This is a genomic window from Salinicola salarius (assembly GCF_002179555.1).
Classification (GTDB): Bacteria; Pseudomonadota; Gammaproteobacteria; order Pseudomonadales; family Halomonadaceae; genus Salinicola; species Salinicola salarius_A.
The window spans coordinates 112,950-169,391 of the sequence record NZ_NHOU01000004.1 but is presented as its reverse complement, the minus strand read 5'-3'; the positions used below and the strand labels follow the sequence as shown (position 1 = coordinate 169,391).

Below are 56,442 nucleotides of genomic sequence, written 5' to 3'. Positions count from 1 at the left end.
CCGCTGGCACACCCAGCTAGCCCCGCCAAGTCCCTGCCAAATCCCCACACGCATTCGATTTCCGATCGCGGCCGCTTTCGCTCAAGCCTCGCTGGTTTCCAGTGCGCGCTCGACCCCTTGAACCAGACGCTCCGCATTGTCCGATGCCGTCTTGTCCGCGAACCCCTCGGTCACCACCCGGTCGCGTCCCGCGTCCTTGGCGGCGTAGAGTCGGCGATCGGCCAATTCGATCAGGTCTCGCAAATGCAACCCCTCGTCCGATGTCGCGATACCCATCGAGAGTGTCACCGGCAGCTTGATAGCATCGAACCGGCAAGGATACTGCGCCAGCCGCTTTCGGATCCGCATGGCTGCCCCGATGGCATCGGGCTTGCTCGTATCGGGCAACAGCAACAGGAACTCTTCGCCCCCGACTCGGCCGACACTATCTTCGTCACGCAGCGACTGCCGCAGCAGACGAGCCAGATGACGGAGCACGGCGTCACCTGCGGTATGTCCATGGTTGTCGTTGATATCCTTGAAGTGATCGGCGTCCACCAGCACGACGACGAAATCACGTTGGGTTCTCCAGTAGAACGAGGCCCGCTCGAAGATCGCCCGTCGGTTGAGTACGCGGGTCAGGGAATCATGCATGGCATCGCGCCGGTAGCGATATTCGTGGCGGTCGGTGATCGTCAACATGCGCAGAATCACCACGCACAACATGACGAAGACTAGCCCCAGCCCCAAATCGGAAAGCAGCATATCGACCGCCGACAACGATCTGGCCGTGTCATGCAGTGGCGGTAGATGAAGTACGCCAAAAGATAGCGTGATCAGACAGCCGGTAGCCAAGATCTTGGTGCGTCTTCTGAGATCGGCAAGCATCAACTCGACTTCGGCGAACAACAGATAGTAGATCAAGCTGGATGAGTCAGCGGTGATGGCAATCCCGATGATGACGAAGACCAGGAAGGTAGATAGCTTGATCGTCAACGCCGTGGCCACGAAGAGCCGGCGATGCAACACCAGGGCCAACGCATAACTCGCCAAGCAGAGCAGATTGAGCCCGCCTAGCAACGGATGGTCGACGAGATACAACACAGGCGCTACCGCCAGTTGCAGGCAGAACGCCAGCAGATAGATTTCAGCCATGATCTCGAAGCTGCGCCGACGCTCTGCCGGGAGAGAATCGGGCGCCTCGGTACATTTCCGCCAGAACTCGGTACCTTTCTGCCGGATAGAGAGAAACAAGCTGCGCATTGGCGACTCATTATTGTGCTTGGGTATGACCCGTTTTTTGCAGGAGCTCTTCGTAGGCCTGGCTTGGTCGAAACGCCAATCACCCAAGCTGCGGGCTGACACAGTACCGGGAAGAGAGTGGCCGAGTATCACTGCTTTTGACAAAAATTAACATTGTCTAAACTGCGCTTGACATTGTAGTCCAGGTCTTACAATTCGCTAACAATTTCCTATAGCCGTGAATCAGGACGAGTTCTGGTAGCCTAGACGCGCCGACACGGCACTGGACTTTGGCTAATACGGAAATTTCCTATGCGTTTTCTGCACAACGACGATCTGGGCAAGCTGTTGCTACGACTGTGTGTCGGTGCTCTGATCCTGCTTCACGGCATCAGCAAGCTGATGGACCCGACGAGTCTCAACGGTATCGCCCAGCAATTGTCGGGGATGGGCCTGCCGTCGTTCGTCGCCTATGGCGTGCTGATTGGCGAGATCGTCGCACCGCTGATGGCCATCGTCGGTTGGCAGGCACGGATTGGCGGCCTGTTGATGGCAGTCAACATGGTCGTGGCGCTGATCCTCGTCCATACCTCCCAGCTGTGGACACTCAATCACCAGGGCGGCTGGACGCTGGAACTGCAGGGTATGTTCCTGTTCGGTGCACTGGCGATCATGTTCCTGGGAAGCGGGCGCATGGCAGCCAGACCCGACTGACGGGTAGCGCCGGGCAACTTCATCCGATCTTCAAGTCCGCCAGCCGCTGAGCCAGCAACTCGGGAAAGCGCTTGAACCAGCGCTGGTTGAGCGGCGAAGGGTGAGGCAGCGGCGCGAGAACGAAGCGCTTGGTCTCCCCATCGTCCAGAGTCAGTTGGGTGACATGCGTCGCCGTGAAGCGGTCCTCTCGCGACCAGAAGGCCTCCAGCGCATCCCGGACCTCCCGGGACTGCCCGATACCAAACCAGAGAAACGCCTCTCGCCCCAGCGTGATCACCCGGTCACCGTCCCATTGTCGAGTCAGCAGGGCCGCCACCAATGGCTGGAAGCGGCGCTTTACGGCCATGGACCAGGCCTTGTTGCCCACCGGCTTGTAGGGAACGGTATTGATCCAGAACAGGTCGTCCCCCACCGTCAGTGACGCCTCGAAGTCCGGAAGCGGTTGTCCGTGGCGGTGACGATAGAGCGCCTCCCGCACCTTTTGCCCGCCAGCGCCGACGAACGGCAACCCCACTTCGACTTCCTTCTTGCCGGGATCCCGCCCGAACACGGCGAGCTTGGCGTTTTTGGGCCCGAGGCCAACGATCGGTGCCAGCGGATCGCGATCGAACTGGCGATAGACGTCGCTATCCAGCCGATCGAGTTCGGCGGCTTCCTGGCGCATGGCCTTGTCGATCTCGACCGGAAGGGATTGAGCTTGATGATTCATGCGCTTTCCTTAGCCATCAATAGATCCTGGCCGCCGATAGATATTGATCCCAAAAGGGCCGACCATCGATTTGTCGGCCTTCAGTTCCATGGCGCGTTGAGTACCAGCACCCCGGCGTTCAGATAGGCCGCGAAACCGGCCCACACCAGATAAGGCAACAGCAAGCCGGCAGCGAGGCGTGAGTAGCGCGAGAAGGTCACGATCGTCCAGACGATCAACCCCCACAGTAGGAGCAGATCAAGCAGACCGATCAGCATCCAGTGGGCCGCGAAGAACAGCCACGACCAGAGGCCGTTGGCGATCAGTTGCAGCACGAAAGGCAGCAGCGCCTTCCCACGTTCGCCGCGCGGCGCGACCAACGTCACCTTCCACGTTGCCACGGTCATCATCAGATACAGCAGCGTCCAGGCGACGGGGAATAGCCAGTCAGGCGGCGTCAGAGGCGGCTTGGCGAGCGCGGCGTACCACTCGCCGGGCGGGGCCAGAATGCCGCTGCTGGCAGCGATCGCCACCAGCAGCAACCAGCCGCAGAAGAGACGACTCGAGCGACTCACGGCGATTACCAGCTACCCGTGTTTTCCATCGAGGCCCACGGTTCCTGCGGTGCCAGGGCGTCGCCTTTCTGCAGCAGTTCGATGGAGATACCGTCCGGCGAACGCACGAACGCCATGTGGCCGTCTCGCGGCGGACGATTGATGGTGACGCCACCCGCCTGCAACTTCTCGCACAGCGCGTAGATGTCGTCGACCCGATAGGCCAGATGGCCGAAGTTGCGCCCCCCTGTGTACTCTTCCGGGTCCCAGTTGTAGGTCAGTTCGACCATCGGCGACTGCTCGGCCTTGGCGCGCGGCGTATCGTTGGGCGTTGCCAGAAACACCAGCGTGAAGCGCCCTTTCTCGCTCTCCTTTCGCGAGACTTCCTGCAGTCCCAGCAGATCGCAGTAGAAATGCAGCGAGGCGTCGAGATCGGCGACGCGAACCATCGTGTGAAGGTATTCCATGACATCTTCCTGATTCGTCAGTGTGTTGAACCACTCTATGGTAGACCACGGCCGCCACTCGGTGAATGACGGGGCGATATCGGCGCTCGGTGAGCGATGCACGACAGCGACGATCGCGAGGCCGGCAGTCTCGACACGGCCGGCCTCGCGGTGGCTGGAGCGGTCGATGAATGGCGGTTCTCCCGGGCCTTTGCCTCAGAACCGCGTTGCCACGTACTGGGCGATGGCCTGCTGAGCCTCTTTGAGCGACTGCTGCTTGCGATCCTCGCCCATATTCAACCCTTCCGCGTAGATCGTATGAACGTCCTGGACGCCGATCAGGCGCAGCATGTGCTTGAGATGCGGGGTCTGGGAATCCATCTCGGTGCCGGCGTACATACCGCCGCGCGCCGCCAGGATCAGACCGGACTTGCCCTCGAGCAGCCCCACCGGCCCGTTGGCGGTGTACTGGAAGGTCTTGCCGGCACGCAGGATGCGATCGAACCAGGACTTGAGCTGGCTGGGAATCCCCAGGTTGTAGAGCGGCACGGCCAGCACCAGCACGTCACTGGCTTCCACTTCCGCCAGCAGGTCGTCGGAGATCCGCGCCAGCGCCTGCTGTTCGTTGCTGCGTTCGCCGGGCTCGGTCATCCAGCTCGTCATTTCGCCGCCAGTCAGGTGCGGAAGTGCCTGCTCGACCACGTTGCGCTCGATGAGCTCGACGTCACGACCTTCCAGGGCCGACTTGAAGGATGCTGCCAGCGCGCTGGACTGGCCGCCTTCGCCGAACAGGGAACTGGTGATGAGAAGAATGCGCTGCGCCATGAAACTGCCTCCAATGTGGGTTGCACTACAGCGAGATGCCGCTACCTGACGGCTACGTGGGAGGCATTATTCATTGTGGTTTTTGGAATGAAAACCGCGAAATATGGCATGAAACGTTCGATCGCATCGACTCGTACCGGTTCCTCGCCAGAGCGGACACGCCGCCATTGGCCTTCAACGGCTGGCTTCGACGCCTTGTCCGCAACCGTGGAACTCCCGGTCGCCATAGCGCAGCGTCACCTTGACCGGCCACGGTTTGCCACTCATGTCATCGAAGCAGGCGCCGGCTCGCAGATCCAGCTCCATGGGGTATCGTCCGCTGTCGCTGACCAGCACCATGCGTGCCTCGCTACCGTTCTGCACCGAGGCGACCCGGTAGTCGAAGGTATCCTCGGCCTGGCCGTAGTCGGACACCAGCGTCAGCGAGTGGCTGTTGCGATCCAGGGACAGGTTCCAGCCCGGTTCGTTGCCGCTGGCGTAGAAAATGCTTTCGGGGTGTTCCTGCCGCGTGGTCGTCTTGCGCTCACTGGCCAGGGTACAGACCAGCCGCCCGTTGTCGCTCTCGACACGGGCATCGCGCCCCTGGCGCCAGAACGATAGCCCGCCGAGCTGGTAGCGCGAACCGGTGCCGACCACGGCACTGGGCAGCTCGGTTTCCCCCAGCGCCGTCCACAGTCGCAGCCGCCGATCGTCGGGCGTGGTGGTCACCAGATCCTGAGACGGCGTGCAGCGCCAGGCGGTGAAGGCCTCGCCCCCATCGGCAAAGAAGGCGCTTGGCATCAGCGGCGACTTGAGCGCATCCAGCCCTGACGGCGGCGCGGCGGAAGACACTTCCTGCTGCCCGCCGCTGGCGCAGCCCGCGAGCACGAATGCACAGATCGACACGGCCAACCAGCGAACCGATGAACGATGACGATAGAGGACGCGGCGGTCTTTGCCAGCCTGAAGCGCTTTGGACATGAGCACGATTCCCGAGAGATGTCTGGACACGAAGAGAGTGTTTACCAAAGGGCTGCACTCGACAATGCGGCGTTGAAATTGACCTCAAAATACTCATTTACGCCCTGTAAACTCCGCTTTCTCGTCCAATTTCGCCTTGCCTTGTCTTCGTTCGCCTGTTTTGTAAACACCCTCGGATAGCCGTCACAAAAAATCGCCGGGAGCGATTTTTGACGTCGCGCAGCGACGGCCCGGAGGGTGACCGCCAGGGGTGGCAGGTCACAAAAAAGCGCCGCGAGATCGTCTCGCGGCGCAACGCTCAGCCTAACATGTCAGCGTCATCGATGGGCCAAACCCAGCGGCTGGCCAAACCCGGCGAGGTTCATTGCGCCGAGCGCGCTTCAGGCATAGCGCCGTCTCAGTTCCCGGGCCGCCTCGACCATATTGGCCAGTGCCGGCTCCACTTCGGCCCAGCCGCGGGTCTTCAACCCGCAATCCGGGTTGACCCAGAGCCGCTCGGCCGGGAACTTTTCCGCGGCCTTGACCATCAGGTCGACCATCCACGCGCGCTCGGGAATGTTCGGGGAGTGGATGTCGTAGACACCCGGCCCGATCTCGTTGGGCCCGATTTTGCTGGAATCACCGAAGTGCTGGAAGGCGCCCAGCAGTTCCATGTCGGAACGCGAGGTCTCGATGGTGATGACATCGGCATCCATGGCGGCGATAGCGCCGATGATGTCGTTGAACTCCGCATAGCACATATGGGTGTGGATCTGCGTCTCGTCGGCCACCACGGCAGCGCTCAGCTGGAAGCACTCCACCGCCCAGTCGAGATATGCCTGCCACTCGGCCTGGCGCAACGGCAGTCCTTCCCGTAGCGCCGGCTCGTCGATCTGGATGATCGCGATACCAGCGCGCTCGAGGTCGGCGACCTCGTCACGCAGCGCCAGGGCGATCTGGCGGCAGGTGGTGGCACGGGGCTGATCGTCACGGACGAAGGACCACTGCAGGATCGTCACCGGCCCGGTGAGCATGCCTTTCATGGGCTTGTCGGTCAGCGACTGCGCGTACTCGCTCCAGCGCACCGTCATCGCTTCAGGCCGCGTCACGTCACCGAAGATCACCGGCGGTTTGACGCAGCGGGAGCCGTAGCTCTGCACCCACCCGTTCTGGGTGAAGGCGAAACCGTCGAGCTGCTCGCCGAAATACTCGACCATGTCGTTACGCTCGGCCTCGCCATGCACCGGCACATCGAGCCCAAGCTCTTCCTGGCGTTCGACCACCAGCGCGATCTCTTCGCGCATGCGCGCTTCGTAATCCGCCGCGTCCAGTTCGCCCCGCTTGAAGTCGCGGCGGGCCGCACGGATTTCCTGTGTCTGCGGGAAGGAGCCGATCGTGGTCGTCGGGAACAGCGGCAGATTCAGTCGCTCACGCTGTGCCGCGCCCCGAACCGTATAGACGCTGGCGCGACGCGTGTCGGCATCGCCGACCTTCGATAGCCGCTCGGCGACCTGCGGCTTGTGAATGCGCTGTGACTCGCGCCGCGCCGCCAGGGCTCGACTGGCATCCTCGACGCGCTGACGATCCGCCGCCGTTTCCGCGCCATCGAGCACATGGGCAAGCGTCACGACTTCATCCAGCTTCTGACGCGCGAACGCCAGCCAGCTCTTCAGCTCCGGATCGAGCTTGATTTCGTTGTCCAGATCCACCGGCACGTGGAGCAGCGAACAGCTCGGGGCCAGCCACAGCCGATCGCCTAGGCGAGATTTGGCATCCTTGAGTTCACTGGCGAGACGTTCGAGGTCGGCGCGCCAGATGTTGCGGCCGTCGATGGCTCCGACGGAAAGCACCTTGTAGGGCGACAGGCGATCGAGCACGGCCCTGAGCTGCTGCGGTGCCCGCACCAGATCCACGTGCAGCCCCTCGACCGGCAGCGATACCGCCAGCCCCAGGTTGTCACCGAGGCCGCCGAAGTAACTTGCCACCAGCAGCTTGACCGGGGCCGATTGCAGCTGATTGTAGGCGGATTCGAACGCGCGCTGCCACTCGCCCGGCAGATCCTGGACCAGCGCCGGCTCGTCCAGCTGCACCCATTCGACGCCGGCGTCGGCGAGCCGGCTTAGGATTTGGCCATAGGTCGCGACCAGATCGTCGAGCAACGAAAGGCGTTCGAGCCCTTCGCTCTTGGACTTGGCCAGCCACAACCAGGTGACGGGGCCGGTCAGCGCCACCTTGACCGGATGCCCTTGCGCCTTGGCTTCGGCCACTTCCTCGAACAGCCGCTTACTGGCAATCCGGAACGTCTGTCCTTCGTACAACTCCGGCACCAGATAGTGATAATTGGTGTCGAAATACTTGGTCATCTCGCAGGCCGGCGCCGGCTCGCCGGAGGGAGCGCGGCCCCGTGCCATGCGGAAACTGGTGTCGAGATCGACCTCCCCTTCGACACTGCCGAAGCGTGGCGGCACCGCCCCCACCAGCACGGAAACGTTGAGCACCTGATCGTAGAAAGCGAAGTCACCGACGGTGACGACATCCAGGCCGGCGTCAATCTGGTCCTGCCAGTGCGCCTTGCGCAGTCGCGCGCCTTCCTTTTCGAGTCCGTCTCGGTCCAGCTCGCCCTTCCAGTAGGCTTCGACGGCTTTCTTCAATTCGCGATGCGCGCCGATGCGCGGATAGCCCAGAGTGTGCACCAGGGTGGTCATTTGTGGGGTCTCTCGGAGTTAACGGTTAGAATGGAGAAGATCATGGCTTGGCGGGCAGTCTCTCCGGCAACGCACCTTGAATCAAACGCGTTTATCTAATCCTCAACGTGAGCACAGTTCATCACATGCTCGAACTTCGCCATCTCCGCACGTTGATCGCTCTGCGTGACACCGGCTCGCTGGTCGAAGCGGCGGAGCGCGTTCACCTGACCCAGTCGGCGCTATCGCACCAGATCAAGGATCTCGAGTCGCGGCTCGGCATGCCGTTGTTTGCCCGCAAGACGCGTCCGGTGTCGTTCACCCGCGCCGGGGAACGGCTGCTGACCCTGGCCGAACAGGTGCTGCCCCAGCTGCGTCTGGCGGAACGCGATCTGGCACGGCTGGCCGGCCACGAACAGGGTCGCCTGCACATGGCGATCGAGTGCCACAGCTGCTTCCAGTGGTTGATGCCGACGATCGACCATTTCCGCGACCACTGGCCGGAGGTGGAAGTCGATATTCCCAGCGGCCAGAACTTCGATCTGCTGCCGGGGCTGACGCGCGAGGCGCTCGATCTGGTCATCACGGACAACCCGGAGCCGTTGCCGGGCGTACACTATGCGCCGCTGTTCCGCTACGAAGGCCTGCTTGCCGTTGCCAAGCAGCATGCGCTGGCGACCCGAAGCTGGGTCGAGCCTTCGGATCTCGCCACGGAAACGCTCATCGTCTATCCGGTGGAGCACGCCCGTCTGGATGTCTTCACCCAGTTTCTCGATCCTGCCGGCGTACGCCCGCAGGAGATCCGCAGCGCCGAACTCACGGTGATGATGATGCAGCTGGTGGCGAGTGGCCGCGGAGTGTGCGCCCTGCCCAACTGGGCGCTGACGGAGTATCTGGAGCGGGATTACGTCAAGGCGCTGCCGCTGGGCAAGGACGGGGTGTGGAGCACGCTCTACGCGGCAGTGCGGGAGGACAATCTGGAACTGCCGTGGATGGAGGACTTCATCCGCACCGCAAGAGACACTTCGTTTGCGGTGCTCAGTGGCGTCAAGCCAGCCGGCACGCCGGACGACGCCTGACGATCGGGCGCTTACCGAAGCCGCGAATGGGGCAACCGCGAAGGGTCGTCAGACCGTCTCTTCGTCGAATGTCAGCGGCCGAATCGCCTCCCGGCCGTGTAGCGGCAGCAGCAGACTGAAGCGAGCGCCGCCCAGGCTTTCGCTGCGATCGACCACGACATTGCCGCCGTGCCAGGCCATGATCTTCTGGACGATGGAGAGCCCCAGGCCGTAGCCGCCCGAGCGCCGGGTGCGACTGTCGTCCAGCCGGGCGAATGGCTTGAAGATGGCGATGCGCTTCTCTTCCGGCACCCCGGGGCCATCGTCTTCGACATCGATGCGCACGGCTCGGGGTTCGCGATGGACCTTCACCACGACCTGACTCTCCGCATGCCGGCAGGCATTGGCGACCAGGTTCTGGACCGCACGCTGCAGATAGCGTGGCTCCGCCTCCACCTCGAGCTCTTCGCCATCGGCAACGCGCAGTTCGAGGTGCGGATGCAGCGGGCTCAACGTCTCCAGTACTCGCCAGGCGAGCGCGCGACACTCCAGGCTTTCCGTCTGCAGCGTCACGCCCTGGGCATTCTCGCTGTCGAGCTTGGCGTAGGTGAGGATTTCATCGATCAGCCGGTCGAGTTCGGCGATATCCTCATCGATCCCCGCCAGTTGGCGCTGCGCAACCTCATCCTTGCTGAGATCTTCCAGCATCTGTACCGCAAAGCGAATGCGTGCCACCGGCGTACGCAGCTCGTGGGAGACGGCCCGAATCATCTCCTGCTGGCTGCGCAGCAGCGTCTGGACCTGTGCCGCCATGCCGTTGAGCGCCATGCCCAGACGGCCGATGAAGTCGTTGCTGTCGACCCGCACTCTCGAGTTGAGATGACCTGCCGCAATGCGCGTCGCGGCCCGTTCGAGCCGCCCCACCCGGCCTTCGACGCCCCACACGATGAGATAGATGGCGCCGGCCAGTGTCGTCAGCACCATGATCAGCAAAGCCAGCGCCAGCGACACCGGCATCGGCTCGAAACTGGGCAGCGGGCCGATTCGCAACCAGCGATCCGGCCCGACCCGGGCGTGAATGTAGAGCGCACTCAGCCCCGTTTCGAGACGCACCACCACTTCGCCGGCGTCGAGACGCGTCGCCTGGATAGGATCGACATCCGTCGGCGGCGAAGTATAGAGACCAACCGGCATATGGAACTGCTGCTGGACGCGCGCCAGCCGGCGAGCCTGAATCTCCTCCTCTTCGCCGCTCAACCAGCTACGCAGCACTTCGGTGATACCACGAAGCTGCATCTCGTTGAGACTGTTGATCCGCGCCGCCAGCACCCAACTGGAGTTAGGCAGCTGGTACAGCGAGCGCCAGCCATCATCGATGGATTCGATCACCGGCCGGTTCTCACGCAATCGCGCCCGCTCGAAGTAATTCAGCGACAGGTCATCGAGCTGGAACAATCCCAACGGCATGCCCAGTGTCGACGCCATCGACGCCAGCCAGTCATCGCGCTGCGCCAACGGCTGGCGGGAGACGAGATCGGAAAGCAGTGCCAGCGGGCCGCTGACGAGATTTTCCCGGTAGTGCTCCTGACGCACCTTGTCGACGACCAGGAAGCCGAACAGTACCAGCGCAAAGGTAATGACCAACGCCGCCAGCAGCGACACGTAGAATCGCAGGAAGGTGCTGTCGGTAAAGGAACGACGCATGTTGGATCTCGCGGGAAATGTCGGGCAAGTAGCAGGGGGAGACGGCGACCGCGATCGCCGCTCTCCCTCAACTGTCTCTCACGAACAGATACCCTTTGCTCCGTACGGTCTTGATGCGATGAGGGTGGTTGGGATCGTCGCCGATCTTGGGGCGAATGCGCGAAACGCGCACATCGATGGAACGATCCTGCCCGTCGTATTTGATTCCACGCAATTGGGAGAAGATCTCTTCACGCGTCAACACCCGGCCTGCGCTGTCGGCCAGTAGCCAGAGCAGGTCGAATTCCGCGCTGGTGAGGTCGATACGCTCCTCTTCCAGCCACGCCTCGCGAGTGGCGCTGTCGATGACCAGGTTGTCGAACGTCAGGCGCGTCGCCCCGCTCGAAGAAACCAGGCTATCGGCGCGACGCATCAACGCGCGCATGCGCGCCAGCAGCACTCGTGGCTGAACCGGCTTGGGAACGTAATCGTCGGCACCCATTTCCAGGCCCAGAACCTGATCCATGTCGTCGGTCCGTGCCGTCAACATCAGAATGGGGCCGGCATAATGCGGTCGTGCCCGACGGCAGATCGACAATCCATCCTCACCCGGCAGCATCAAATCGAGGATTACCATGTCCGGCTGCTCCTCGATGATGCGTTCCACCCCGTGGGCACCATCGTGCTCGAGCTCGACCTGGAAGCCGTTGGCCTCCAGATATTCGCGTGTCAGATGCGCCAGACGTTCGTCGTCTTCGATAATCAATACGCGATCTTGATGTGCAGTGCTGTCCAAGCTGTCATCCATCCCTTTGAGTTGGCCTCGAAACCCTGCATACCACGGTCTTGATTTATTATTGGCAGCTAACGGCATCAAGCGGCTTCAAGAGCCAGGCAGATATAATTCACCGTTACTGCGCTAATGTCTTAGATAATCAGCTATGCCTGAAGAGAGCCTAGCGGATTAAACAGCATCATACCCGAATTGTTCCCTTTGTAACCCGGTATCGGCAATGGACTACGCGGTTAATGGATAAATTCAGACAAGAGACCGATAAGGTTGGCTTACAAAAACGACAGTGTCAGTAGCGCTTTGGCAAGCCATCTCGAGGCGCCAGGCGTTGCTGGCGCTCACCGACTCTATCCTGAACTCAGCGGCTCAAGTCCACGTCCCGCGTCTGCCCCTTGCCGAGTTCGATCTGCTTGATAATGATCGGACTGCGTGATTTGCCACCGGGAAGCAGCACGCTGCCGGCAACGTAGAACACGCCTGCGGGTATGCCTCTGACGACGAAATAGCCATTGCCGTCAGTCTTGGCGTAGTGCGTATATTCACGAGCACGGGAGTCGGCCGGTTCGATCTTGCGTCCCGAAAGCGCCACCTCGGCGGCTTCGGCCGCATAGCGCGTCGCTGGCGCCACCGAAACCGTCTCATCGGAACCCACGAGCGTCTGCCCATCCGACGTTCTATAGGTCAACCGCCCCTGGATGGCCGAGGCCCCGCGCTTTTCGAGCCGGGCATACTCCTCGGCAGGGAAGGGAATCTGGCGTTTCACTACGGCCTCATCGCTGCCGGAGCGATCGAAGATATCGGGCATCTGAAACGATCCCGTCGATAGACTTTCACAACCTGCCAACGCCAGCATCATCAGCGCCAACACACCCACCCGAAGATTCCCTGCCACCATCGATTCTCTCCCTGACTGTCAATCACCGGCCGCAACGCAAGAGATGCTATCAGGTCAGCCCATTGTTTCCCGACGAACTGAAACCGGACGGCGATTATCCCGCGCCGCTTTCCTATGTCGATACTGGTGCAGAACGGTGATGCCTGTCGATATCGCCACGCTTCCGGTTCAGCCTCGCCTGCCGGCGAGGCCTCACGTTGACCCAGTATGGTTCAACTTATCCGTTTACCCGTCAGGCGGGCCGAGGATCATCCGGTCACCGCGTATCTGGATATCGAAGCGCCCCAGGAAGCTCATGCCCAGCAGCACGACGTCGTCATCGATACCGGCATGGATCGATCCCGGCACACGGCGGACCTGCAAGCCACCCAGCCTGACGCTGTCGAGCGTCGTCAGATGGCCATCGACGCGGCCATTGGCAGTGGTGAACGTGACCTCGCGCCCCGGCTCGAGCCCGAGGGATTCGGCAAGCGACCGAGAGAGGGAAACGTAGGTAGCGCCGGTATCGATCAAGAAGGTCACGTTCTGGCCGTCGATCTCGCCCGGCGCGACGAAGTGGCCGTAGGCGTTGCGCTCCAGCGTGACCGGGGCCTGCCCGACGGAAACGGCGCCGGCCAACTCGGCATTGGGCTGGCTGCGCCGCTGTTCCACGCCACGGAACCACCAACCCGCCAGCAACAGCAGCAGAATCCAGAACAGCACCATCATGCCGATGCCGGTTCGACGGACACCGCGAGAATCATTCTCCATGGCAACCATCGCACTGTTGCAGGCGAATCGCGCGGCGCCGCTTCGCCTCATGGCCTGGCGCCGTCATGAGGATCAGCGCAGGTCCGGGTTGAGGGTATAGGTTCCGGTGATGCTGGATTCCGCCAGCACGTGACCCGCCATCGCCTCGCGAACCTGCTCGCCGGTAAATTCTCCCGACAGACCCAGCGTGGGAATATCCAGCGCGAACACGCTGAAGGTATAGCGATGGACGATTTCATCGTTCCAGGGCGGGCAAGGCCCATCGTAGCCGCCGTAGACGCCGGCCATGTCCGGGTCGCCGGCCAGAAACCCGGTGTAGCCGTTGATTCCGCTGATGCCCTTGGCGGTCTGCCCAGGCGTCTTGCCCTTGGGGACCACGCCGTCGGCCATCTCGCCTTCCTCGATCAGGTTGACCTCGACGGGAATATCCACCAGTACCCAATGGTAGAAATCGACGCGCGGCAGGTCCGCGGGGAGTGTCTTGCCTTCCTGATTGACGTCGTCCGCCACGCCCGGCACATCGGGATCGGTCACTAGCAGCACGAAGCTCTGCGTGCCTTGCGGCGCGTCCAGCCAGCGCACTTCCGGGTTGCGGTTGTCGCTCAGGCGCATGTGCTGCTCGGGATCGGGCACGGCGAAAGCGAACTGCGCCGGAATCGGCTTGCCTTCCTCGATACCCTTGATGGTCAAACGCATGGGCCACTCCTCGTCGATAGTGAAACAGGTATTGATCCCCGTACGGGCGCGCCATCGCAAACGGCTCCGGCGCACGCCGACGATTCACCGATAACCTTAAGTGCCCTCGCGGCTTTTGTCATGATCGGGCGCGGTGACGACCCATAGCGCCCAGGCGCATTGACGGCTCAGGATATCCGAGGGAGCGGATAGAGCCGGTCGGCGGTCATCTCTTCCAGCGAGTTGATGCCCAGCATCCCCAGGTTACGGTGCACCTCGGTCGCGAGAAGCGAAATGGCATGATCGACCCCGGCTTCTCCCGCCACCGCCGCGGCATAGTTGAACGGGCGGCCGACGAACACGAACTTCGCCCCCAGCGCCAGCGCTTTCAGCACATCGGAGCCGCGCCGAAAGCCGCTGTCGACCATCACGTCGAGACTCACGGCCGCGGCGATATCGGGCAGCACACGCAGCGGCGAGACATCACCGTCCAGTTGCCGCCCGCCGTGGTTGGAAACGATGATGCCATCGACACCCAGGGACTCGGCCTTGCGCGCATCCTCCACGGCCATGATGCCTTTCAGCACCAGCTTGCCGCCCCACTGCTCACGAATGCGGCGGATGTCCTCCCAATCGAGATGCTCCCGGCCGGAAAAGTCCCGCTCGACGTTCTTGGCGACGAGGGCAACGCCGCGCTCCGCACCGACATGCTCGAAATGCGGCATGCCGTGACGACGGATCGTGCGCAGGAAGGTACACAGCGCCCATTCGGGATGCGTTGCGCCTTGCCACAGCAGGCGAAGGTCGGGGCGAATCGGCGTCTTGTACCCGGTGCGCACGTTGTTTTCACGGCTCGGCACCACGGCGGAGTCGACCGTCACCACCAGCGTCTGGATTCCGGCACGAGCCACACGCGCCACCAGGGCATGAATGGATGCCGGATCGGGTGGCATGTAAGCCTGGTACCAGACATCGGGATTGACCTCGGCAATCGTCTCCAGCGCGATCAGTCCGGAGGCGCTGATGACCATGGGAATACCGGCCCGCCGGGCAGCGCTGGCCAGGCGAATGTCGCCACGGTAGGCGGTCAACGCGCTGACGCCCATCGGTGCGATGCCGAACGGCAGGGCATGTTCGCGCCCCATCAGCGAGGTTCGGGTCGTCCGCCCGCTGACATTGACCAGCGAGCGATGCACGAACCCGATCTCGCGAAAGGCCCGAAAATTGTCATCGTAGGAGGCATTGGTTTCCGCCGCACCGGCCACGTAACCGAAGATGGGCTTGGGCAGCACCCGCCTCGCGAAACGCTCGAAATCCGCCAGGCAGAGGATGTGTCGCAACCGCCGGCGAAACCACCAGCGCTCGAACCAGGAAATGCCGAGGTTCGAATTCACCGCATTTCGAAAACGGGGCTGGGGCTCCATCGCGCTCATGGCTCCATCCTCCTCGATGTCCGATGCGCGGTCGTGACCCTGGCATCATGGATCGGCTGGTCAAGGGGAAGCATGGCATGTGAAAACCGCACTGCAGTCGGGTCCGAGGGCATCGGCGTTCTCCGGGAACGTCAAAGGATATCGAGGGTGCCGACTCGACCTGAAGAGGCGATGCAGTCGACGATCAAGCGCTAAATTGTCATACATCATATTTAAAGAAACAGTCGACTTTCGATGTACAAGCCTGGATTCGATGACTTCCGCTCCCGAGTTGCAGCGTGCCAGGTTTGTTTCTAGCCTGTAACCACACTTGAAAGGAGATAACTTATGTTAAGGATGACGTTTTTGACCCTGCTGCTCACCCTCGGCCTCTCCGCATGCGGAACCTCGACCGGCGAGCGCGCGGCCAGCGGCGCGGGCGTCGGTGCCGCCGTCGGTGCGGGCGCGGCGGCTGCGACCGGAGGTGACGTCACTCAGGGTGCCGTGATCGGCGGCGGTGTCGGTGCAGCCACGGGCGCGGCAACCGACGAAGACGATGTCGACCTCGACGACTGAGCCGTCGCTGCGACTTCCCTGCCTCGTTTCAGCCTAGCGGCAGAACGAAACGCCGCGCATGCCGAGATGAAAGTGATTGGCGTGCGCGGCATTGTAGTTCGGCCCCAGAGTGGTACCGAAATAGTGACAGGCACCCGCCTGAGCCGCTTCGAGAAACCGACCACGTTCGCCCCCGTCCCCCCAGTCCTCGAGTACGCTGATCCGACGCCCATCCTCGAGCCGGAAGGCCGCGACATCGAGTGCCGACGCCGTGGCATGCTCGCTGCGTCTGGCGTTCTCCCGATGGTAGATATTGCGGCATGCGAAAGAGCCGTAATGCTGCACGCGGGAAACACCCTCGCCGAAGATCTGCCGAGCCAACGGCTGCAGTTCGTGTCGTTCGTACATGGTCCAGGCCAGCGCCAGCGGGCAACTGGCCACGAAGCTCGAACTGAACGCGACCTGCGTGCTCGAGAGCCGAACCACGTTTTCGAGCGGGCAACCGGCCGCCGCGGTGTAATCGCCCAGCGGGGTATAATCGATATCCGGCGCCGTCTCCAGCGCTGCAAGACACGCCTCTCGATCTCCGGATAGCGCTTTCAGCTTCCAACGCGTGACCGGCGTCACGGGATCGCTCACGACCAGTGGCGCGAACGGGTTCCACTCCCGCGGGATCTGCCAGATTCCCTTGTCGAAGGCGATGCCGACAGCGATCACTATCAGACAAATCAGAGTGCTTGAAGAAGGTCTTGGAAAAGGTTTCATGGACTCCGGCAGGCTGAAGGCGGATTTTCACGGCGTCGGTAATCGGCGACGCATTGGACAGCGTGATTCACACTTTTCTACTAAATCGGTGCTATTCGTTCTCAATCACATATTCTAAGCTTAGTTAACTTGTCGAAATGCTGACGAACGCATTTCCAGTCGAGCAGAAAACAATCATTACCGTGCATGTCGTCAAGGAGGACACAATGCCGGGCTGTGCCAGACACGAGAACGTTTGCGGTCGCTGCGACGTACCGCTGGATTTCGAATTCACCATGGCATTTCAGCCACTGGTGAACATCGACGAGAGTCGAATCTATGGCTACGAAGCGCTGGTCAGGGGAAGCGGCGGGGAATCCGCCGGTTCGGTGCTGGCACGGGTCGACGACGCCAACCTCTACCGCTTCGATCAGGCTTGCCGGGTCAAGGCGATCGAAATGGCCCACGATCTGGGGGCCGAAGGGATGCTCTCGATCAACTTCCTGCCCAATGCCGTCTACGAACCGCAGGCATGCATTCAGGCCACGCTTGCCGCAGCCAGGCGGGTCGGCTGGCCGACGAGCCGGCTCTGCTTCGAAATCACCGAATCCGAAAGCGTCAAGGATCGATGCCATCTGCAGAACATCGTGACCAGCTATCACGAAATGGGGATGAAAACGGCGCTGGATGATTTCGGCACCGGATATGCCAATCTGGACCTGCTGGTCGACATCTCGCCAGACGTGCTGAAAATCGATCGCCATCTGGTCAGCGATATCCACCAGTCCCCCCGCCAGCAAAGAATTCTGGAACACATCATTACCCTGGCGCATCAGCTGGACATCACTCTGATCGCCGAAGGTATAGAAAAACTAGAAGAAGCTCGTTGGCTCTACCGCCACGGTATTGCCAGACAGCAGGGATACTGGTTTGCCAGACCGGCCGCAGGACAACTACCGGTTTGCCCCGAATCGCGCTTCGCGCTGGTTCGTGGCGAACACTGACGACCGCGATACGACTGGCAACTCCTTCCACCGTCCGAATCACGGTACCCTGGCTTATGGTTGCTTCGAAAAATTCGCCATCCCATCAGACCGCCGAGGGTCCTTCCACGCCGGATGGGCTGGACACGTTGAATATCGCGGCGCTGATCTACCGGCTCGATGCCGGCGTTCCCCTGCTGGCCGATGCCAACGAGACGGCGAAACGTCAGTTGCACCTGGGTGATGGCTTCCCCATGGCCGACCCTTGGCAATGGCTGGACGCTCATCGCTATCCGGCGGCTGGCCTCGATCATCCGGCATTGCTGAATGTCTCGTCGGAAAACTCGAGACAATGGCAGTGCTTTCACATCCGCCAACATGCGCAGCCGCTGCAAGCGCTGAAACTCAAGATTTCTCCGCTGGAAACACGAGCCGACGAGGGTGCCACGCGTCACGTGCTCATCGCCATCGGCGAGATCACCGCTATCGACGATACCCCGGGCCTACTGCCACAGGCGCAACCGCATCTACGCCAGGTGCTCGGGAACTTGCCCATGGGCGTGTGTATCATCGATCTCGAAGGGTATCTGCGGCTGGTCAATCATGCCTTCTGCGAGTTCTTCGGCTATGCGGAAAGCGAGCTGCTCAATGCTCACTTCCGCAAGCTCTTGCCCTCGCAGCATCATCAGGCTGCCGAGAAGCAGCACGCAGCCAGCTTCCTCGAGGCACTGGAACAACGTCGTGCCGTGGAGGTCCGGCTGCATGACGGGTCATCTCGTACCGTCATCATCGAGGACACGATCAGCCACGACGAAGCGGGCCGCCCCCAGCGGATCGCCTTTCTCGTGGATATCACCGAGCGATGCGATATCGAACGCCGGCTGCAGGAAAAGAACCGTCGCCTCGAATATCTGGCAACGCGAGACGATCTGACGGGATTGCACAACCGCCGTTTCGGCCTGGAGCTGCTCGAACAGACACTGGAACGAAGCCAGCGTTATGGCGAAAAGGTCGCCATTGCCATGCTCGATCTGGATCACTTCAAGGAGATCAACGATCGCTACGGCCATGCCGTTGGCGACGAGGTGTTGACGGAATTCAGCCACTTCATGATCGGCGCGCTGCGTTCGAGCGATACCCTGGTTCGCTGGGGCGGAGAGGAGTTCCTGGTGATCTTGCCCGGGGTCGATCGCTTCTCGGCACAGACCACGATAGACCGTGTCCTGAAGCAACTTCGCCAACGCACCTTGAGCACATTTCGCCTCCGGGTAAGCTTCTCCGCTGGCGTGGGCGAGTATCGCGACCAGATGTCCAAGAGGTTGCTGGAGGAAGTCGACCATGCGCTTTACCAGGCGAAATCGGCCGGCCGAGGCTGTGTTTCGATCGCTCCCGTTTCCAGCACCTGCCAAGAGCGCTGCCACGCTCGAATGTTTCCCTCGTTTCAGGGCTGACGACCGCCCCCCGGGCGGTCGCCACTGGCTGCCTTTCCGGAACGAGCGCCCGGACTTGGGTCGTTCCGAAGCGGTCTTTCGGACAGAGATTCAGAAAATCGCCCGCACTGCGAGGAACAGGACCGTCGGCGCCAGCAGGATGCCGAGCCCGGTATAGAACGTCGCGGTCATCGCACCGTAGGGCACCAGCCGCGCGTCGGTGGCCGCGAGACCCGCCGCGACGCCGCTGGTCGTCCCGATCAGGCCGCCAAAGATCATCGCCGAGCGCGGGTTGTCCAGCCCGATGAGCTTCGCGGTCATCGGTGTCGCGATCATGGTCAGGATCGATTTGACCAGGCCGGCGGCGATCGACAGCGCAATCACTTCCGAACTCGCGCCCAGCGTGGCCCCGGTTACCGGTCCGACGATATAGGTCACCGCGCCGGCCGCGATCGTGGTGATGTCGACCGGATCGGTATAGCCGAAGCCGATCGCGACGACGGCCCCCGCCACGAACGACACCAGCACGCCGAGAAACAGGGCGATCACGCCACGCAGGCCTGCTTTCTTGACCTCCTGCAGACGCACGCCGTACGCGGTGGCGATGATCGCCAGATCCCGCAGCATGCCGCCCCCCATCAATCCCAGACCGGAAAACAGCGTGACATCCGAAAGCCCCTTGCTGCCGCCGGTGGATGCCCCACCGACATAGGCGAGGATCAAGCCGATGATGATCGCGATTGCCGAGCCATGCAGACGGCCCGCGGTGAGATGGCGACTGAGCCAGTACGCCACGTACATGGTCAGGCCGATCACGGCAAAAGCGGCAATCAGGTGATACTTGTCGACCAGCGACACAATGGAATCGTTCATGCGAGCCTCCCCTTTCAGTGGCCGCTATGGGCTGTTGGCGTCGAGTCGAGCGGGCTCGCATCGTCGACCTTCCTGCCGGTCAGCACGGGAACCAGCGCCAGCCCCAGCACGACGGCCAGCACTCCGGCCAGGATCGCCACCATGCCGCCACTGAAGGCAGCCGCCACGTTCTGGCTGGCCGCCATGGCAACGACGATGGGAATGTACATCGCATTCCAGAAGTTGATGCCGCTCTCGGTCGTCTCCGGCAGCTTGCCGCGATCCTTGAGGTAGCCGGTCACGAAGATCAGCAGCAGCATGGCAATGCCCACACCGCCCAGATTGGCATCGATTCCCAGCAACTGGCCGAGTACGTCGCCGATGATTAGCCCGACCAGCATGCAGCCGGCCAGGAGTGCTACACCGTAGATCACCATCGTTGTCACCTCTTGGGGCACTGTTATAGAGAATGGTTATGATTGGCCCGGTTGTCGGAGCTTGGCGTGTATCGGGACCGCCACGCCCGGCGTGACGGCCGTGCCGCGTTACCCACGCGGCGAGGGTGAAAAACCTCTCGCGATATTCATGGGTTTGCCGTTTCGGCACTCAGGTAGATATCGGCATAGCGTTCGCGCAGCGCGTTCTTCTGGACCTTGCCCATGACGTTGCGTGGCAGGCTATCGATGAAGAACACCCGCTTCGGCTGCTTGTAGCGCGCCACCTTGTCCTTCAGCGCCGCCAGCACGTCAGACTCGTCTAGCGATTCCCCCGGCTTCAGCACCACCGCCGCGGTCACCCCCTCGCCCAGATCAGGATGGGCGACACCGATGACGGCCGACTCCACCACCTGAGGCAGCTCGTCGATCCACTGCTCGATCTCCTTGGGATAGACGTTGTAGCCGCCGGAGATCACCAGATCCTTGTCGCGGCCGACGATGTGCAGATAGCCGTCTTCGTCGATCAGCCCGAGATCGCCGGTAATGAAGAAGCCGTCGTCGCGAAACTCGGAGGCGGTCTTTTCCGGCATTCGCCAATAGCCCTGGAAGACGTTCGGCCCGCGAACTTCCACCAGACCGGTTTCCTCCGCCGGCAACGCCTTGCCGGTTTCGCGATCGGTAATGCGGACCTCGCTACCCGGCAGCGCGAAACCGACCGTGCCCGGCCGACGCTCGCCGTCGTAGGGGTTCGAGGTGTTCATATTGGTCTCGGTCATGCCGTAGCGTTCGAGAATGGCGTGGCCGGTACGTTCGCTGAATTCCCGATGGGTTTCCGCCAGCAGCGGCGCGGAGCCGGACACGAACAAGCGCATGTTCGCGGTGGTCTCCCTGTTCAGCCGCGGGCTGGCCAGCAGGCGGGTGTAGAACGTCGGCACCCCCATCAAGGCCGTTGCCCGTGGCATCAGATCCAGCAGTTGCTCGGCATCGAGCCTGGGCAGGAAGGTCATCGAAGCGCCGACGGTCAGGATGATGTTGCACGCCACGAACAGTCCGTGAGTGTGGAAGATCGGCAAGGCATGAAGCAGATGATCGTCGGCGCTGAAGCGCCAGGACTGCGCCAGCGCCTGGCTGTTGGCAGCGAGATTGCCGTGGCTCAGCATGGCACCCTTGGAGCGCCCGGTGGTGCCGGAGGTATACAGGATCGAGGCCAGATCGTTGGCTTCCAGCTCGGCGATGTGCGGATCTTCCTCGGCCTTGGCGACCCGTTCCATCAACGACCCGTCGGCTTCCGCGCCCAGGCTTTCGACGACCGATACCCCACAGCGCTGTGCCAACCGCCGTGCGGTGTCGATGTCGTCCGGGCGGCAGACATAGAATCGCGGCTCGGCGTCTGTCAGGAAGTATTCGACTTCCGCCTCCGTGTAGGCAGTATTGAGCGGCAGGTAGACCGCCCCCGTCTGCAGGCAGGCCAGATAGAGCATGATCGCCTGCGGGCTCTTGTCGACCTGCACCACGACGCGGTCGCCCGGCACCACGCCGCTTTCGCGGAGGGCCCGCGCCATGCGCCGCGAAGTGGAAAGCACGTCGCGATAGCGATACTGCTCGCCGCTCGGTGTATCAATCATCACCTTGTCCGGGCGGCGCTCGAAATTGCCCGAGAATTGCAGATACAGATTCTGATTCATCCCACCTCTCCTGCTTTGTTAAACGGTCACGACCGATCAGGCATCGGTCCGGGAGCCATGACGGCAGCGCGAGCGCCCCTGCTTGGCATCGCGGCGGATCTCGCTGGTGCAGACCACCGTGCCCTCGCGGCTGAACGCTTCGTGGTTCTGCTCGATGCGGTCGAGCTCGTAGAGATAATTGACCATCAGGCCATGAGACTGGCGGCGACCGTTCTCGGAGGTATCGCCGGGCCAGTTGAGCCGGTGCAGGCTGGCGCCGTTGCCCAGATGAAAGCGGGCCACCGGATCCAGCGGCAGGCCGCTATCGCGCTTGACGTCGGTCAGGTAATGCGCCGCCAGCCCCCGCAGTTCGGCATTCAGCTTGTCGCGCAGTTTGGCGTCTTCCAGCCAGCGCCCCTCGTCGAGCCCCTCGGCGATCTCGTCGGCGAGCTGGCAGGTTCCACTTTCGCGTTCCGTCGCCAGCCACTTGGCAAAACCAGGGACCGGCGAGAGCGTCACGAAGTTCTCGAGATTCGGCAGATTGCGCTTGAGTTCCTGCACGACCTGCTTGATCAGGAAGTTGCCGAACGAGATACCCCGCAGGCCGGCCTGGCAGTTGCTGATGCTATAGAAGGCGGCAGTATCGGCCTCTTCCGGACGCACCTCGTCGCCACCCTCCAGAATCGTCTGGATGCTGTCGGGAATACCCCGACACAGCGCCACTTCGACGAAGATCAGCGGCTCGTCACCCGTGGCCGGGTGGAAGAAGGCATAGCAGTGGCGATCTTCGGGGTCGAGGCGCCGACGCAGGTCCGACCAGTCGCCGATGGCATGAACGGCTTCATAGTGGATGATCTTCTCGAGTACCGCGGCAGGCGTGTTCCAGTCGATGCTCTCCAGCACCAGGAAGCCGCGGTTGAACCAGGACGCGAAGAGATGATCGAAATCCGCATCCAGCGGCACCAGCTCGGGGTTCGCCTTGAGACAGCGCAACAGGTCCGCGCGCATCTTGACCAGTTCGTAGGTGCCGCCCGGGCACAAATTCAGCCGCCGCAGCAGGTGCTGACGACGAGGCTCGCAGGCCGCGAACAGCCGCTGCAGACTGGCGTTGTCCCCGTTGTCGCGATACGCCGCGTAAGCCTCGTGAATGGCGTCGGGCTCGGCGGCGTAGCGTTCCCCCAGCAACTGGAAGAAGGCAAGCCGGTCGCTCTCGCCGAGCGAGGCGTAGCGCTCCAGCGCCTCCTGGGCGATCAGAATCTGGGACGCCTCGCCGCCGGGCTGCATCAGCGTTTCGCATACCGATGTCAGCCGCGCCATACTGCTCGGCGTCCCGCCATCTTCGCTACCGACAAGATGCTGGCCTCGTGTCCGGCGGCCGATGCTGGAGAGAAGATCCTGCAGAAAATTCATGTTGACGTTCATGCCGGCCCTCTCGGGTCTGTGGCTGGAGCTCGGGCTGTCACCAGCGGCGGCAGCGACGAGCGTTCGGCAGAGCGAAGCGGTCTGGCAGAAAAACGTCGGCATGAATTCCGAAACCGACTGTTAACATACATGTCATCGCTCTGTTATATATAACAGTTATGCCCCGGCCAGCCCGGTGTCAACATAGGAGAAAGTCTAATATGGCCCGCATCCCGCATGCCCAGCGGCTTCGCGACCTGCTAGAGGATGCCATCGTCGAAGGTCATTACGCGCCTGGAGACAAACTGGACCCGGCGGCACTGGCGCAGGAGTATGACTGCTCGCGTACGCCGATCCGCGAGGCGCTGCAGCAGCTCGCCGCATCCGGCATGGTGCGGGTGCTGCCCAAACGCGGAACATTCGTCGCCCAGTTGAGCGTGACCGAACTGGTCGAGCGTTTCGAAGTGATGGCGGAGCTGGAAGGAATGTGCGCGCGCCTGGCGGCCCGTCGCATGACGCCAGAGGAACTGGCGGCGCTGCATCGCGCCCAGGCGGCTTGTCGCGAATGCATGACTGCCGGCGATGCCGACGGTTACTACTACGAAAACGGCACCTTTCATCACCTGATCTACCAGGCCAGCCATAATGACTTCCTGGCACAGGAAGCCTCGCGCCTGCACGCCATTCTCAAGCCCTATCGCCGCCTGCAGCTGCATGCCCGCCGCCGTCTCGCCAGCAGTTTCGACGAGCACGAAGCGATCATGGCGGCGCTGGAGCGCGGCGATGCCGACGCTGCCGAAGCGGCGATCAAGGCTCACGTCCAGATTCAAGGGGAACGGTTCAACGACCTGGTGGCCTCGATGCAGCGATTGCAGCGCCAACGCCGCGCAGAGCGACCGATGCCGGAAGGCTCGTCTTGAGATCGGCAACCTTCGAGAACGAGGCTAACTGGATGACCATGATCGTGGCGATCAGTGGAACAGCAAGGTAACGATCAGCGCCACGCCGCCGACGATCAGCGCCGTGACCACGGATACGCTGACCAGTAGATTGAGCCACCGGTCGACCGGTGCCTCGACAGGTGCCACCGAACGCCGGGTCGCGCCTTGGCGTAGGTGGTGTTGGCCTAGTTGGTGTCGGCCTAGTTGGCGAGTGGGCTTCATGGCCGGGCGCATGGGCAAGTTCCGCAAGTCGTCATGATTATGTTAACGGCGGCGAGCCTCTCGAGTTGAACTCAAATTAGGTCTTTTCGCCGTTCTTCGCCACTCTCCTGGCTCCTCGCTCGCGTTCGATGTCGACAGCACGGCGCCACCAACGAAAACGGCCCCGATCCTTGCGGACCGGGGCCGTCGCGATATCACGCCCGACTATCGCGGATTGATGCGGCGATTCTTGATGTCCGGCGCGCGGCGGTAGCGATCTTCTTCCGCCAGCTCTTCGGCTTCGAACGCATCGGCGCCTACCGGCGTATCGCTATGGCGACGATAGAGCGCGGTCAGCATCGCCTTGCGGTCGGCGCGCAGCTCTTTCAGGGTCACGAATATCATTCCGTAGAGAATGAACGTGAATGGCAGCGCCGCCAGCACCGATGCCGACTGCAACCCCTTCAGCCCGTTCTCCCCGCCTGCGGACAGCAGCGTCAGACAGATGGCCGCGATCAGCACCCCCCAGATGATCCGCTTCATCAGCGGCGGATTGAGCGAGCCGTTATCGGTCATCTGCGAGACGATGTAGGTCGCGGAATCCGCCGACGTCACCAGGAAGATGAAGATCAGGCAAAGCGCGACGACCGATAGCACGTTCGAGAACGGCATCAGATCGAACATCCGGAACAGCGCCGAAGTGATGTTGTCGGCCGTCGCCTGGGCCAGCCCGGCGTCGCTGTTCATCTCCATCTGAATGGCGGCGCCGCCGAACACACCGATCCACAGGCAGGCCAGCAGCGGCGGCACGACGAGCACGCCGAAGACATACTGCTTGATGGTGCGGCCGCGCGAGATACGCGCCACGAAGGTACCGACGAACGGCGACCAGGCGATGACCCAGGCCCAGTAGAAAATCGTCCAGTTGGACGCCCACTGGCTGTCATCGTAGGGAGACATCCGCAGGCTCATGCCGATGAAGTTCTGCAGGTAGTCGCCGATGCCCAGCGTGATGGTCTCGAGAATCGCGATGGTCGGTCCCGTGAACAGGATGTAGAACATCAGCGCGAAACAGATGATCAAGTTCAGGTTGGACAGATTCTTGATGCCCTTGTCCAGCCCCGACGTCGCCGAGATCATGTAGCAGATGAACATCGCACCCATGATGATGAACTGCCACATCATGTTTTCGGGCACGTCGAACACGGAATGCAGACCGCCGTTGATCTGCAGCACGGCCAGCCCGATGGAGGTCGCCACACCCATTACCGTCGCGACGACGGCAAAGATATCGAGGATCGGCCCAAGACGGCGCAGCTTCGGACGTTTCGCGGTGACCGACGACAGCACGTTGGAAACCATGCCCGCCTGGTTCTTGCGAAACTGATAGTAGGCAATGATCAGGCCGACGACCGAAAAGGCCGCCCACTGGTGAATACCCCAGTTGAAAAAGGCATATTGGATTGCATAGCGCGCCGACTCGGCGGATTCCGGCGCCACGTCGCCGTAGGGCGGCGTCATGTAATGCGTCATCGGTTCCGCCATGCCGTAGAACACCAGACCGACGCCGAAGCCCGCTGCGAGCAGCATGCTCACCCAGGAAAAGAAGCCATAGGTCGGCTTGCTGTCCTGCGGCCCCAAGCGAATCTTTCCGTACTTGCTGAACGCCAGGCCGACCAGAAAAATCACGAATCCGAACACGGATAGCAGATAAAACCATCCAAAGTAGTGCGTGGTCGCACCCAATGCAGCGTTGGCAATATTCCCAAATCCAGTCGGGAAAATGGCGCCAACGGCGACGATCGCCGCTATCACCATCGCCGAGACGATGAATACACCTTGTTTACCAAGCTTGGGCATGTCGTCCCCTTTTGATTGTGCTGATTTCCTTTTGACATCATCAGTGTAGACGACGCTCTGTACCTCGACGCTACCTGTCAGCTGTCTCGAGTCACGCTTCCGAGGAACTCCAACATACCATGTCAGGGTGGCTCCGGCGTAAGTTCCCTTTGGACTACCTCCCCGGCCTACCTTTCAATCATTCGCCGGAGAGCCATTCGGTGACGGGTTATCGGCTCCAGCCCCGGCAGCGAGACGCCGCACGTCAGCGCCGTCAGCCGGTCCCGGCCCCTGCTGACATCGCCCCAAAGCGCTCTCCCGGAAAGAGCGCGTCCGCGTGCCAATCAAAATCGACACCACATATCGGTTGCATTCGCCCCCGGCGCCCTCATGATGGGGATCATGAGGGCGCTAACGAGCGCCCGCCCATTTCTCCGACGAGAACGCTCATGTCACGACTTGCCGATATACCTCTCTCGGTGCTGGACCTGGCACCGATCACGCGCGACGGCACAGCGGCGGAGACTTTCCGCCACAGCGTCGACCTGGCCCAGCAGACCGAGCGGCTGGGTTACAACCGCTACTGGCTGGCCGAGCACCACAACATCGACGGGATCGCCAGTGCGGCGACCAGCGTCCTGATCGGTCATATCGCCGGGGCCACCTCGACCCTTCGCGTCGGCAGCGGCGGCATCATGTTGCCCAACCACCCGCCGTTGGCGATCGCCGAGCAGTTCGGCACGCTGGCCACGCTCTACCCGGATCGCATCGATCTCGGCCTGGGCCGTGCGCCGGGGTCGGATGGCGTGACCATGCAGGCGATGCGTCGCGATCCTCGTGCCGGCGTCAACGATTTCCCCGATCGTCTCGATGAACTGCGCCGCTACCTGGGCGACAGCGTGCCCGGCCAGCGCGTGCGCGCCATCCCCGGCGAAGGCACGCACGTACCCATCTGGCTGCTCGGTTCCAGCGGCTACAGCGCCCAGCTCGCCGCCCGGCTCGGGCTCCCCTTCGCCTTTGCCGGCCAGTTCGCGCCGGGTTACATGATCGAGGCGCTGCATCTCTATCGCGAAGGCTTCCAGCCCGGCGTGCTCGACAAGCCTCATGCCATGATCGGCATTCCGCTGGTCGCGGCCGAGAGCGACGAGCGCGCCCGCTTCCTGGCTACCACGCAGCAGCAGAAGTTTCTCAACCTGATTCGCGGCAAGAGCACGCGCACCCAGCCGCCGGTGGAAAGACTCGACTGGTCGCTGCAGGAAGAAGCGATGGTCGCGCAGAATCTCGGCGCCGCCGTCGTCGGTGGCCCGGAGCGCGTTCGCCAGCAGCTGGACGAATTGCTCGAACGCACCGGCGCCGACGAGATCATGGTCAATACCGACTGTTTTGATCACGCTGATCGGGTGAAGTCCTACGAGATTCTGGCGGATGTGTGGAAGAAGGCGTAACTCCTCCGATCGACAGAAGACGCCTCGGGTAGATTTCGACCTCAAAGCCTGTCGACTGCCACCCGATGACGCCTTTCCCGGACGGCGCTGGGCAATCGAGTGTCGAACCGGGTCTTGCGTCATGGATGACGCAAGAGGCGCGTTGGGCAGGATGCCCTTTCGCGCCGACCCGAGATCGACACTCGAGCGACCAGGGTTTCGCCGACCGGCGGCGTCAAAAAGAGGGGGAGCGGCGAGGGGGCGAGCGTTAAGCCCCCTCGTCAATCAACGGTGAGGATGGCTGATTCACGATCAGTGATGCCCTCTTCACTCAAGAATCAGCCAGGTCCGGTCCACCACCAAGTCCGGTCCACCAATAAAAAAACACCCGGCACATGGCCGGGTGTCTCATCATCGAGCTTGAAAGAAAAGACTTAGCCGAGACGCTTGGCCAGCAGCCCTTCCAGCTTCTTCTGGTCGGCGGCGAAGGTGCGAATGCCTTCGGCCAGCTTTTCGGTCGCCATGGCGTCCTCGTTGTGCTCCCAACGGAACTGCGCTTCACCGATCGGGTCGAGACGCTCGCTGCCGCTACCGGTATCGGTCACCTTGCGGGTCACTTCCCCTTCCGCCGAGGAGAGTTCCTCAAGCAGCGCCGGCGAGATGGTCAGGCGGTTGCAGCCTGCCAGTGCCAGGATCTGGTCGGTATTGCGGAAGCTGGCGCCCATGACCACGGTGTCGTACCCGTAGCGGCTGGCGTAGTCGCAAACGCCGCGAACGAACTTGACGCCCGGGTCTTCGTCCGGCGCGTAGGATTCGGTGCCGGTCGCCTTCTTGTACCAGTCGGTGACGCGGCCGACGAACGGCGAGATCAGATAGACGCCGGCTTCGAAGCAGGCACGGGCCTGAGCATCGGAGAACAGCAGCGTCAGGTTGCAGTTGATGCCTTCCTTCTCCAGCTTCTCGGCGGCGCGGATGCCTTCCCAGGTCGAGGCCAGCTTGATCAGTACGCGATCCTTGGAGACGCCGCGCTTCTCGTAGAGATCGATCAGGTGATGAGCCTTGTCGATGCTCGCCTGCTCGTCGAACGAGAGCTTGGCGGCCACTTCGGTGGATACCCGGCCGGGCACCAGCTTGGTGATCTCGGTGCCGATGGCGACCGACAGGCGATCGACCGCCTCTTCGATGCGGGCATCGGGGTCGGAAATTTCCGACTTGACCGCGCTCAGGGTCTCTTTGATCAGATCCTGATAACCCTCGAGATCGAACGCCTTGAGAATCAGAGACGGGTTGGTAGTCGCATCGTGGGGCTGATAACGGCGAATGGCATCCAGATCGCCCGTATCGGCAACCACCATGGAAAGTTGCTTGAGAGAGTCGAGTTGCTGTGTCATGAGTCGCTCCATCGTCGTGGCGTGTGATTGCATCCCGTCGCAATCCTGATCCTGAAAGCATAACACCGATGCCCGGCTCTCGCCGGGGACCTTGCCGAGTTTCGGGCCATTCCTCATCGGCGGCATCCGATCCACCGTCACCGGACCGGGAATCGCGATCTGCAAAGAGTCAGGTCATCGAGGCATCATGGATTCTTTCGGAAAAGAACGTCGTGCCATGACTCATCGATGAGGAGGCGATGCCTTGATTTCAAGGCCCGACAGCCGCCACCGACTGCCGGAAACCGAAGACTCAGGCGATACCGTGCTCGCGGCTCAGCGCGTCGCGGTAGCGCCGATAAATACCGTGATAGCTGGCCACGGTTTCCGGTTGGGGTCGGGTCAAGGTGGATTCGTCCAGCTTGACCCAGTCCCGGCAGAGCGTGTCCAGTGCCACCTCGGACTCGCGATCGTCGCACCAGCGCGCCTGAATCGCGCCGCCGAAGGCTGCCGCCTCGGTCACTTCCGGGCAGACCACTTCGACATCGAGCACGTCGGCCACGATCTGGCGCCAGATCGGGCTTTTCGCGCCGCCGCCGACCAGGCGTACCTGGGTGGCCTGGCTCGCCAGCGGGCCGAGCAGTTCGAGTCCATAACGCAGCCCGAACGTCGCGCTCTCGACGGCGGCACGGCAGAGGTTTTCCGGCGTGGTATTGAAGCTGGTCATGCCGCTCATGCTCGCCTGGGCCTGCGGCAGCGCCGGCACCCGCTCGCCGCTGAAGAACGGCAGCAGGGTGATGCCGCCCGCCCCCGGCTCGGCCTTGGCGACGGCACGATTGAAACCCTCGATATCGAGCCCGACCAGTTCCCGCAGCGTCGTCGTGGCCGAGGTCACGTTCATGGTGCAGATCAGCGGCAGCCAGCCATCGTGGCTGGCGCAGAAGTTCGCCACCATGGCGTTGTCCGGCACCACCGGATCCGGCGAATGGACGGCGATGGTGCCGGAGGTACCCAGGCTGATCGTGACGCGGCCCGGCTCGATATTGCCGGTGCCGATGGCGCCCATCATGTTGTCGCCACCGCCGCTGGAGACGAGCACGTCGTCGCCAAGGCCCAGCTCCCGCGCCAGCGCCGGGCGAACCGTGCCGACCGCCTGGCGGGAATCGATCAGCCTGGGCAGCACGCTGTCGGCATCCAGCTCCGGGGCGATAATCTCGAACACGTCGCGACGCCAGGTCCGCGTGCGCGTATCGAAGTAGCCGGTGCCGGAAGCATCGCCCGGCTCGGCGACACGTTCCCCGGTCAGCCAGAAATTGAGATAGTCGTGCGGCAGCAACAGCGTGGCGATCCGCCGATACACCTGTGGATGCGTCTCGCGCAGCCAGGCGATCTTGGAAGCGGTATAGCCGGTCTGCAGCACCAGGCCCAGCTTGTCGATACAACCCTGCTCCCCGCCGAGCCGGTCGATCAGCCGTTCGTTCCACTCCGCGGTTTCGGTATCGTTCCAGAGCTTGGCCGGATGCACCGGCACGCCGTCGCCATCCAGCGCGACCATGCCGTGCTGTTGCCCCGAGATACCGATGGCACGGACCGCGACCGCCTCCACGCCGGCGTTGCTCAACGCCTCCCCGAGTGCGCCACGAAATGCCTCGGTCCACTCTTCGATACGCTGCTCCCGCCGGCCGTGATCGCCCTGCTCCAGCTTGTGGGGACGAGAGGCTTCGCCAACGATGCAGCCGTCGCTTCCATCGACCACCACGACCTTGGTGCTCTGCGTGCCACAATCCACACCGATATACATTGCATCCATCCCTCGATCAGTTCAGATTCCAGCCCGGCGCCATGGCCGGCGTGAACGCCGACCTTACCCCGTCAGTCGCTGAGGTCAATTGGCGACGAGATGTTCGACGCAGGCACGCGCGCCGTCCCGGTACAGCCGTTCTAGCGCATCGAGGTAGGCCGTGCGGAAACGTTCGTCATCGGCCAGATCGCCGAACAACTGGCGATTCTCGATGAACGCGGTCGGCTCGTCACGGTTGCGCTTGGCGATCGCCATCAACTCGTCCTTGAGCCGATCGACCACCACGATCGGCTCGCCCTGCTCGTCGACGCCTTCGGCATAACGGGCCCAGCTGGCCACGACCGCCGCGCTGCGATGAATTTCGCCATCCTGCGCCAGCTGTTCCCGAATCACCGGCAGCAGCCACTTGGGAATGCGATCCGAACTCTCGGCGCACAGTCTCGCCAGGGTGTCCTTGATCTCCGGGTTGGCGAAACGCGCGATCAGGGTGCGCTTGTAGTCGTCGAGGTCGACGCCCGGCACCGGCCGCAGGGTCGGCGTGCCCTCTCGATTCATGTAGTCGAGCAGGAAGTCGACGAACAGCGGGTCCTTGCACACTTCGTGGGCGTAGCGATAGCCGGCCAGATAGCCGAAGTAGGTCAGCGCCTGGTGACTGGCATTGAGCAGACGCAGCTTCATCAGCTCGTAGGGCATGACATCGTCGACCAGTTGCACGCCGACCTGATCGTAGGCGGGCCGACCGCTGTTGAAGTGGTCCTCCAGCACCCACTGGGTGAAGGGTTCGCACACCACCGGCCAGCGGTCCTCGATACCGAAGCGTTGGTGGATCTCCTCGATGTCGGCATCGGTGGTCACCGGCGTGATGCGGTCGACCATCGAGTTGGGGAAACGGACGTTGGCATCGATCCAGTCGCCCAGTTCCGCATCCCGCGCCTTGGCATAGGCCACGAACATCTTGTGCGCCACCTCGCCGTTGCCCTGGATGTTGTCGCAGGACATCACCGTGAAAGGCTCGATGCCCCGCTCACGCCGGCGCGCCAGCGCCTCGGCGACGATGCCGAAGGTCGTCCTGGGCGCCTGTGGCGAGGCCAGGTCGTGCTTGATGTCCTCGTTGCCGAGATCGAACTCGCCGGTGACATGGTGGAAGTTGTAGCCCCCTTCCGTCACCGTCAGCGAGACGATGCGAATCTTCGGGTCCGCCAGCAGCTCCAGCGTGTCCTCGATGTCGTCCGGCGCGTATCGGTAATCGATGATCGAGCCGATGACTCGCGCCTGATACTCCCCTTCGGGATGCTTGATCACCAGCGTATAGAGGTGATCCTGGGCGGACAGCGCCGCCTGCATGCGCCGGTCGCCCGGCATGACGCCGACGCCGACGATGCCCCAGTCCAGCGCTTCGCCTCGGTTCATCAGGTCGTCGAGATACATCGCCTGGTGGGCGCGATGGAAGCCGCCGACACCGAAGTGGACGATGCCCGGCGTGACCTGGCTACGATCGTAGGAAGGCTTGGCGACGGCGCCGTCGAGTTGGTCGAGAGCCGCCGAATTCAGCGATGCCATGGGGTTTCTCCTGAAAAAGTCACTGCTCCGGGAAAGATACTGAGCACAACGCAGGCTCGACTAGGCTTCGGCAGTCGCGGAAGACGCCGCCGCCGACTCGCGGCCGATGGCCAGCTCGCTTTCGCTGTCGAACAGGTGCAGTTTGTCGCTGTCGCAAGTCAGTGTCAGCGTGTCGCCGATCCGAACTGTCTGATGGCCCGGCAACTGCGCGGTGACGACATGTTCCCCCACGCTCAGTTGCACCATGGTCACCGCGCCCAGCGTCTCGACGACATCCACCGTACCTTCGACGCGATTGGCACCGGCCGCGTCGCCGATCCGCAGGTGTTCCGGACGAACGCCGACCCAGACATCGACGACACGCCGTGATGCCATGGCCTGGGTGTGGGCCGCGTCCAGCGTGAAGGCGAAGCCAGGTCCGCTGACCGCGCCGTCGGCATGCCGGGCACGCAGGAAGTTCATCGACGGATTGCCGATGAAACCGGCCACGAACCGGTTGGCCGGAAAGTCGTAGAGATTGATCGGCGTATCGATCTGCTGGATTTCACCGTCCTTCATCACCACGATACGCTCGCCCATGGTCATCGCCTCGACCTGATCGTGGGTGACGTAGAACGTGGTCACGTTGAGCCGCTTGTGCAGCTTGACGATCTCGGCGCGCATATCGACGCGCAGCTTCGCATCCAGGTTGGAGAGCGGCTCGTCCATCAGGAACACCTGCGGGTTGCGCACGATCGCCCGTCCCAGCGCGACGCGCTGACGCTGACCGCCGGACAGCTCGCGCGGCTTGCGGTCCAGCAGATGTTCGATACCCAGCGTCTGCGCCGCCTCGTCGATCTTCTGCTTGATCTCCTCGGCCGGACGCTTCTTCAGTCTCAGACTGAACCCCATGTTCTCCGCCACACTCATGTGCGGATAGAGCGCATAGCTCTGGAACACCATGGCGATATCGCGCTCTTTCGGCGGCACCTGGCTGACGTCCTTGCCGCCGATCAGGATCTCGCCACCGGTGTTGCGCTCGAGACCGGCAATCATGCGCATGGTGGTGGACTTGCCACAGCCCGAAGGCCCGACCAGCACCACGAATTCACCGTCGCGCGTCACGAGGTTGAAATTGTCGACGGCGTTGTTGCTACTTGAACCCTTGTGTTGGGATTCATAGCGTTTGGCGACGTTCTTGAGTTCGACGATGGCCATGTCGTTAACCCTCTCGATGAAATTCGGTACCAGCACGATCGCCGGTCATTTGACGGCGCCGAAGGTCAGCCCTCTGACCATCTGGCGTTGCGTGAACCAGCCGAGCACGATGATCGGCGCGATCGCCAGCACCGAAGCGGCGGACATCTTGGCCCAGAACAGCCCCTCGGCGCTCTTGAACGAGGCGATGTAAACCGCCAGCGTTGCAGCGCTGTGGTCAGTCATGGTGATACTCCAGAACGACTCGTTCCACGCCAGAATCAGCGCCAGCAGACCGGTCGAAGCCAGTCCGGGCAGCGCCAGCGGCAATACCACCTTGAACAGGGTCTGCATGATGCTGGCGCCATCGATGTCGGCGGCTTCGACGATGTCCTTGGGGATGTCGCGGAAGTAGGAGTAGACCATCCACACGATGATCGGCAGGTTCATCGCGGTGAACAAAAGCGTCAGCCCCAGGGCGTTGTCCAGCAGTCCGACCGCGCTATAGACCAGATAGATCGGAATCAGGACGCCGACCGCCGGAATGAACTTGGTCGAGACCATCCACACCAGCAGGAAGTCGGTGCGCTTGTTGGGATAGAAAGCCATGGCGTAGGCGGCCGGTACCGCCAGCGCCAGCCCGATGACGGTCGAGGCGACGGCGGTCAATGCGGAGTTCCAGGCGTAGTGCCAGTAGCCGCTGCCCTGCGCCAGGGCCGTCTTGAAGCTCTCCAGTGTCGGCGAGAAGAAGAAGTTCGGTACCACCGTGAAGGCCTGCTGCTCGGTCTTGAACGCGGTCAGCAGCAGCCACAGGATCGGGAAGAAGATCAGCAGCGCCACGACCCACGCGAGCACGCCCATGGCAGTGTTGGCAAACCGTTGCGATTTCATCGTGCGGCTCCCGCGTTGAGGTTCCCGGCAATGAAGCGAATCAGCATGATGGCGAAGATGTTCGCCAGGATCACGGCGCCGATGGCGGCCGCCGACGCGATGCCGATGTCGTTCTGCTGGAACACGGTCTGGAAGATGTAGTACGGCAGATTGGTGGTCGCGGTCCCGGGGCCACCGCTGGTGGTGGTGTAGATCTCGGCAAACGAGGTCAGGAAGAAGATGCTCTCCAGCATCACCACGACATAGAGCACCTGCCCCAGATGCGGGACCACGATATGGCGGAACTCCTGCCAGGCATTGGCGCCATCGAGCCTGGCCGCCTCGATCTGGTCTTCGGGCAGCGACTGCAGGCCGGTCAGCAGGACCAGCAGCGCGAACGGCGTCCATTCCCAGGTGATCATGATGATCACCGACAGCATCGGATAGTGGGCGAGCCAGTCGACCGGCTCCAGCCCCAACTGCCGCGCCACCCAGGCGAACAACCCGTAGACCGGGTGGAACAGCATGTTCTTCCAGATCAGGCCGGTCACCACCGGCATCACGAAAAACGGCGCCACCGCCAGCGTGCGAGCCACGCCACGGCCGACGAAGGTGCGATTGAACAGCAGTGCCAGCGCCAGACCCAGGCACACCGTGATGACCAGGCTGGCCGCGACGATGATCAGGGTATTGGCCAGCGACTTCCAGAACGTGGGGTCGCCCAGCAGAATCGCGAAGTTGTTCAACCCGGCGAAGCCGTTGTACATCGGCATGATCAGGTTGTACTGCTGGAACGAGTAATAGATGGTCATCGCCAGCGGGACGAGCATCCAGATCAGCAGGAAGATGACCGCCGGCGCCATCAACAGCCGTGTGGTACGGGCGAAAGAGCGCGCCCCGGTGACCTCGGCAGAAGGCGTGGCGGTCGAGACGGTTCGAGAAATGGCTTTCATGCGTGATTCCCGTGGCTTGGGATTGCGTGACGCAACCACTGGTCCGGCTAAACAGTCCGACTAAACGGTCCAGCTAAACGGTCCGACTTACGCAGCGACACCGCCGATCGGCCGACCGGCGGTGTCCAAAGGCGAATCGCTTACTGCGGCTTGCCGGTCTGCTGCATGATGCGGTCGGTGAAGGTCTGCCCCTGCTGGAGCGCCTCGTCGACGCTGCTCTGACCGGAAAGCATCGCTGCCATCAGCTGACCGACGCGGGTACCGATCGCCTGGAACTGCGGAATGGTGACGAACTGTACGCCGGTATAGGGCACTTCCTGCGCGCTGGGATCGTTCGGGCTGGCGCTCTTGATTGCCGTTTCGACCAGCGGCGCGAACGGTGCCGCCTTGACGTAGTCGTCGCTGGCATAGGTCGATTGACGCGTTCCCGGCGGCACCGCCAGCCAGCCCTTGTCATCCGCGACGGCCTGGATGTAGTCCTTGGAGGTCGCCCAGTCGACGAAGGTCTTCGCCGCTTCCTGATTCTTGGATGACTGCGGCACGGCCAGCGCCCAGGTGAACAGCCAGTTGGAGCCCTTCTCGGTGGTTTCGTAGGGCGCCTGGGCAAATCCCACGTTGTCCGCAATCTGGGACGTCTCCGGGTCGCTGAGATAGCTGGCCGCCACGGTAGAGTCGACCCACATGCCGCACTGGCCGTTGGCGAACAGCGTCTCGGACTCGGTGAAGCCGTTGGAGGTCACGCCCGGCGGGCCGTAGTCGTTGAGCAGCTCGACATACGCGTTGGCCGCATTCTTCCATTCATCGCTGGTCAGCTGCGGGTTCCAGTCCATGTCGAACCAGCGTCCGCCGAAGCTGTTGACCATGGTGCCGAACAGCGCCATGTTCTGGCCCCAGCCCGGCAGGCCGCGCAGACAGATGCCGTAGACGCCATCGGAGGACGACTGGATCTTGGCAGCGAAGTCCTTGATCTGCGTCCAGGTCGGTTTGTCCGGCATTTCGATACCGGCCTTCTCGAACAGGTCCTTGCGGTAGTAGGTCACCGAGGACTCCGCATAGAACGGCAGCGCGTAGAGCGTGCCATCCACCGACAGCCCATCTTTCACCGGCTCGAGCAGATCGTCGACGTCATAGCTGGCAGGCAGATTTTCCATCGGCGCCAGCCAGTCGTTCTGCGCCCAGATCGGGGTCTCGTAGTTGCTGACGGTGACGACGTCGTACTGGCCGGCACCGCTGGCGATATCGGTAGTGACCTTCTGGCGGAGTTCGTTTTCCGGCAGCGTCACCCAGTTGACCTTGATGTCCGGGTGCGCCTCGTTGAACGCCGACATCATGCTCTGCATCGTCACCATGTCGGGATTGTTCACGGTGGCGACGGTGATCTCCGTACTCTGCGCCATGGCGGCGGAGCAGGCACCCAGGCCCGCGATACCGATGCCTGAAACTAACAGGGCAAGTCTCATCTGGAATTCCTCTCGTAGCGCTCGTTGTTGCTATTTGTCGACGGCTATCGTTTTCGACTGCTGTCACGCCGTGTATCGGACGACCCTGCGGATATGATCGGACCTGATCTTTCCAGGCTGGCGTTAGTTGACGAAGATCGACCGTTTTTATTGATGCATGTTCAAACGCCATGACATCAGCATCAAATCATAGCGTTAACACTGATTGACGCAAGTCATTTCATTTTCGCTAAAACCATAAAAATCAAAGACTTAAATTACATTAGACCAATGTTTAATGTCTCAACTAGACTTAAGTAGTACGGAAAAATCAGCTCTACAGTACGATTTCCATGATAGAAAATGACACAAAATGATATCGATGATCATGGCGTATCAGCGGCTGGGCTGCTGACGTCTCAGCGCATGAAAGCCAGGGTCATCGCCTGGATTTCATGGAATCACGGGTGTTATCAGGGAGATGAGGTCAATGCCTCGAACCACGCTCGCGGATATTGCCCGCCAGGCCGGGGTCAGCAAGATCACCGTTTCGCGCACGTTTTCCTCGCCGGAAAAGGTTCATGCCGAAACGCGCGATCAGATATTGCGCATCGCGCGCGAGCTCAACTATGTGTCGCCGTCACGGACGACTCAGCGCGAGGCCGCCACCACGCGGACACTGGGCGTCGTCAATCCCAACATGAGCAACCCCTTCTTCGGCCGCATGACCCGAGAGATCACGCTGGCGGCGAGAGCCCGCGGCTATACCGTGCTGGTCTTCGATTCCTACGAGTCGGAGACGCTGGAAGCCGAGGCGATCGGCAAGCTGATCGAGTTCTCCGTCGATGCGGTCATTCTCTCGGTCATCTCGTCGGACATCGACTATCACCCGGCCTATCTGGATCGCCTCGAGGCGGCGGGCATTCCGGTCGTGCTGGTCGATCGCGAACTCAAGGCGACTCACTACGGCGGGGTCTACATCGATAATCTCGACTGTGGCTATCAGGCGGGGCGCTACTGTCTCGAGCAGGGTCTGCAGCAGTTGCTGGCGGTCTCGGGGCCGGCCGACTCGATGGTCTCGATCGGCCGCATGTCGGGCCTGCGGGAAGCGATCGGCAGCCGCCAGATATCGCTCGATGTGGTGTATAGCGATTTCAGCTTCGAGCCCGCCTATCAGGCGCTGCGGGACTATCTGCAGGAACATCCCTGGCCGGAAGGAATCATCGGCGCCAACAACCAGATCACCATGGCGGTACTGAAACTCTGCCATGAGCAAGAAGTCGTGCCGCAGCGGGACGTCCAGCTGTTCAGCATCGATGACATCGAGCACAGCGACGTGTTCGGGGTGCGGATTCCCTGCATTCATCACAACCTGCCGGAAATCGCGCAGCAGGCGCTGCAATTGGCGCTGGCGGCGATTCAGTCACCGGAACAGCGCGGCTTCCGCACCGTGGTGCGAGGCCAGCTTCGTACTCGTTGATTCCGGAGCAGAGGCAGCCGAATCCCGACAGTGCCGAGTGACAATGGTGTGGTCGGCAATCAGTCGGCTGGCGGCGGCTGGCTGGCCGTGTCGCCGATTCGCGCCGAAACCGGCGATGCCGGCAGCCAGACATCCGCCGCCAGCCCGCCCAGGGCGGCACGCTCCAGGCGCAGCGTGCCGCCGTAGAGCATCATCAGGTCTTCGACGATTGCCAGCCCCAGGCCCGAACCAGAACCGCGGGCATCCAGCCTGACACCCCTCGCCAGGGCTGACTCCCCCTGGGCGCGGGTCATGCCCGGGCCGTCGTCCTCGATCCGCAGGCGCACGCCCTGCGATACCCGGGAGACACTGAACGAAACCCGGCTGTCCGCCCAGCGCAAGGCGTTTTCCAGCAGGTTCCCGGTGAGCTCCTGAATGTCCTGCGGGTCGATGCGCGCCGCCGCGTTCGGATCGATATCGGCATCGAACCGTATGCCGCGTCGTTCCGCCAGCCTGGCCAGCCCCTGAACGACCGGCGCGATCGCGTCGCCGATCGAGACACGCCCCGAGAACGCCACGCCGCCGGCTGCCGACGCGCGGGCCAGATGGTGACGCACCGCATCGTCGATCCGGGCCAGTTCGGTATTGATGGGCTGCCGCTGGGCCTCGGGAAAACGTTCCGAGAGCGTCTTGAGCACGCTGACCGGGGTCTTCAGCGCATGTGCCAGGTTGCCGGCCGCCGCGCGCCCGCGCTCGATCAGGCGCCGATCACGCTCGAGCACGCCGTTCATGGCCAGCGCCAGCTCCTTCAGTTCCACCGGCAGTTGCGTGTCCAGGCGCTCGATATCCCCTTCCTCCACCGCCCGCAGATTGGCCGACATCCGCCGCAGCGGCGCGAGCCCCCAGCGCATCTGCAGTGCCAACCCGGCCAGCAGCAGCACGCCGAACGTGGCCAGCGACACGATCAGCAGGCGCTCGAAGCGCTCGACCTCATGGTTGAGTTCCGCGGTCGATCCGGCCAGGGCCACGTGGATCACGTCCTGGTGCCCCGGCAAGCGCAGGCCACGTTCGATCATGCGCAAGTCGTCATCGCGCGGGCCTTCGACCTCGTAGACGGCCAAACCACTTTGGTGCTCGGGAATCGGCAGGCGCTGGTCCCACAGCGAACGCGACGTCAGGGTGAGATCGCTGCCGTTGCTCACCTGCCAATACCAGCCGGAATAGACGCGATCGAAGCGAGCATCGCCCAGCGAACGGTTCAATTGCAGACGTTGGCCGATACTGTCGACCTGAATGCCGGCCAACAGCGCATTGAGCAGGGATTCGAGACGGGTATCGAAAGAGGCCGTCGCGGACTGCCGAAAGGTGTAGCTCAACCCGACGCCGGCCAGCGGAAGCAGCACGATGACCAGCAGCAGCGAGGCCACCAGCAGGCGCGCCCCCAACGGCGCCAGCCGCAACCGCTCCCCCCAGCGCGATATCCAGCGAGGCCGCCAGCGTTTCAGGACGCTGCCTTTCGAGTCTTGGCCTTTCGAGCTTTGGGCTTTCGAGTCCTGGCCTTTCGAGTTCTGGTCTTTCAAGCCTCGGCCTCGAGATCCACCAGGCGGTAGCCCTGACCCCGAAGCGTCTCGATCCGGGCGCGGCCGAACTTGCGCCGCAGGCGGCTGATCTGGACGTCGATGACATTGGAGTCGGGCTCGTGATCGCGGTTGTAGACATGCTCGACCAGCTCGGCGCGACTGACGATACGCGGCGAGGCATGCATCAGGTACGAAAGCAGGCGGGATTCCTGCGCGGTCAATGTGATTGGCCGCCCGGCCAGCGAGACGCTGCCCGAATGGGTATCCAGGGTCAGCTTCCCGATCCGAATCACCGGATGAGCGTGGCCGTGACTGCGGCGAACCAGCGCTCGCAACCGGAACAGTACCTCGGCGGTCTCGAACGGTTTGACGACGTAATCGTCGGCGCCGGCGGAGAAGCCGGCCGCCTTGTCAGACCAGCGTTCACGTGCCGTCAGCACCAGCACCGGCAGATCGATCGCGTCCTCGCGCCACTGGGAGAGCCAGCGCGTCCCATCACCGTCGGGCAGCCCGAGATCGAGGATGACCGCATCGTAGCGCTCGGTGCGCACCAGGAAGTCAGCCTCCTGCCCGGTGGTCGTCGATTCGATCAGCAGGCCGGCCTCGGCCAGCGCAGCTGCCAACGCCTCGGCCAGTGCCGCATCATCCTCGACCAGCAGTACCTTCATTTACCGACTCCCTGATTCAAGACTCATCTTTCACTGCAACGATCGTCCCTGGCGGAGTTCGTCCATGTCAAAAGGCGGCTCCGGCCGGATATCGCCAGTATCGACGACAGGCTAAGGCGACTTCCTCATCGCCTCGATATTCACTCCTTCGACACTCAGCAACTCGCCATTGGTGGCATCGAACTCGAATTCGACGACCTGCCCCCGGGGGCCGATCATTTCCACTTCGTACTCGATCCGGTCGTCTTCCTGCTCCAGTTCGACCTCGAGGATCTGCCCCTCGTAGCGGGCTTCCAGCCAGTCCATGATCTCGCCGATGCCGACCAGATGCCCCTTCTTGACCTCCTGGTGGAGATCGCGCCAATCATCGTCATCGGCACTGGCCAACGGAAGTATCCCGCCACTCGTGAGCAGCGCCAGGATCAACGGTAAGAGACGTTTGCGAAGTTTCATGTCGGCAGTGTGCCGCAAAGGCGATGAATCCGACATGAATACGTCAGCCCGCGACACGCCACCGCCCGGGCGTATCACGGCTGTAGACGATGAACCCCGGATGAATGTCTCTTTCAGTTCGCGTCAAGGTCACCCCGAGTATAACGATGGTTATCGACAAGGCCGGTCCATCGCGAAGAACGCGTCTACCGATATCGAACTTCAGGAGATCGATCATGAAATACCGTCTATGGGTGTTGCCTGCCGTTGCACTGGGAAGCGGAATCAGTGCCAGCGCCTTGGCCGACGAGGCGACGCTATCCTACAGTCAATTGAAGACGCTGCTCGACAGCGCCGAAAGCTATGGCTTCACCCATTACGAAAAGCTGGATGTGGATCGTGACGACAACCGGCTCGAGGTCGAAGGGTGGCGCGATGACGGCTGGGAACTGGACGTCTCGATGGCGCTGGACGACGGTGCCTTGATGCGGGAAAGTCAGCGTCAATCGAACATCCCGGACTGGAGCCTGACGGCCGAAGAGTTGCAGAACGCGTTGGCCCAGGCCCAGAATCGCGGCATGCAACATTTCGCGGAACTCGAAGTCGACAGTGATGGTCGCATCGAGATAGAAGGCTACAACGCGCAGCAGAACGAACTCGATCTCGACCTGCATCGGGACGAGTTGAGCAGATGATCACAACGCTGCCGACCTCAGAGGGTGTTGACAAAAGGGCTGCACTCGACAATCCAGCGTTAAAATCGGCCTCAAATACTCATTTACTCCATGTAAACTCCGTGTTTTCGGCCAATTTTGCCTTGTCTTGCCTTCGTTCGCCTGTTTTGTAAACACCCTCTCAGCAACCGAGGAGAAAGTGGATGACCGATAACCGCCACGATACCGGCAACGCCGCCTGGCGTGCCGCGCAACAATGGCGCGAGCGCGTTCAGCAGACTCGCCCCAGCCAGGGTGCCGGAGGCCTTCGCCTGTTGTTCACCTGGCTGCTCTTCGGCGTCATGCTGATTGTCGGCACCCTGCTCGGCTTGTTCTTTCTGGTCGTCGGCTGGGCGATGCTGCCGTTTCTTCGCCATCGCATGAAAAAGCGTGCAGAGCAGTTCCGCGCCTCTCGAGCGCAATATGCCGGCGGTAGCGCCGATCCCGACGGCGGCAGTGCCCACTCGGCCGGGCGTGCCCAGCAGGTGCTCGATGGCGAATACGAGGTGCGCTCGAAAGAGCCCTGAGCACGCCATACCGGCCTCGCCTCCTGCATTGATTCCCCGCGCCGCTGGGCTTGATCGTGCGCGCATCGATCGAGCCCTCTTCCGATCGACGCGCTCCACTTCCCCCGAACGCCTTCATCGCCGCGCCTCGAGCGTGGCGTCTCATCGACTCTCTTCCCGTCTTCGCGTGCGCCGATCGGACGTACGCGGTAGAGTCATATTCGACGTTGGTCGAACTCTCCCCTCACGCCAACGTACGCTCTGCTCATACGGTATTGACAATAACAAGTTGAGACGGGATGCGGTGATTCATGAATGCGACCGAACGGCTGCTGCGAGCAGCCAAATTCTCGGAAATCGAGCAACTGTCCGGATTGGCGGAAACCGCTGCCGTGGTCGGCGATATCTGCCGCTTCGTCCATGCCCTGCAGCGGGAACGTGGCGCCTCCACGATCTATCTCGGTTCCGCTGGCCGGCGTTTCACGCACCAGCGCCAGCAGCGCATCGCCGATAGCCGGCTGGCGGAAGCGACGCTGCGACGGCGCCTGGACGAGTGGGCTTCCTTCGACGACGCCAACCGCACGTCACGCCATCTCGCCAACGCTCGCCTGCTGACCCGCATCGCGGCGGTGTGGCACGGATTCGACTCGCTTCCGCCGATTCGCGACGACATCGAGGCGCAGCGCCTCACGGCCGACGATGCGGTGCGCCTGTTCAACCGATTGATCAGCAACCTGCTGTCGGTCATCTTCGAGGCGGCGGATACCGCCAGCGACACCGAGATCACCCGCGTGCTGGTGTGTCTGTTTCATTTCATCCAGGGCAAGGAGCTCGCCGGACAGGAACGAGCCTGTGGCGCCTTCGGCTTCACGCTCGGCGTGTTCGACGATGCGCACCGCCAGACGTTGCAGCAGCTGATCGATGCCCAACACCGCTGCTTCGAGACCTTCGGCGAATTCGCCAGTACCGAGCTGCTCTCGCACTGGCAGCAAGAGCTCGACCGGCCGATCCATCTGGCCATCGCCCAACTGCGCGATCTGGCCATCCAGGCCACCCCGCTGCCGAACGATATCGATGATCCCGGCGAACAGTGGTATGCCATCACGACCCAGCGGATCGATGCTATGAAAGACATCGAAGATCGCCTGGTCGACGAGTTGCAACGCAGCTGTCGCGACCGGATTCACCAGGCCGAGCGCGAGATAGAGAACAGCGCCGGCTTGCACGAAGCGCTCAATGGCGAGCTCTGGGCGGCACCGGTGAACCTGCTGCTGGAAGTGCCGGACGCAGAGCCGGCCTCGAGCCTGGGAGCCTTGACGGCCAGCACCATGGAGTCACGCTTCAGCCGCTCGCTGGTCGGCCTGGTGCAGACGCAACACGCAAGATTGCAGCAGATCAGCGACGAACTCGAGAGCACGCGCAAGACGCTGCGCGATCGCAAGCAGATCGACCGCGCCAAGGGGCTTTTGATGGCCCATCAGCGCCTCTCCGAGGAAGAGGCCTACCGCCTGATGCGCAAGACCGCCATGGACCAGAGCAAGCCATTGATCGAAGTGGCCCGAAACGTGATCGACCTCGTCGACATGCTGTCTCGAGGGCGTTCCTGAGCCCTCACCGTCTTTCCACGCCACCCGCTGGTGCACGCTTCCCACACGCTGCACCGTCGGGTCGCGATCCTGCCTGCCGTTAGGGCGCATTGGCGCCTGCCCGCCTCCGACTTCGAGCCTTATCTAATTGAATCGACGCCTTTTCGAGGATTCTGGTATGGCTTCTGCTTGGATAGAGAAGTCCGGGCCAACGGCGGCCCGACAGGAGCCTGCCCAACGGTTCCGAGCCTGACATTCGCTGAAGCACGGTCAAGGTCGACCGGCTGACGCAACGGACAACGGCGTCCATCGCTTTTCATGCTCCGCATGACGAGTGATGGGCGCCGTTTTTTCATGCCCTCGGCACCGGCCGGTGTCGTCGCCACCATCGGAGAGTGATCTTCATGGACATCCGTCACAAAGCCAACAAGATACGTCTGTTCAGCTTTTCCACCCCTCAGATGCGAGCCTTCCATTTCTCCTGGTTCGCCTTCCACGTCTGTTTCTTCGGCTGGTTCGGCATCGCCCCGCTCATGGCCGTCGTCCGCGACGATCTTGGCCTGACCAAGACCCAGATCGGCAACACGATCATCGCTTCGGTCGCGATCACCATTCTCGTACGCCTGGTCATCGGCCTGCTCTGTGATCGCATCGGCCCGCGCAAGGCCTACACCTGGCTGCTCTGCCTCGGGTCGCTGCCGGTGATGGCGATCGGCCTGGCGGACAGTTTCGAAACCTTCCTGCTGGCCCGCCTCGCCATCGGCGCGATCGGTGCTTCCTTCGTCATCACCCAGTATCACTCCACGATGATGTTCGCTCCCAACGTGGTCGGCACCGCCAACGCCACGACCGCCGGCTGGGGGAATCTCGGCGGCGGCACCACCCAGATCCTGATGCCGCTGGTGTTTTCCGGCGTGCTGATGCTGGGCGTCAGCGAAACGCTGGGCTGGCGACTGGCGATGGTCGTGCCCGGTATCGTGCTGTTCCTGACCGGTCTGGCCTATTATCGTTTTACCCAGGATGCACCCGACGGCAACTTCAGCGATCTGCGGGCGCGCGGCGAACTGCCGCCAGCCACGCGTGAACATGGCGCCATGCAAAGCTTCGTCGCCGCTGCCAAGGATATCCGCGTATGGGCGCTGTTCGTGGTCTACGCGGCCTGCTTCGGCGTCGAACTCACGATCAACAACATCGCTGCCATCTACTTCTTCGATACGTTCTCGCTCGACCTCGCCACGGCAGGGCTGATCGCCGGCCTGTTCGGGTTGATGAACCTGTTCGCGCGCACGCTGGGCGGCATCTTCTCCGACCTGTTCGCCCGCAACGGCGGGCTCAAGGGACGGGTCCGCTGGCTGTTCATCGCGCTGCTGTGCGAGGGCATCGCGCTGACCGGCTTCGCCCAGATGCAGACCCTGGCCGTGGCAATCGGCATCATGCTGGTCTTCAGCCTGTTCGTGCAGATGGCGGAGGGCGCCACCTTCGGTGTCGTACCGTTCATCAACAAGAAGGCGCTGGGTGCCGTCGCGGGGATCGTCGGTGCCGGCGGCAACGCAGGCGCCGTGGCAGCCGGTTTCCTGTTTCGTTCGGAATCCCTGTCCTATCAACAGGGACTTTTCTATCTGGGGCTGACGGTCATCGCCGCCTCGCTGTTCGCGCTGGCGGTGCGCTTTTCTCCGACGACGGAGGCCGAGGAGCGCCAGGCCTATCATCAGGCCGACGGCGAGCGCAGCGTCGAGCGTGATGTCGAGCGGGAAGCCGCTGCCGGCTGAGCGGCACCCCTTTTGTCATCACGACCAAGTTCTTCGGCCATCACGACCAGGTTCTTCTTCATCGCGCGTCCATGCGCTCTTCGCCGCTGCCTTCGGGCAGCGGCTTTTTTAATGCTCGCTTGAGCGTCATGGTGCAGGCGTGTTTCCCGGTTTCCTGTTGGAGCCGTGCCTGGACGGCCTTCAACTGATGAGGCTGCTCTTTGACAAGTTCAAGCAACCGGTCCCGCTCCGAGCCACTGTAGATGGCAGGACGCCCGGTGCGTGGCTTGTCCCGGAGCCCTTCGAGCCCCTGGGCCTCCCAGGCATCGAACCAGAGCGAGGCCGTCTCGCGGGTGACGGAGAGAATCTTGCAAATCTGATCGATGGTATGGCCCTGATGGCTCAGCACGATGGCGTGGGCCCTTCGCCGCAGGGCCGGTTTCTCGCCGTAGGTGTAGGTCGTCATCAACGCCTTGAGGTCAGCATCGGACAGAGGCGGCACAAAGCGGAATTTCATGCTCATCGTCCTGGTTCACGGGACAGGACTATAAGCATAGCGGAGAATTTGTGTTCGGGTACTTATGGACTTCCCTGCCTGCCTTGTAACTTGTTAAATCTAATTGTCGGGGCCCGGATGATTAATTACGCGTTTCCAAAATAATTCGGGCCGGTCCTTCTGCCATTGCTTCATTGCACCGACCGGCGTCTGATGATGCAAGGCCTTTTGATTGATGTGGTGGTTATAAAGCCAGTTGTAGCGTTTGAGTGTGGTTTCCAGATCTTCCCGCGAGTCGAACCGATGCGTATTCAGGATGTCGCTCACGCGGCCATTGAAACGCTCCACCATGCCATTGGTCTGTGGCCGATAAGGCGGGATCAGCCGATGGTCGATGCCATGTTGGCGACAGAACCGGTCCACTCGGTGCTTGCCGCTGGGCTGACGCTCGCCGCCCGCGGCGAAGCGGTCGGTAAAGGTCTTGCCGTTGTCCGTCAGCAGGGTCCTGATCCTGAACGGTGCCCGCTCGCGAACGTGTTGCAGAAAGGCCTTGGCATCCTGTGCAGACTGATGCTGGCGAATCTCCAGATAGACCCAGCGCGTAGCGCGGTCGATCGCCACGAAGAGATAACGCTTGTGGTCTTCATCAGGCATCTGAGGCAGATGCTTGACGTCGACACGAACATACCCCGGCTCATAGGCCTTGAAGGGCTTGTGGGGCGACTGTTGAGCCGCCTTCTCCTGCTTTTCCAGAGTCGCCAGGCTGGGCAGGCCTCGTCGCCTCAAGAGGCGTTGCAGTGCTGAGCGTGAGAGATCTGGATGAAGAAACTCCTTTGCCACGACCAGCAAGTCATCGACGCTCAGACGCAGGTAGTCGCGCAGAGCCACCACGATCTCTTCCTGGACGGGAGACAGCGTCGCGAGCAGGTTATGTCGCGTATGGGGTCGATCATGTTGCGTGCTGCGGTAACGCCACCGGGCAATGGTGGGACACGGGACATGATAACGTCGAGCCAGTTCACTATCACTGACCGAGGCGGGTGCCTGCTGGATCTCCTTGCGGATGCGCGGTGTGGTGGTCGCCGTCTTATGCAGTTTGATATCCATCTCGCTGCTCCTGGATGAATTGAGCAATGAGTCCACGCGCTACCAGCAGAGGATAGCTCCTATGGCTTAATCTATCATCCGGCCTCTTACAGCTGTCGGGTCCCGAGTGATTGATTACCCGATTGGTTCTGGATTTAGAGTAGTGCCTCGATGCTGCTGACCAGCGCATCCATTCCGGGGCCTTCCTTTCCGATCAGTACAAGTACGTCCTGTTTGGCTCCAGGAAACGGTGTCCGCCGTCCGCCTCCGGGTGTCCATTGCAGTGCAAGGAGCGTTTGCGGATGTTCGCAGTCGCGGAGCATGCCCTTGGCGCGTAGGAGTATGGGGGCGGCGGCATCCAGCAGGGCCATAAGTTGCTGACTATCTAGGGCTCGGGGCAACGCTAGGGTCCGGCTAGTGATTACGCCGGCGCTGGCGGCGAGGGCGTGGAAGTCCGGCCAGACCGCGCTCTCGGAAGATTTAGTGTACGTAATGGACAGTTCTTTCGGCGGAGAGTCCCAAACGAGTTCCGCCGCGGAATTGAGCGATTTCAACAGCGCTGTCTCGCGCTCGCGCACGATCCCCGGCAGCTTTGCATGGCGGTTTATCCGGAGCCGCGGCACGTCGGTAATCTGCGCCTGGGTAATGTCAGCGATAGCGGGGTCGTGTAGCAACCGCTGCAGCGCCGACAGGTCTACCAAGGTTTCAGCACTTCCCAGAGAGTATCCTTCGGCCGCGCCGAACAGCTGCATCAATGGCCGCGGCCGCGCCACGCCGCTGGCCTCGAATACCAGCAGCGTGGGTGGCGAGGGCCACCGGCGGATGTCGCTGAGCTGAGCGGAAAGGTCGCCAGATAGCCCGCAGCAGGCACAGCCATTGTTGAGTCGCACGATGCCGTCTTCTTCAGCGGTGATCAGCTCGGCATCGATGTTGAGCCGGCCAAAGTCGTTGACCAGAAACAGCGCGTCTCTCAGCGTGCCTTCGGCTATCAGGTGATTGATGCGGGTGGTCTTGCCGCTGCCGAGGAATCCGCAGAGCAGCCTGACGTCGATAGCAGCGCGTGCCATATCAGTCATTGGTGATCCGTCCACCGAGCATGGTGGCATGTACCCCGATGTCCTTTAGCGGCTTGTCGCTTGCCATGGGGTCGTCGTCCAAAATTGCGACGTCCGCCCACTTGCCGGTTTCCAAGCTGCCGATACAGTGGTCCAGGTGCAAGGTTTCCGCCGCGCCCAGAGTGATGGCCTGCAGTGCACGGGCGCGGCTGATGGCTTCTTCGCGGCCGAGCACTACGCCAGACGCGGTCTCGCGGGTATGCGCGCAGTGGGCGGTAAACAGCGGCGACAGGGGAGTCACCGGAGCATCGCAGTGAATGCCAAAGGTGATGCCCAGCCGGTCAGCGCTGGCGACGGGCTCCAGACGCTGGCAGCGGTCGAAGCCCAAGGTGCGGGTGCGGTGGATGTCGCCCCAGTAGTAGATATGGTTGGCGAAGATGTTGAGACAGGCTCCCAACGACTTGACACGATGTAGCTGCGACTGCCGGATCAGCTGTACATGCTGTAGTGTGTGCCGGTGATCAGGACGAGGCCACATGGCCAGTGCGTCCTCGAGTGCCTCAATGATCATCTGCACGGCCTCGTCGCCGTTGGTATGGATGTGCAATTGCAATCCGGCTTGGTGATAGTGCTGCACCATCGCATGAAAGGTTTCTGGCGGCGCGTTCCAGACACCGTTTGGCGGACCTTCCAAATAGCCAGGCCACTGCAGGCGGGCGGTGAAATTCTGGATGGCGCCGTCGGTGACGATCTTGACGATGCCGAAGTGCAATTTATCGTGGTTGTGCGCCATTGCGCGGCGCACACAGGCACTACCTTCTTCGGGATCCCAGGAGAGCGCGTTTAGCGCTGGCACCAGGCGAACCGGGTATTCGGGTTCGGCGGTAGTGGCGTGCATGGACTCAATTGCGTTCGCGCTCATGGGATTGAGCAAGTCCGTGATTGTGGTAATGCCCTCACGGCGTGCGGCGCGGGCGTACTGGCGCAACGCATGAGGTGTAGTGGCGGCGCCGAACAGGTCAATACCGTAGTTATCGAACACCGGGTGCATGGCCGGAAATTCCAGCAAATCACCGGTGGGCACGCCGCCGCTGTCGCGCACGATGCCATCGAGCTCCATTACGTCGAGGCCGAGGGTCTCAATCACTGCGGAGTTGACCGTCATTACGTGTAGGCTGGCGTGGATAATCACGATCGGGCGCTCGCGGCTAACAGCGTCAAGCAGCCGCCGGTCGATGCGTTCGCCGTCGAAATACACTGGATCGAACCCCCATGCAATGAGCGGTCCCTCCGATGTCTGTTGAGCTAAGCGTGCACTGAGTGCCTGCTGTATCGACTCCGCCTCGCGAAGGCCTGGCCAGAGTCTGCCGTCGGGATCGGTCTTGTCGAACCAACCGAGATAGAGGAAATCCCAGATTGCGCCTTCCAAAGCATGGCTATGTCCTTCCACCAAGCCAGGCATCAGCACCTTGTCGATGAAGCGTTTGTCGATGGTGTAGTCACCGAAGCGCCGGATTTCGTCAAGCGAGGCGACGCTTAGGATCCGGCCGTCACGGACTGCTAGGCAGTCGCCAATGGGCTGCGACGGGTTCATGGTATAGATACGTCGGGCGGGATAAACGATGGTTGTCATGCTTGTACTCCTATACATGGCAGTAATCGGGACGTCGCTAGTGCAGCTCCTAACCGGAGACCGACGCTGCATCGCGAACGCCGTTGGCAAGGGTCCGGCCGAGCGCATGCTAGAGTTCAGTCGCGTGCATCCGCAACTTCCGGTTGAGGTGAACTCTGTCGTTAAAAACTAAAGTGGTCTCCATTTGTTGGACCATCTGACAGTGATCTAAGCGGGTCCCGAGATGCGCAGAGCGAGTAAGAAAAAAATACCGCACGAGCGATAATGGGAATAATTTCGGCGTCGGCATCAAGGATTCAGATAATAATCAACAATAAGTTACATTCATGGCAGTACTTTGTTTCAAGAACCACTGGAATCGGCCATGACACACAATATTTCAAACATAATTGAAACACCGAGATAGGCAGTTCCACCACTAGGATCGAAAGGCGGCGATACCTCAACGAGATCCGCCCCAGCAATATTGACCCCCTGCAGCATACGTGCGACTTGTAGAGCCTCATAGGAGTTGGGACCGCCCACCTCCGGAGTACCTGTGCCAGGCGCAAAGGCGGGATCAACAAAGTCTATATCGTAGGTGACATAGGTGCTGCGATGTCCGACGATATCTCGTGCCTCATCCATCACGTCCTCAAGGCCGCGTGCGCGGAATTCATCAATCTCGATTAGCCTTATACCTTCACTTTTGGCAAAATCACGATCCTCTCGGTCATAAGTAGTTCCCCGAATGCCGATCTGAACCATGCGGTGCGGATCAAGCAGACCTTCCTCTACGGCGCGACGAAACGGAGTGCCGTGGGTATACATCGAGCCGTTAAAATAGCTGTGAAACAGATCAGTATGACTGTCAAACTGGATAAGTCCCAAAGGTTCGGCTCCTGCCATCGCGCGTAAAATCGGCAACGAGCAGAGGTGATCGCCACCAGCGGTCAATGGTCGCACACCAGCCACGCAAAGTTTTTCGAAGAAATCAGTAATGCGCGAAATACTGTCATTCAAGTCAGCGGGATTTATAGGCACATCGCCAAGATCGGCGCAATTCGAAAGTTCAAAGGGCCTGACACCTGTGGCTCCATTTTCAGCGCGGATCATCGTCGACATGTCTCGCATCTGGCGAGGTCCATGTCGCGGACCAGGACGGTTAGTAGTACCGCTGTCCCAAGGCGTGCCGACGAGACCGATTTGAACATCGTTCAATCGCGCGTCTTCAATACCGACATGCGGCAGGCGCATAAAAGTTGGTATACCGGAAAACCGAGGTAGATCGAAACCGGATACGGGGTGAAAAAAACTGTTGTTCATATTGTCGCGTTCCTTGTTTGTGCGCCGAAATTTTCGACACGGGATTTGATTCTGAAAATCAGTATTTCTGCCTGATTATTTTTATCTATGCGAATTTCAGCATTAGAATACCAGAAAGGATGAGAAAAACGGCCAGCAAACGTATGCTATTCAGAGGTTCACCCAGAAACAGGACGCCCAAGGCGAAGACCCCAACTGCTCATATAATAGTCCAAACGGTGTAGGCCGTGCCAAGAGGCAAGCTACCATTGCCAAGGACAAAAGCACAAAGCTCTCCAAAATTGTCACCAGCATCATTCCGGTGTAGGCCAGTCGCGTAAGACCATGAGATTGTTTCATGGAATAGGCCCAAGCGATCTCGAAGAGACCTGTAAGAATCAGATATAGCCAGGGAAACGCCGCCTCAAATGACATGTGATACTAGCGGCGTAACTCACCAAAATTAACGGCATCAGGCTGCGATCTCGAAGATATCCCTCGGTGTTTGCTGCAAGATTTCTGCACCGGATTCAGTAACAAGGATATTGTATCCAAATATAACGGTTGCGCCGTGATACTGCGCAATCGAGGGCTCAAGCGAGAAGATCATACCCTCCTGAAGCACCTCATCGTCACCGATGAGGATGTCAGGATGACCCGCCCATACCGGCGGATAAGCAAGCCCCATGCCGAAGCCTGCACGAGCAGGGATATAAGGTTCATGCTGGCTGCGAATCTCGCGGCTGAGGCGATCAAGTTCTGACACGGGCGTACCGGGTTTGATGAGGTCAAAAGGCCGCCAGAAAGACTCGTTCACGATATCCCAGAGGCCGTTCAGGGCTGGCGTAGCCTTTCCAGCGACGACTGTACGAACGATGTTGCTGTTATAGCGCTTCCAAGATCCGGTGATCTCGATCATCACCGGGTCTCCCTGCGCAAGACGCTTGCCTGTCGGCACCCCGTGAAAGAGTCCACTCCGTGCACCCGAGTTAATTATGAAGGGTAGCGTGGGATATTCAGAACCCGCAGCTGTCATATTGGACTGCACCTGCGCCAAAATTTCAGCCTCGGAAACACCGGGCCGTATTGCTTCCACAGCGGCTGCGAACCCCATGTCGGAAAATCGCGCTGCCTCTCTCATGCAAGCAATTTCTGCTGAGGACTTGATAGTTCTGAGTCGAAGTATTTCCTGCGTCACATCAAAAAATTCGACACCTGGCATGGCATCTACAAGCCCTTTATAGGTGGACGCCTTAAAATACCAGTTGTCCATTTCAAGGCCAACGCGGCTGCCCTTCTGGATACCAGCCTCGCGCAGCTTATTAACCGTCATCTTCAGCGGATCATCGCCATGTTGCCATATACTGATGTCGTCAATCCAGCATTGTGTGCGTGCCAGTTCTTTTTCACATTTATGAGTAATCAAAGACGGCGAATCCATCCCGGATGCAAATAGTAAATGCTGGTAAAAATACAACCCTAATGGATCGAAGCCGGTAAAATAATTCATATTTTCCGGCGTGAAGCCGAGATAGGCATCCACTTCTAGCGTCTCCAACTTGCGGGAAAGCCGTTTAATTCGTTCCCTGTATTCATCGAGCGGGAACGCCATCGCGGACTTGCTGTTCAACTCATCGAAGTTAAAAAAATCGTTTTTATATACCATTTCTCATAAGCTCTTAGTAATTATAATAAACCAATAAAATCGACCTTCAGCTTAGGGCGTTATCCAGTCGGCGCGCAATGGTGCGGGTAAAGCCCTTCATGCGATCCAGCTGAGGGAGCAACTGGGCGCTACCATCGGCGGCGATTTGGCGGCTTTTACAGCGCGAAAAGGAGGCGGTCGGCATGGTAAATTTAGCTATGACGTTTGTGTCGGTTGATTCTCGATTAGGTTTAAATTCAATCTCGACGAAGGCAAAATGGTCTTCTCCAGCGTTAATGACGTTGTGCTTAACGTCAGCCGGCCGGTGATAGGAAGCACTGGCCTTGACGTCGCTGCCGTAGCAACCTTCATCGGTATGCAACTGCATTACCCCATCCACGAGTGGTACAACCATGTAGTCAGGCTGATGACGGTGCCAACCAGTCTCCACACCAGGGGCAAAATCCCAGCGCGTCAAGATAACCTTGTCATCCTCGAGCTTCTGTGTCGGTTCGACCGACAATGATTGGCAAGTCACGAAGCATCCTAATCAAAGATAAGTCCAGGTAGCCATAGGGCGATCTGCGGAAACATCACCAGCAGAACGATGCCGAGTACCTGCATGGCCAGGAACGGGATCACTGAGCGATAGAGATCACCGGTCGTCACCTCCGGTGGTGCCACTGACCGCATGTAGAATAAGTTATAGCCAAACGGTGGTGTCAGATAGGCTGTCTGCATCGATAGTACGAACAGCGTAGCGAACCAGATCGGATCAAAGCCTAACGATACGATGATTGGCACGTAGAGCGGCACTGTGATGAAGAGAATTGCCGAGTCGTCCAGGAACATGCCCAGAACCAAATAGCTGAGAAGAATCACGCTAAGTACGAGATAGGGGCTCAGCTCGGTGGCCATGATCAGGCCCACAATCTCCTGGCCGGCCCCCAGTGCGATGTAGATCTTTGAGAAAATCACCGCACCGATCATGATCCACATCAGCATGCCCATGATGCGTGCCGTCCTGAAAAGCGCACCGCTTAGCATGGTGAAGTTGAGCTTGCCGTGAGCCAGGGCGCAGAGCATGGCACCGCTTGCGCCCAACGCCGCGGCCTCGGTGGGGGATGCCACGCCAGCCGCCATGGATCCAAGCACCACGGCAATGAGGGTGCCGGGCAAGATTATGGCCTTCAATGCCACGATTTTCTGCCAGAAATCGATCCGCTCAGAGGCTTCGACTGCCGGTCCCAGCGCTGGGTTTCGGTAGCAGCGAATGCCGATGTAGAACATGTAGATGGTGGCCAACATCAGGCCAGGCATAACACCCGCCGCGAACAGCTTGCCCACCGATTCGCGAGTCAAGAAGGCGTAGAGGATCATGACCAACGAGGGCGGAATCAAAAAACCCAGCGCGCCACCTGCCATAATAGTGCCTGCCGATAGCTGCTTACTATAGCCACGTTTAAGCATAGCGGGCAACGCGATCAGTCCCAGACTTACGGTCGCGGCACCGGTAATGCCTACCATGGCGGCTATCAAGGCACAGATCACCACGGTTCCCATGCCCAGCCCACCGCGTATGCCGCCCATGATCTTGTAAATCATCTCGAAAAGGTCATCGGCAATACCTGATCGCTCAAGAACCATTCCCATCAGGATGAACAGCGGCAAGGCGACCAAAATGAACTCGTTCATTAGTCCGAAGACCGAGGGCATTATGATACCGATGCTGCCCGGACCCCAGATCCAGTAGCCGAAGCCGCTACCCACCCCTATCAGTGTCCATGCAAGCGGCACACCGAAGAACATCAGAGGCAGCATGGAGCCGAACATCAAGAGTGTGAGTAGTATGGGATCAATGTCCACCATTTGAACGCCTCCGGGTGTCGGTGGTGTGGTCTGCTAAAGGACAGGCCCCCAGGGGGTGGCCCAGCAAGATGCATAGTTCACGCAAGGTATTTGCCAGCACTTGCAGCATGATTAGCAGCACGGCTACCGGTATCATGACTTTCACCGGCCAGATTATTGGCGTCCAGGTACTCCCAAACGAGCGCTCCTGCATAGCCACCGATTGCATGGCATACTCATAGCCGCTAGTCAAAAGCAGCGTTAGAATCATCAGCGTCAGCAAGCCGATAATGAAGGAAACCAGCGCTTTTCCTTTCTTAGATAGATGCTGATGGAAGATATCAATCCGCACATGGTCATGCCATTTTTCAGTATAGGCACCAGCTAAAATGGCGAAGACGCCATAAATCATGGTCGAGGCCTCATGTGCCCAGCTGGTCGGTGTGTTTAGCAATTGTCGGGATGCTATCTCATATACAAGAATGCAAACCAGAACAAAGCCAAGCCAAGCAACTAACCGCCCAAGCCATTCGCTCAGGCGATCCTGCCAATTAATCCACACATGAAGCAGGTGTATTATTTGGCTCACTTTCATTCGAGACGACCCTTATCGCGAGCCATGTTGCGTATCATCTCGATCGCCTCTGCGGCTCGCGGTGACTTCTCGGCCTCGGCATCCCAGACGTCCTGGGCCGCCTTGGTCATCTCTTGCACATCGCTCTCCGGTAGGCTAGTAATCTCGAATAGGTGAGACGCCTCCTCGTTCCACTCCACATACTTCTGATGGCGGTAATCGGCCCACTCTGCGGTGACTTCCGTGAAAATCTCTTGGAGTTCTTCCGACATACTGTTCCATACATTCTGGTTGACCAAAATACTGTCAACGAAGCCTGGATAGAGCATGTTGAGCTCGGTGTAGTGGGTGGCTACCTCATTGAGGTTGAGTACCGAATAGTCATAGGGGCCTCCGTAGACCAGGCCATCAATGGAATTGGTACTCAAGGCGATATAAAACTCCTCCGGCGGAATGAATACTGTGGGAACGTCGAAGTGATCGAGTACCGCTGATGCAGACGGAGTCGCGCGAATCTTCAATTCGCTCAAATCTGCCAGGGATTCGACTGGCTCTTTGGTCAGCAAATCGAACTTACCTCCAAATACCGGCGCGACGTAATGGACACCCATCTGCGCGTAGTTCTCCGCCAACAGGTCACCAAACCCGCGTTCGTCCCACAGTTCACGGGCCTCTTCAAGGCTGGTCCAGGCCATTGGAATGCCTGACTCGATCACGGCGGTATCCATCTGGCCGCCCCAGTAACCGCCATAGCCGTTGATGGCATGCAGAGTGCCGCTGCGCAGGGCTGCGAACATCTGATCGTTGGGCACCAGTTCTCCGCCGCGGAAAATATTGAGTATGATTCGACCATCGCTGGCTTCTGCTAGCATATCCTTGTAGCGGTTGAAGATCTTGTCCTCTCCCGCATCAGTGTAGCGCTGCATGCGTATCTCGATGACGTCACCGTCTTGAGCAAACGCTGCGCCCGGTAAGGCCAGGGCGCTTCCGGCCAGTACCAGACAGGCCAAGCCTGCCTTGACAGGGGTTGTAACAGACTTAGGTGCGAACTTGTTGTTATACATCTACCTATTCTCCCACTAAAATGAAGTGTCAACCTTTGCGGTGTGCCTAGAAGCACTCTTTGGGTACCGGAGTCATCCAATCATTCTT

52 protein-coding genes are annotated in these 56,442 nt (G+C 61.0%); 12 read left to right on the top strand and 40 right to left on the bottom strand.

The annotated features are described in order from the left end of the window. Nucleotides 1-81: 81 nt before the first annotated feature. Nucleotides 82-1,242 (bottom strand): GGDEF domain-containing protein, encoded by a 1,161-nt coding sequence (locus tag CCD76_RS05235; RefSeq protein WP_087718470.1) that lies wholly within the window; start codon nucleotides 1,240-1,242, stop codon nucleotides 82-84. Between the two features lie 291 nt (nucleotides 1,243-1,533). Here CCD76_RS05235 and CCD76_RS05230 point away from each other — a divergent pair, with 291 nt between their 5' ends. Further along, on the top strand, nucleotides 1,534-1,935 hold the full coding sequence (locus CCD76_RS05230; protein WP_087718469.1) for a DoxX family protein: 402 nt from the start codon (nucleotides 1,534-1,536) through the stop codon (nucleotides 1,933-1,935). A 19-nt stretch (nucleotides 1,936-1,954) separates the two neighbouring features. On the opposite strand, the gene CCD76_RS05225 is transcribed toward CCD76_RS05230, so the two are convergent. The 6 genes from CCD76_RS05225 to metE all read right to left on the bottom strand — a co-directional run bounded on the left by CCD76_RS05225 (nucleotide 1,955) and on the right by metE (nucleotide 8,092). Further along, complete coding sequence (locus CCD76_RS05225; protein WP_087718468.1) at nucleotides 1,955-2,644, bottom strand: uracil-DNA glycosylase family protein; 690 nt, start codon at nucleotides 2,642-2,644, stop codon at nucleotides 1,955-1,957. A gap of 80 nt (nucleotides 2,645-2,724) precedes the next feature. After that, nucleotides 2,725-3,198, bottom strand: a complete 474-nt coding sequence (locus tag CCD76_RS05220; protein ID WP_087718467.1) for a TspO/MBR family protein — start codon at nucleotides 3,196-3,198, stop codon at nucleotides 2,725-2,727. Nucleotides 3,199-3,203: 5 nt separating this feature from the next. Continuing rightward, nucleotides 3,204-3,644 (bottom strand): VOC family protein, encoded by a 441-nt coding sequence (locus CCD76_RS05215; protein WP_087718466.1) that lies wholly within the window; start codon nucleotides 3,642-3,644, stop codon nucleotides 3,204-3,206. Between the two features lie 195 nt (nucleotides 3,645-3,839). Beyond that, nucleotides 3,840-4,448, bottom strand: a complete 609-nt coding sequence (locus tag CCD76_RS05210; protein ID WP_087718465.1) for an FMN-dependent NADH-azoreductase — start codon at nucleotides 4,446-4,448, stop codon at nucleotides 3,840-3,842. A gap of 174 nt (nucleotides 4,449-4,622) precedes the next feature. Continuing rightward, complete coding sequence (locus CCD76_RS05205) at nucleotides 4,623-5,408, bottom strand: C-type lysozyme, inhibitor (RefSeq protein ID WP_256961119.1); 786 nt, start codon at nucleotides 5,406-5,408, stop codon at nucleotides 4,623-4,625. A gap of 380 nt (nucleotides 5,409-5,788) precedes the next feature. Further along, nucleotides 5,789-8,092 carry a 5-methyltetrahydropteroyltriglutamate--homocysteine S-methyltransferase gene (gene metE, locus CCD76_RS05200; RefSeq protein WP_087718464.1) on the bottom strand — a complete coding sequence of 768 codons (2,304 nt, stop codon included), beginning with the start codon at nucleotides 8,090-8,092 and terminating at the stop codon, nucleotides 5,789-5,791. Between the two features lie 125 nt (nucleotides 8,093-8,217). Between metE and CCD76_RS05195 the strand changes: the two genes are divergently transcribed. Further along, a complete protein-coding gene (locus tag CCD76_RS05195; RefSeq protein WP_087718463.1) occupies nucleotides 8,218-9,150 on the top strand; it encodes a LysR family transcriptional regulator in 933 nt (310 codons plus the stop codon). A 48-nt stretch (nucleotides 9,151-9,198) separates the two neighbouring features. On the opposite strand, the gene CCD76_RS05190 is transcribed toward CCD76_RS05195, so the two are convergent. The 6 genes from CCD76_RS05190 to CCD76_RS05165 form a co-directional block, all read right to left on the bottom strand. Continuing rightward, nucleotides 9,199-10,833 (bottom strand): ATP-binding protein, encoded by a 1,635-nt coding sequence (locus CCD76_RS05190; RefSeq protein WP_087718462.1) that lies wholly within the window; start codon nucleotides 10,831-10,833, stop codon nucleotides 9,199-9,201. 67 nt (nucleotides 10,834-10,900) lie between these two features. Then, on the bottom strand, nucleotides 10,901-11,620 hold the full coding sequence (locus CCD76_RS05185) for a response regulator transcription factor (RefSeq protein ID WP_087718461.1): 720 nt from the start codon (nucleotides 11,618-11,620) through the stop codon (nucleotides 10,901-10,903). Nucleotides 11,621-11,963: 343 nt separating this feature from the next. Continuing rightward, nucleotides 11,964-12,500, bottom strand: coding sequence for a carboxypeptidase-like regulatory domain-containing protein (locus tag CCD76_RS05180; RefSeq protein WP_087718460.1), 537 nt, complete (start codon nucleotides 12,498-12,500; stop codon nucleotides 11,964-11,966). Between the two features lie 225 nt (nucleotides 12,501-12,725). Beyond that, a complete protein-coding gene (locus CCD76_RS05175; protein WP_087718516.1) occupies nucleotides 12,726-13,250 on the bottom strand; it encodes a retropepsin-like aspartic protease family protein in 525 nt (174 codons plus the stop codon). Nucleotides 13,251-13,322: 72 nt separating this feature from the next. Next, nucleotides 13,323-13,946 carry a YbhB/YbcL family Raf kinase inhibitor-like protein gene (locus CCD76_RS05170; RefSeq protein ID WP_087718459.1) on the bottom strand — a complete coding sequence of 208 codons (624 nt, stop codon included), beginning with the start codon at nucleotides 13,944-13,946 and terminating at the stop codon, nucleotides 13,323-13,325. Between the two features lie 167 nt (nucleotides 13,947-14,113). Then, entirely contained in the window at nucleotides 14,114-15,358 is a 1,245-nt protein-coding gene (locus CCD76_RS05165) for an alpha-hydroxy acid oxidase (RefSeq protein WP_256961118.1), read from the bottom strand. A gap of 327 nt (nucleotides 15,359-15,685) precedes the next feature. On the opposite strand from CCD76_RS05165, the gene CCD76_RS05160 reads away from it, so the two are divergent. Then, the gene (locus CCD76_RS05160) at nucleotides 15,686-15,913 is read left to right on the top strand and encodes a hypothetical protein (RefSeq protein ID WP_087718458.1); all 228 of its coding nucleotides are present in this window, start codon (nucleotides 15,686-15,688) and stop codon (nucleotides 15,911-15,913) included. 33 nt (nucleotides 15,914-15,946) lie between these two features. Here the strand turns inward: CCD76_RS05160 and CCD76_RS05155 are convergent, their stop codons facing one another. After that, nucleotides 15,947-16,657, bottom strand: a complete 711-nt coding sequence (locus CCD76_RS05155; RefSeq protein ID WP_087718457.1) for an extensin-like domain-containing protein — start codon at nucleotides 16,655-16,657, stop codon at nucleotides 15,947-15,949. Between the two features lie 206 nt (nucleotides 16,658-16,863). Here CCD76_RS05155 and CCD76_RS05150 point away from each other — a divergent pair, with 206 nt between their 5' ends. Next, on the top strand, nucleotides 16,864-17,640 hold the full coding sequence (locus CCD76_RS05150; RefSeq protein WP_087718456.1) for an EAL domain-containing protein: 777 nt from the start codon (nucleotides 16,864-16,866) through the stop codon (nucleotides 17,638-17,640). A gap of 56 nt (nucleotides 17,641-17,696) precedes the next feature. Continuing rightward, nucleotides 17,697-19,070: a GGDEF domain-containing protein gene (locus tag CCD76_RS05145; protein WP_087718455.1), complete on the top strand. Its 1,374-nt coding sequence runs from the start codon at nucleotides 17,697-17,699 to the stop codon at nucleotides 19,068-19,070. A gap of 90 nt (nucleotides 19,071-19,160) precedes the next feature. Here CCD76_RS05145 and madM read toward each other — a convergent pair whose 3' ends face one another. From madM to CCD76_RS05125, 4 genes are all read right to left on the bottom strand, one after another. After that, complete coding sequence (madM, locus tag CCD76_RS05140) at nucleotides 19,161-19,922, bottom strand: malonate transporter subunit MadM (protein ID WP_087718454.1); 762 nt, start codon at nucleotides 19,920-19,922, stop codon at nucleotides 19,161-19,163. Between the two features lie 14 nt (nucleotides 19,923-19,936). Beyond that, nucleotides 19,937-20,338 (bottom strand): malonate transporter subunit MadL, encoded by a 402-nt coding sequence (gene madL / locus CCD76_RS05135; protein WP_087718453.1) that lies wholly within the window; start codon nucleotides 20,336-20,338, stop codon nucleotides 19,937-19,939. Nucleotides 20,339-20,484: 146 nt separating this feature from the next. Continuing rightward, a complete protein-coding gene (locus CCD76_RS05130; protein WP_087718452.1) occupies nucleotides 20,485-22,023 on the bottom strand; it encodes a malonate--CoA ligase in 1,539 nt (512 codons plus the stop codon). Nucleotides 22,024-22,059: 36 nt separating this feature from the next. Next, nucleotides 22,060-23,424, bottom strand: a complete 1,365-nt coding sequence (locus CCD76_RS05125; RefSeq protein WP_256961116.1) for a malonyl-CoA decarboxylase — start codon at nucleotides 23,422-23,424, stop codon at nucleotides 22,060-22,062. A 200-nt stretch (nucleotides 23,425-23,624) separates the two neighbouring features. Here CCD76_RS05125 and CCD76_RS05120 point away from each other — a divergent pair, with 200 nt between their 5' ends. Continuing rightward, nucleotides 23,625-24,323 (top strand): GntR family transcriptional regulator, encoded by a 699-nt coding sequence (locus CCD76_RS05120; RefSeq protein ID WP_087718450.1) that lies wholly within the window; start codon nucleotides 23,625-23,627, stop codon nucleotides 24,321-24,323. 447 nt (nucleotides 24,324-24,770) lie between these two features. On the opposite strand, the gene CCD76_RS05115 is transcribed toward CCD76_RS05120, so the two are convergent. Continuing rightward, entirely contained in the window at nucleotides 24,771-26,405 is a 1,635-nt protein-coding gene (locus CCD76_RS05115) for a BCCT family transporter (protein ID WP_087718449.1), read from the bottom strand. Between the two features lie 428 nt (nucleotides 26,406-26,833). Here CCD76_RS05115 and CCD76_RS05110 point away from each other — a divergent pair, with 428 nt between their 5' ends. Further along, nucleotides 26,834-27,829, top strand: a complete 996-nt coding sequence (locus tag CCD76_RS05110; protein ID WP_087718448.1) for an LLM class flavin-dependent oxidoreductase — start codon at nucleotides 26,834-26,836, stop codon at nucleotides 27,827-27,829. A 413-nt stretch (nucleotides 27,830-28,242) separates the two neighbouring features. Here the strand turns inward: CCD76_RS05110 and tal are convergent, their stop codons facing one another. The 7 genes from tal to CCD76_RS05075 all read right to left on the bottom strand — a co-directional run bounded on the left by tal (nucleotide 28,243) and on the right by CCD76_RS05075 (nucleotide 36,998). Then, nucleotides 28,243-29,199, bottom strand: a complete 957-nt coding sequence (gene tal / locus CCD76_RS05105) for a transaldolase (protein WP_087718447.1) — start codon at nucleotides 29,197-29,199, stop codon at nucleotides 28,243-28,245. 292 nt (nucleotides 29,200-29,491) lie between these two features. Then, on the bottom strand, nucleotides 29,492-30,979 hold the full coding sequence (gene xylB / locus CCD76_RS05100) for a xylulokinase (protein ID WP_087718446.1): 1,488 nt from the start codon (nucleotides 30,977-30,979) through the stop codon (nucleotides 29,492-29,494). Nucleotides 30,980-31,063: 84 nt separating this feature from the next. Continuing rightward, nucleotides 31,064-32,539 (bottom strand): mannitol dehydrogenase family protein, encoded by a 1,476-nt coding sequence (locus tag CCD76_RS05095; protein ID WP_087718445.1) that lies wholly within the window; start codon nucleotides 32,537-32,539, stop codon nucleotides 31,064-31,066. 60 nt (nucleotides 32,540-32,599) lie between these two features. Next, entirely contained in the window at nucleotides 32,600-33,736 is a 1,137-nt protein-coding gene (locus CCD76_RS05090; protein WP_087718444.1) for an ABC transporter ATP-binding protein, read from the bottom strand. Nucleotides 33,737-33,781: 45 nt separating this feature from the next. Further along, on the bottom strand, nucleotides 33,782-34,606 hold the full coding sequence (locus CCD76_RS05085; protein WP_087718443.1) for a carbohydrate ABC transporter permease: 825 nt from the start codon (nucleotides 34,604-34,606) through the stop codon (nucleotides 33,782-33,784). After that, on the bottom strand, nucleotides 34,603-35,448 hold the full coding sequence (locus CCD76_RS05080; RefSeq protein ID WP_256961123.1) for a carbohydrate ABC transporter permease: 846 nt from the start codon (nucleotides 35,446-35,448) through the stop codon (nucleotides 34,603-34,605). The genes CCD76_RS05085 and CCD76_RS05080 overlap by 4 nt, the downstream gene beginning before the upstream one ends. A gap of 230 nt (nucleotides 35,449-35,678) precedes the next feature. Then, nucleotides 35,679-36,998: an ABC transporter substrate-binding protein gene (locus tag CCD76_RS05075; RefSeq protein ID WP_087718441.1), complete on the bottom strand. Its 1,320-nt coding sequence runs from the start codon at nucleotides 36,996-36,998 to the stop codon at nucleotides 35,679-35,681. 469 nt (nucleotides 36,999-37,467) lie between these two features. Here CCD76_RS05075 and CCD76_RS05070 point away from each other — a divergent pair, with 469 nt between their 5' ends. Further along, nucleotides 37,468-38,457 (top strand): LacI family DNA-binding transcriptional regulator, encoded by a 990-nt coding sequence (locus CCD76_RS05070; protein ID WP_218776962.1) that lies wholly within the window; start codon nucleotides 37,468-37,470, stop codon nucleotides 38,455-38,457. Between the two features lie 59 nt (nucleotides 38,458-38,516). Here CCD76_RS05070 and CCD76_RS05065 read toward each other — a convergent pair whose 3' ends face one another. From CCD76_RS05065 to CCD76_RS05055, 3 genes are all read right to left on the bottom strand, one after another. Beyond that, nucleotides 38,517-40,016 (bottom strand): sensor histidine kinase, encoded by a 1,500-nt coding sequence (locus CCD76_RS05065; protein ID WP_306298790.1) that lies wholly within the window; start codon nucleotides 40,014-40,016, stop codon nucleotides 38,517-38,519. Beyond that, the gene (locus tag CCD76_RS05060) at nucleotides 40,013-40,684 is read right to left on the bottom strand and encodes a winged helix-turn-helix domain-containing protein (RefSeq protein WP_087718440.1); all 672 of its coding nucleotides are present in this window, start codon (nucleotides 40,682-40,684) and stop codon (nucleotides 40,013-40,015) included. Before CCD76_RS05060 ends, CCD76_RS05065 begins: the two co-directional genes overlap by 4 nt. Before the next feature lie 111 nt (nucleotides 40,685-40,795). Then, complete coding sequence (locus CCD76_RS05055) at nucleotides 40,796-41,137, bottom strand: PepSY domain-containing protein (RefSeq protein WP_087718439.1); 342 nt, start codon at nucleotides 41,135-41,137, stop codon at nucleotides 40,796-40,798. Between the two features lie 215 nt (nucleotides 41,138-41,352). Here CCD76_RS05055 and CCD76_RS05050 point away from each other — a divergent pair, with 215 nt between their 5' ends. The 4 genes from CCD76_RS05050 (at nucleotide 41,353) to CCD76_RS05035 (ending at nucleotide 45,690) form a co-directional block, all read left to right on the top strand. Beyond that, complete coding sequence (locus CCD76_RS05050; protein WP_087718438.1) at nucleotides 41,353-41,811, top strand: hypothetical protein; 459 nt, start codon at nucleotides 41,353-41,355, stop codon at nucleotides 41,809-41,811. A 182-nt stretch (nucleotides 41,812-41,993) separates the two neighbouring features. After that, nucleotides 41,994-42,356 carry a hypothetical protein gene (locus CCD76_RS05045; RefSeq protein WP_087718437.1) on the top strand — a complete coding sequence of 121 codons (363 nt, stop codon included), beginning with the start codon at nucleotides 41,994-41,996 and terminating at the stop codon, nucleotides 42,354-42,356. 290 nt (nucleotides 42,357-42,646) lie between these two features. Beyond that, nucleotides 42,647-43,942, top strand: a complete 1,296-nt coding sequence (locus tag CCD76_RS05040) for a nitrate regulatory protein (RefSeq protein ID WP_087718436.1) — start codon at nucleotides 42,647-42,649, stop codon at nucleotides 43,940-43,942. A 383-nt stretch (nucleotides 43,943-44,325) separates the two neighbouring features. After that, nucleotides 44,326-45,690, top strand: coding sequence for an MFS transporter (locus CCD76_RS05035; RefSeq protein ID WP_087718435.1), 1,365 nt, complete (start codon nucleotides 44,326-44,328; stop codon nucleotides 45,688-45,690). Between the two features lie 58 nt (nucleotides 45,691-45,748). Here the strand turns inward: CCD76_RS05035 and CCD76_RS05030 are convergent, their stop codons facing one another. The 11 genes from CCD76_RS05030 to dctP form a co-directional block, all read right to left on the bottom strand. Then, the gene (locus CCD76_RS05030) at nucleotides 45,749-46,186 is read right to left on the bottom strand and encodes a helix-turn-helix domain-containing protein (RefSeq protein ID WP_179208852.1); all 438 of its coding nucleotides are present in this window, start codon (nucleotides 46,184-46,186) and stop codon (nucleotides 45,749-45,751) included. A 99-nt stretch (nucleotides 46,187-46,285) separates the two neighbouring features. Next, a complete protein-coding gene (locus tag CCD76_RS05025; RefSeq protein WP_087718433.1) occupies nucleotides 46,286-47,272 on the bottom strand; it encodes a DDE-type integrase/transposase/recombinase in 987 nt (328 codons plus the stop codon). Between the two features lie 134 nt (nucleotides 47,273-47,406). Further along, complete coding sequence (locus tag CCD76_RS05020) at nucleotides 47,407-48,327, bottom strand: CobW family GTP-binding protein (protein ID WP_179208851.1); 921 nt, start codon at nucleotides 48,325-48,327, stop codon at nucleotides 47,407-47,409. Next, nucleotides 48,320-49,939, bottom strand: a complete 1,620-nt coding sequence (locus CCD76_RS05015; RefSeq protein ID WP_087718432.1) for an amidohydrolase — start codon at nucleotides 49,937-49,939, stop codon at nucleotides 48,320-48,322. Before CCD76_RS05015 ends, CCD76_RS05020 begins: the two co-directional genes overlap by 8 nt. A 342-nt stretch (nucleotides 49,940-50,281) precedes the next feature. Continuing rightward, on the bottom strand, nucleotides 50,282-51,244 hold the full coding sequence (gene speB / locus CCD76_RS05010) for an agmatinase (RefSeq protein ID WP_087718431.1): 963 nt from the start codon (nucleotides 51,242-51,244) through the stop codon (nucleotides 50,282-50,284). Between the two features lie 150 nt (nucleotides 51,245-51,394). Next, a complete protein-coding gene (locus tag CCD76_RS05005) occupies nucleotides 51,395-51,658 on the bottom strand; it encodes a DMT family transporter (protein WP_373419399.1) in 264 nt (87 codons plus the stop codon). Between the two features lie 37 nt (nucleotides 51,659-51,695). Further along, entirely contained in the window at nucleotides 51,696-52,889 is a 1,194-nt protein-coding gene (locus CCD76_RS05000) for a M24 family metallopeptidase (RefSeq protein ID WP_087718430.1), read from the bottom strand. Between the two features lie 46 nt (nucleotides 52,890-52,935). Beyond that, on the bottom strand, nucleotides 52,936-53,256 hold the full coding sequence (locus CCD76_RS19990) for a hypothetical protein (RefSeq protein WP_218776961.1): 321 nt from the start codon (nucleotides 53,254-53,256) through the stop codon (nucleotides 52,936-52,938). Nucleotides 53,257-53,414: 158 nt separating this feature from the next. Further along, nucleotides 53,415-54,737 carry a TRAP transporter large permease gene (locus CCD76_RS04990; RefSeq protein WP_087718429.1) on the bottom strand — a complete coding sequence of 441 codons (1,323 nt, stop codon included), beginning with the start codon at nucleotides 54,735-54,737 and terminating at the stop codon, nucleotides 53,415-53,417. After that, entirely contained in the window at nucleotides 54,724-55,311 is a 588-nt protein-coding gene (locus CCD76_RS04985) for a TRAP transporter small permease subunit (RefSeq protein WP_087718428.1), read from the bottom strand. The genes CCD76_RS04990 and CCD76_RS04985 overlap by 14 nt, the downstream gene beginning before the upstream one ends. Further along, nucleotides 55,308-56,354 (bottom strand): TRAP transporter substrate-binding protein DctP, encoded by a 1,047-nt coding sequence (gene dctP, locus CCD76_RS04980; RefSeq protein ID WP_087718427.1) that lies wholly within the window; start codon nucleotides 56,352-56,354, stop codon nucleotides 55,308-55,310. The genes CCD76_RS04985 and dctP overlap by 4 nt, the downstream gene beginning before the upstream one ends. Between the last annotated feature and the right edge of the window lie 88 nt (nucleotides 56,355-56,442).

What these genes read in the sequence shown, in the direction of transcription:
- CCD76_RS05045 (WP_087718437.1), top strand. Translation starts at nt 41,994, where the DNA reads ATGACCGATAACCGCCACGATACCGGCAACGCCGCCTGGCGTGCCGCG.
- CCD76_RS05190 (WP_087718462.1), bottom strand. Translation starts at nt 10,833, where the DNA reads ATGCGTCGTTCCTTTACCGACAGCACCTTCCTGCGATTCTACGTGTCG.
- CCD76_RS05165 (WP_256961118.1), bottom strand. Translation starts at nt 15,358, where the DNA reads ATGAGCGCGATGGAGCCCCAGCCCCGTTTTCGAAATGCGGTGAATTCG.
- CCD76_RS05180 (WP_087718460.1), bottom strand. Translation starts at nt 12,500, where the DNA reads ATGGTGGCAGGGAATCTTCGGGTGGGTGTGTTGGCGCTGATGATGCTG.
- CCD76_RS05005 (WP_373419399.1), bottom strand. Translation starts at nt 51,658, where the DNA reads ATGTCATTTGAGGCGGCGTTTCCCTGGCTATATCTGATTCTTACAGGT.
- CCD76_RS04985 (WP_087718428.1), bottom strand. Translation starts at nt 55,311, where the DNA reads ATGAAAGTGAGCCAAATAATACACCTGCTTCATGTGTGGATTAATTGG.
- CCD76_RS05235 (WP_087718470.1), bottom strand. Translation starts at nt 1,242, where the DNA reads ATGCGCAGCTTGTTTCTCTCTATCCGGCAGAAAGGTACCGAGTTCTGG.
- speB (WP_087718431.1), bottom strand. Translation starts at nt 51,244, where the DNA reads ATGAACAACAGTTTTTTTCACCCCGTATCCGGTTTCGATCTACCTCGG.
- CCD76_RS05095 (WP_087718445.1), bottom strand. Translation starts at nt 32,539, where the DNA reads ATGGCATCGCTGAATTCGGCGGCTCTCGACCAACTCGACGGCGCCGTC.
- CCD76_RS05210 (WP_087718465.1), bottom strand. Translation starts at nt 4,448, where the DNA reads ATGGCGCAGCGCATTCTTCTCATCACCAGTTCCCTGTTCGGCGAAGGC.
- CCD76_RS05125 (WP_256961116.1), bottom strand. Translation starts at nt 23,424, where the DNA reads ATGAACGTCAACATGAATTTTCTGCAGGATCTTCTCTCCAGCATCGGC.
- CCD76_RS05185 (WP_087718461.1), bottom strand. Translation starts at nt 11,620, where the DNA reads ATGGATGACAGCTTGGACAGCACTGCACATCAAGATCGCGTATTGATT.
- CCD76_RS04990 (WP_087718429.1), bottom strand. Translation starts at nt 54,737, where the DNA reads ATGGTGGACATTGATCCCATACTACTCACACTCTTGATGTTCGGCTCC.
- CCD76_RS05000 (WP_087718430.1), bottom strand. Translation starts at nt 52,889, where the DNA reads ATGGTATATAAAAACGATTTTTTTAACTTCGATGAGTTGAACAGCAAG.
- CCD76_RS05110 (WP_087718448.1), top strand. Translation starts at nt 26,834, where the DNA reads ATGTCACGACTTGCCGATATACCTCTCTCGGTGCTGGACCTGGCACCG.
- CCD76_RS05195 (WP_087718463.1), top strand. Translation starts at nt 8,218, where the DNA reads ATGCTCGAACTTCGCCATCTCCGCACGTTGATCGCTCTGCGTGACACC.
- CCD76_RS19990 (WP_218776961.1), bottom strand. Translation starts at nt 53,256, where the DNA reads ATGCAGTTGCATACCGATGAAGGTTGCTACGGCAGCGACGTCAAGGCC.
- madM (WP_087718454.1), bottom strand. Translation starts at nt 19,922, where the DNA reads ATGAACGATTCCATTGTGTCGCTGGTCGACAAGTATCACCTGATTGCC.
- CCD76_RS05050 (WP_087718438.1), top strand. Translation starts at nt 41,353, where the DNA reads ATGAAATACCGTCTATGGGTGTTGCCTGCCGTTGCACTGGGAAGCGGA.
- CCD76_RS05215 (WP_087718466.1), bottom strand. Translation starts at nt 3,644, where the DNA reads ATGGAATACCTTCACACGATGGTTCGCGTCGCCGATCTCGACGCCTCG.
- CCD76_RS05160 (WP_087718458.1), top strand. Translation starts at nt 15,686, where the DNA reads ATGTTAAGGATGACGTTTTTGACCCTGCTGCTCACCCTCGGCCTCTCC.
- CCD76_RS05070 (WP_218776962.1), top strand. Translation starts at nt 37,468, where the DNA reads ATGCCTCGAACCACGCTCGCGGATATTGCCCGCCAGGCCGGGGTCAGC.
- CCD76_RS05075 (WP_087718441.1), bottom strand. Translation starts at nt 36,998, where the DNA reads ATGAGACTTGCCCTGTTAGTTTCAGGCATCGGTATCGCGGGCCTGGGT.
- CCD76_RS05030 (WP_179208852.1), bottom strand. Translation starts at nt 46,186, where the DNA reads ATGAAATTCCGCTTTGTGCCGCCTCTGTCCGATGCTGACCTCAAGGCG.
- CCD76_RS05025 (WP_087718433.1), bottom strand. Translation starts at nt 47,272, where the DNA reads ATGGATATCAAACTGCATAAGACGGCGACCACCACACCGCGCATCCGC.
- CCD76_RS05230 (WP_087718469.1), top strand. Translation starts at nt 1,534, where the DNA reads ATGCGTTTTCTGCACAACGACGATCTGGGCAAGCTGTTGCTACGACTG.
- CCD76_RS05090 (WP_087718444.1), bottom strand. Translation starts at nt 33,736, where the DNA reads ATGGCCATCGTCGAACTCAAGAACGTCGCCAAACGCTATGAATCCCAA.
- CCD76_RS05225 (WP_087718468.1), bottom strand. Translation starts at nt 2,644, where the DNA reads ATGAATCATCAAGCTCAATCCCTTCCGGTCGAGATCGACAAGGCCATG.
- CCD76_RS05055 (WP_087718439.1), bottom strand. Translation starts at nt 41,137, where the DNA reads ATGAAACTTCGCAAACGTCTCTTACCGTTGATCCTGGCGCTGCTCACG.
- CCD76_RS05155 (WP_087718457.1), bottom strand. Translation starts at nt 16,657, where the DNA reads ATGAAACCTTTTCCAAGACCTTCTTCAAGCACTCTGATTTGTCTGATA.
- CCD76_RS05205 (WP_256961119.1), bottom strand. Translation starts at nt 5,408, where the DNA reads ATGTCCAAAGCGCTTCAGGCTGGCAAAGACCGCCGCGTCCTCTATCGT.
- tal (WP_087718447.1), bottom strand. Translation starts at nt 29,199, where the DNA reads ATGACACAGCAACTCGACTCTCTCAAGCAACTTTCCATGGTGGTTGCC.
- CCD76_RS05040 (WP_087718436.1), top strand. Translation starts at nt 42,647, where the DNA reads ATGAATGCGACCGAACGGCTGCTGCGAGCAGCCAAATTCTCGGAAATC.
- CCD76_RS05060 (WP_087718440.1), bottom strand. Translation starts at nt 40,684, where the DNA reads ATGAAGGTACTGCTGGTCGAGGATGATGCGGCACTGGCCGAGGCGTTG.
- CCD76_RS05175 (WP_087718516.1), bottom strand. Translation starts at nt 13,250, where the DNA reads ATGGAGAATGATTCTCGCGGTGTCCGTCGAACCGGCATCGGCATGATG.
- CCD76_RS05150 (WP_087718456.1), top strand. Translation starts at nt 16,864, where the DNA reads ATGCCGGGCTGTGCCAGACACGAGAACGTTTGCGGTCGCTGCGACGTA.
- xylB (WP_087718446.1), bottom strand. Translation starts at nt 30,979, where the DNA reads ATGTATATCGGTGTGGATTGTGGCACGCAGAGCACCAAGGTCGTGGTG.
- metE (WP_087718464.1), bottom strand. Translation starts at nt 8,092, where the DNA reads ATGACCACCCTGGTGCACACTCTGGGCTATCCGCGCATCGGCGCGCAT.
- CCD76_RS05120 (WP_087718450.1), top strand. Translation starts at nt 23,625, where the DNA reads ATGGCCCGCATCCCGCATGCCCAGCGGCTTCGCGACCTGCTAGAGGAT.
- CCD76_RS05170 (WP_087718459.1), bottom strand. Translation starts at nt 13,946, where the DNA reads ATGCGTTTGACCATCAAGGGTATCGAGGAAGGCAAGCCGATTCCGGCG.
- CCD76_RS05130 (WP_087718452.1), bottom strand. Translation starts at nt 22,023, where the DNA reads ATGAATCAGAATCTGTATCTGCAATTCTCGGGCAATTTCGAGCGCCGC.
- CCD76_RS05015 (WP_087718432.1), bottom strand. Translation starts at nt 49,939, where the DNA reads ATGACAACCATCGTTTATCCCGCCCGACGTATCTATACCATGAACCCG.
- CCD76_RS05035 (WP_087718435.1), top strand. Translation starts at nt 44,326, where the DNA reads ATGGACATCCGTCACAAAGCCAACAAGATACGTCTGTTCAGCTTTTCC.
- CCD76_RS05145 (WP_087718455.1), top strand. Translation starts at nt 17,697, where the DNA reads ATGGTTGCTTCGAAAAATTCGCCATCCCATCAGACCGCCGAGGGTCCT.
- madL (WP_087718453.1), bottom strand. Translation starts at nt 20,338, where the DNA reads ATGGTGATCTACGGTGTAGCACTCCTGGCCGGCTGCATGCTGGTCGGG.
- CCD76_RS05085 (WP_087718443.1), bottom strand. Translation starts at nt 34,606, where the DNA reads ATGAAATCGCAACGGTTTGCCAACACTGCCATGGGCGTGCTCGCGTGG.
- CCD76_RS05080 (WP_256961123.1), bottom strand. Translation starts at nt 35,448, where the DNA reads ATGGCGCCGGCGGTCATCTTCCTGCTGATCTGGATGCTCGTCCCGCTG.
- dctP (WP_087718427.1), bottom strand. Translation starts at nt 56,354, where the DNA reads ATGTATAACAACAAGTTCGCACCTAAGTCTGTTACAACCCCTGTCAAG.
- CCD76_RS05020 (WP_179208851.1), bottom strand. Translation starts at nt 48,327, where the DNA reads ATGACTGATATGGCACGCGCTGCTATCGACGTCAGGCTGCTCTGCGGA.
- CCD76_RS05115 (WP_087718449.1), bottom strand. Translation starts at nt 26,405, where the DNA reads ATGCCCAAGCTTGGTAAACAAGGTGTATTCATCGTCTCGGCGATGGTG.